This window comes from Streptomyces sp. NPDC057136, from assembly GCF_042670885.1.
Taxonomy (GTDB): Bacteria; Actinomycetota; Actinomycetes; order Streptomycetales; family Streptomycetaceae; genus Streptomyces.
Genome location: NZ_JBHUUV010000012.1, coordinates 1 through 57,671 on the forward strand (window position 1 = coordinate 1; position 57,671 = coordinate 57,671).

At 68.7% G+C, this 57,671-nt stretch carries 48 protein-coding genes and 5 pseudogenes (1 of these 53 running past the window's edge); 31 read left to right on the forward strand and 22 right to left on the reverse strand.

All coding sequences use genetic code 11. The annotated features are described in order from the left end of the window. Positions 1–135: 135 nt before the first annotated feature. From ACFT7S_RS16890 to ACFT7S_RS16900, 3 genes are all read left to right on the forward strand, one after another. Positions 136–1,353 carry a sensor histidine kinase gene (locus tag ACFT7S_RS16890; protein ID WP_382732306.1) on the forward strand — a complete coding sequence of 406 codons (1,218 nt, stop codon included), beginning with the start codon at positions 136–138 and terminating at the stop codon, positions 1,351–1,353. Next, a complete protein-coding gene (locus tag ACFT7S_RS16895; RefSeq protein ID WP_382732308.1) occupies positions 1,350–2,132 on the forward strand; it encodes a response regulator in 783 nt (260 codons plus the stop codon). The genes ACFT7S_RS16890 and ACFT7S_RS16895 overlap by 4 nt, the downstream gene beginning before the upstream one ends. A gap of 533 nt (positions 2,133–2,665) precedes the next feature. Beyond that, positions 2,666–3,091, forward strand: a complete 426-nt coding sequence (locus ACFT7S_RS16900) for a hypothetical protein (RefSeq protein WP_382732310.1) — start codon at positions 2,666–2,668, stop codon at positions 3,089–3,091. On the opposite strand, the gene ACFT7S_RS16905 is transcribed toward ACFT7S_RS16900, so the two are convergent. Both ACFT7S_RS16905 and ACFT7S_RS16910 read right to left on the reverse strand, forming a co-directional pair. Further along, positions 3,057–4,319, reverse strand: coding sequence for a TetR/AcrR family transcriptional regulator C-terminal domain-containing protein (locus ACFT7S_RS16905; protein ID WP_382732312.1), 1,263 nt, complete (start codon positions 4,317–4,319; stop codon positions 3,057–3,059). The two genes, ACFT7S_RS16900 and ACFT7S_RS16905, sit on opposite strands and share 35 nt — an antisense overlap. 145 nt (positions 4,320–4,464) lie before the next feature. Then, positions 4,465–5,232, reverse strand: a complete 768-nt coding sequence (locus ACFT7S_RS16910; RefSeq protein WP_382732314.1) for a TioE family transcriptional regulator — start codon at positions 5,230–5,232, stop codon at positions 4,465–4,467. A 58-nt stretch (positions 5,233–5,290) separates the two neighbouring features. Between ACFT7S_RS16910 and ACFT7S_RS16915 the strand changes: the two genes are divergently transcribed. Beyond that, entirely contained in the window at positions 5,291–6,493 is a 1,203-nt protein-coding gene (locus ACFT7S_RS16915; RefSeq protein WP_382732316.1) for an erythromycin esterase family protein, read from the forward strand. Positions 6,494–6,539: 46 nt separating this feature from the next. Here the strand turns inward: ACFT7S_RS16915 and ACFT7S_RS16920 are convergent, their stop codons facing one another. Continuing rightward, positions 6,540–7,046: a hypothetical protein gene (locus ACFT7S_RS16920; protein WP_382732318.1), complete on the reverse strand. Its 507-nt coding sequence runs from the start codon at positions 7,044–7,046 to the stop codon at positions 6,540–6,542. Between the two features lie 763 nt (positions 7,047–7,809). Here ACFT7S_RS16920 and ACFT7S_RS16925 point away from each other — a divergent pair. Both ACFT7S_RS16925 and ACFT7S_RS16930 read left to right on the forward strand, forming a co-directional pair. Further along, the gene (locus ACFT7S_RS16925; protein WP_382732320.1) at positions 7,810–8,376 is read left to right on the forward strand and encodes a hypothetical protein; all 567 of its coding nucleotides are present in this window, start codon (positions 7,810–7,812) and stop codon (positions 8,374–8,376) included. Between the two features lie 172 nt (positions 8,377–8,548). After that, positions 8,549–8,842 (forward strand): annotated as a pseudogene (locus ACFT7S_RS16930) (class I SAM-dependent methyltransferase); the annotation flags it as partial. A gap of 870 nt (positions 8,843–9,712) precedes the next feature. On the opposite strand, the gene ACFT7S_RS16935 reads toward ACFT7S_RS16930, so the two are convergent. Continuing rightward, on the reverse strand, positions 9,713–10,531 hold the full coding sequence (locus ACFT7S_RS16935) for a hypothetical protein (protein ID WP_382732322.1): 819 nt from the start codon (positions 10,529–10,531) through the stop codon (positions 9,713–9,715). Between the two features lie 588 nt (positions 10,532–11,119). Between ACFT7S_RS16935 and ACFT7S_RS16940 the strand changes: the two genes are divergently transcribed. Together ACFT7S_RS16940 and ACFT7S_RS16945 are read left to right on the forward strand one after the other, a co-directional pair. Beyond that, the gene (locus ACFT7S_RS16940; protein WP_382732324.1) at positions 11,120–11,881 is read left to right on the forward strand and encodes an SDR family NAD(P)-dependent oxidoreductase; all 762 of its coding nucleotides are present in this window, start codon (positions 11,120–11,122) and stop codon (positions 11,879–11,881) included. Between the two features lie 333 nt (positions 11,882–12,214). Further along, positions 12,215–13,054 carry a helix-turn-helix transcriptional regulator gene (locus ACFT7S_RS16945; RefSeq protein ID WP_382732326.1) on the forward strand — a complete coding sequence of 280 codons (840 nt, stop codon included), beginning with the start codon at positions 12,215–12,217 and terminating at the stop codon, positions 13,052–13,054. Positions 13,055–13,118: 64 nt separating this feature from the next. On the opposite strand, the gene ACFT7S_RS16950 is transcribed toward ACFT7S_RS16945, so the two are convergent. Further along, positions 13,119–13,646, reverse strand: a complete 528-nt coding sequence (locus ACFT7S_RS16950; protein ID WP_382732328.1) for a CGNR zinc finger domain-containing protein — start codon at positions 13,644–13,646, stop codon at positions 13,119–13,121. 344 nt (positions 13,647–13,990) lie between these two features. Here ACFT7S_RS16950 and ACFT7S_RS16955 point away from each other — a divergent pair, with 344 nt between their 5' ends. After that, the gene (locus tag ACFT7S_RS16955; RefSeq protein WP_382732330.1) at positions 13,991–14,266 is read left to right on the forward strand and encodes a hypothetical protein; all 276 of its coding nucleotides are present in this window, start codon (positions 13,991–13,993) and stop codon (positions 14,264–14,266) included. Continuing rightward, a pseudogene (locus ACFT7S_RS16960) lies at positions 14,245–14,643 on the forward strand (transposase); the annotation flags it as partial. The gene ACFT7S_RS16955 and the pseudogene ACFT7S_RS16960, both read left to right, overlap by 22 nt. A 29-nt stretch (positions 14,644–14,672) precedes the next feature. Here the strand turns inward: ACFT7S_RS16960 and ACFT7S_RS16965 are convergent. Beyond that, positions 14,673–16,742, reverse strand: coding sequence for a SpoIIE family protein phosphatase (locus ACFT7S_RS16965; protein WP_382732332.1), 2,070 nt, complete (start codon positions 16,740–16,742; stop codon positions 14,673–14,675). Positions 16,743–16,746: 4 nt separating this feature from the next. After that, on the reverse strand, positions 16,747–17,763 hold the full coding sequence (locus ACFT7S_RS16970) for an SIR2 family protein (RefSeq protein ID WP_382732334.1): 1,017 nt from the start codon (positions 17,761–17,763) through the stop codon (positions 16,747–16,749). Between the two features lie 1,082 nt (positions 17,764–18,845). Between ACFT7S_RS16970 and ACFT7S_RS16975 the strand changes: the two genes are divergently transcribed. Next, entirely contained in the window at positions 18,846–19,751 is a 906-nt protein-coding gene (locus ACFT7S_RS16975; protein WP_382732336.1) for an agmatinase family protein, read from the forward strand. Positions 19,752–19,768: 17 nt separating this feature from the next. On the opposite strand, the pseudogene ACFT7S_RS16980 reads toward ACFT7S_RS16975, so the two are convergent. Continuing rightward, positions 19,769–20,245, reverse strand: a pseudogene (locus ACFT7S_RS16980) (DUF4158 domain-containing protein); the annotation flags it as partial. A gap of 202 nt (positions 20,246–20,447) precedes the next feature. After that, positions 20,448–21,566, reverse strand: coding sequence for a ricin-type beta-trefoil lectin domain protein (locus ACFT7S_RS16985; protein ID WP_382732338.1), 1,119 nt, complete (start codon positions 21,564–21,566; stop codon positions 20,448–20,450). A 90-nt stretch (positions 21,567–21,656) separates the two neighbouring features. On the opposite strand from ACFT7S_RS16985, the pseudogene ACFT7S_RS16990 reads away from it, so the two are divergent. The 10 genes and pseudogenes from ACFT7S_RS16990 to ACFT7S_RS17035 form a co-directional block, all read left to right on the forward strand. Beyond that, positions 21,657–21,850: pseudogene (locus tag ACFT7S_RS16990) on the forward strand (hypothetical protein); the annotation flags it as partial. 12 nt (positions 21,851–21,862) lie between these two features. Continuing rightward, positions 21,863–21,964, forward strand: coding sequence for a hypothetical protein (locus tag ACFT7S_RS16995; protein WP_382732563.1), 102 nt, complete (start codon positions 21,863–21,865; stop codon positions 21,962–21,964). A gap of 45 nt (positions 21,965–22,009) precedes the next feature. Further along, positions 22,010–22,417, forward strand: a complete 408-nt coding sequence (locus ACFT7S_RS17000) for a hypothetical protein (protein ID WP_382732340.1) — start codon at positions 22,010–22,012, stop codon at positions 22,415–22,417. 34 nt (positions 22,418–22,451) lie between these two features. Next, positions 22,452–22,649, forward strand: a complete 198-nt coding sequence (locus ACFT7S_RS17005) for an NEW3 domain-containing protein (protein WP_382732565.1) — start codon at positions 22,452–22,454, stop codon at positions 22,647–22,649. After that, complete coding sequence (locus tag ACFT7S_RS17010; RefSeq protein ID WP_382732567.1) at positions 22,592–22,732, forward strand: NEW3 domain-containing protein; 141 nt, start codon at positions 22,592–22,594, stop codon at positions 22,730–22,732. The genes ACFT7S_RS17005 and ACFT7S_RS17010 overlap by 58 nt, the downstream gene beginning before the upstream one ends. After that, positions 22,729–23,037, forward strand: a complete 309-nt coding sequence (locus ACFT7S_RS17015) for an NPCBM/NEW2 domain-containing protein (protein WP_382732342.1) — start codon at positions 22,729–22,731, stop codon at positions 23,035–23,037. Before ACFT7S_RS17010 ends, ACFT7S_RS17015 begins: the two co-directional genes overlap by 4 nt. Continuing rightward, positions 23,012–23,197, forward strand: a complete 186-nt coding sequence (locus ACFT7S_RS17020; RefSeq protein WP_382732344.1) for an NPCBM/NEW2 domain-containing protein — start codon at positions 23,012–23,014, stop codon at positions 23,195–23,197. The genes ACFT7S_RS17015 and ACFT7S_RS17020 overlap by 26 nt, the downstream gene beginning before the upstream one ends. 228 nt (positions 23,198–23,425) lie before the next feature. Further along, on the forward strand, positions 23,426–23,998 hold the full coding sequence (locus ACFT7S_RS17025) for a dihydrofolate reductase family protein (protein ID WP_382732346.1): 573 nt from the start codon (positions 23,426–23,428) through the stop codon (positions 23,996–23,998). 1,213 nt (positions 23,999–25,211) lie between these two features. After that, positions 25,212–25,412 carry a hypothetical protein gene (locus tag ACFT7S_RS17030; RefSeq protein ID WP_382732348.1) on the forward strand — a complete coding sequence of 67 codons (201 nt, stop codon included), beginning with the start codon at positions 25,212–25,214 and terminating at the stop codon, positions 25,410–25,412. Positions 25,413–25,873: 461 nt separating this feature from the next. Next, positions 25,874–26,374 (forward strand): SRPBCC domain-containing protein, encoded by a 501-nt coding sequence (locus ACFT7S_RS17035; protein ID WP_382732350.1) that lies wholly within the window; start codon positions 25,874–25,876, stop codon positions 26,372–26,374. Between the two features lie 439 nt (positions 26,375–26,813). Here ACFT7S_RS17035 and ACFT7S_RS17040 read toward each other — a convergent pair whose 3' ends face one another. The 7 genes and pseudogenes from ACFT7S_RS17040 to ACFT7S_RS17070 form a co-directional block, all read right to left on the reverse strand. Next, positions 26,814–27,806 carry a helix-turn-helix domain-containing protein gene (locus ACFT7S_RS17040; RefSeq protein WP_382732352.1) on the reverse strand — a complete coding sequence of 331 codons (993 nt, stop codon included), beginning with the start codon at positions 27,804–27,806 and terminating at the stop codon, positions 26,814–26,816. 137 nt (positions 27,807–27,943) lie between these two features. Further along, entirely contained in the window at positions 27,944–31,651 is a 3,708-nt protein-coding gene (locus tag ACFT7S_RS17045) for a S8 family serine peptidase (RefSeq protein ID WP_382732354.1), read from the reverse strand. 475 nt (positions 31,652–32,126) lie between these two features. Continuing rightward, entirely contained in the window at positions 32,127–32,723 is a 597-nt protein-coding gene (gene thpR / locus ACFT7S_RS17050) for an RNA 2',3'-cyclic phosphodiesterase (protein ID WP_382732356.1), read from the reverse strand. Positions 32,724–33,003: 280 nt separating this feature from the next. Continuing rightward, positions 33,004–33,531 carry a DinB family protein gene (locus tag ACFT7S_RS17055; protein ID WP_382732358.1) on the reverse strand — a complete coding sequence of 176 codons (528 nt, stop codon included), beginning with the start codon at positions 33,529–33,531 and terminating at the stop codon, positions 33,004–33,006. Between the two features lie 124 nt (positions 33,532–33,655). Next, positions 33,656–34,747 (reverse strand): annotated as a pseudogene (locus tag ACFT7S_RS17060) (IS630 family transposase). A gap of 66 nt (positions 34,748–34,813) precedes the next feature. Beyond that, positions 34,814–36,076, reverse strand: a complete 1,263-nt coding sequence (locus tag ACFT7S_RS17065; RefSeq protein WP_382732360.1) for an MFS transporter — start codon at positions 36,074–36,076, stop codon at positions 34,814–34,816. After that, on the reverse strand, positions 36,057–36,596 hold the full coding sequence (locus tag ACFT7S_RS17070) for a disulfide bond formation protein DsbA (RefSeq protein WP_382732362.1): 540 nt from the start codon (positions 36,594–36,596) through the stop codon (positions 36,057–36,059). Before ACFT7S_RS17070 ends, ACFT7S_RS17065 begins: the two co-directional genes overlap by 20 nt. 39 nt (positions 36,597–36,635) lie before the next feature. On the opposite strand from ACFT7S_RS17070, the gene ACFT7S_RS17075 reads away from it, so the two are divergent. Both ACFT7S_RS17075 and ACFT7S_RS17080 read left to right on the forward strand, forming a co-directional pair. Next, positions 36,636–37,136: a MarR family winged helix-turn-helix transcriptional regulator gene (locus ACFT7S_RS17075; RefSeq protein ID WP_382732364.1), complete on the forward strand. Its 501-nt coding sequence runs from the start codon at positions 36,636–36,638 to the stop codon at positions 37,134–37,136. A 688-nt stretch (positions 37,137–37,824) separates the two neighbouring features. Next, positions 37,825–39,327 carry an FG-GAP repeat protein gene (locus ACFT7S_RS17080; RefSeq protein WP_382732365.1) on the forward strand — a complete coding sequence of 501 codons (1,503 nt, stop codon included), beginning with the start codon at positions 37,825–37,827 and terminating at the stop codon, positions 39,325–39,327. A gap of 535 nt (positions 39,328–39,862) precedes the next feature. On the opposite strand, the gene ACFT7S_RS17085 is transcribed toward ACFT7S_RS17080, so the two are convergent. Further along, entirely contained in the window at positions 39,863–41,008 is a 1,146-nt protein-coding gene (locus ACFT7S_RS17085) for an epoxide hydrolase family protein (protein ID WP_382732367.1), read from the reverse strand. A 63-nt stretch (positions 41,009–41,071) separates the two neighbouring features. Here ACFT7S_RS17085 and ACFT7S_RS17090 point away from each other — a divergent pair, with 63 nt between their 5' ends. The 6 genes from ACFT7S_RS17090 to ACFT7S_RS17115 all read left to right on the forward strand — a co-directional run bounded on the left by ACFT7S_RS17090 (position 41,072) and on the right by ACFT7S_RS17115 (position 51,418). Next, positions 41,072–42,040: a helix-turn-helix transcriptional regulator gene (locus tag ACFT7S_RS17090; RefSeq protein WP_382732369.1), complete on the forward strand. Its 969-nt coding sequence runs from the start codon at positions 41,072–41,074 to the stop codon at positions 42,038–42,040. Positions 42,041–42,447: 407 nt separating this feature from the next. Further along, entirely contained in the window at positions 42,448–43,668 is a 1,221-nt protein-coding gene (locus ACFT7S_RS17095; RefSeq protein ID WP_382732370.1) for a saccharopine dehydrogenase family protein, read from the forward strand. Positions 43,669–43,786: 118 nt separating this feature from the next. After that, complete coding sequence (locus ACFT7S_RS17100; RefSeq protein WP_382732372.1) at positions 43,787–45,286, forward strand: APC family permease; 1,500 nt, start codon at positions 43,787–43,789, stop codon at positions 45,284–45,286. A 1-nt stretch (position 45,287) separates the two neighbouring features. Then, on the forward strand, positions 45,288–45,704 hold the full coding sequence (locus ACFT7S_RS17105; RefSeq protein WP_382732374.1) for a universal stress protein: 417 nt from the start codon (positions 45,288–45,290) through the stop codon (positions 45,702–45,704). Positions 45,705–45,804: 100 nt separating this feature from the next. Beyond that, complete coding sequence (locus ACFT7S_RS17110; protein ID WP_382732376.1) at positions 45,805–47,958, forward strand: SpoIIE family protein phosphatase; 2,154 nt, start codon at positions 45,805–45,807, stop codon at positions 47,956–47,958. Between the two features lie 256 nt (positions 47,959–48,214). Further along, the gene (locus tag ACFT7S_RS17115) at positions 48,215–51,418 is read left to right on the forward strand and encodes a glycosyl hydrolase 115 family protein (protein ID WP_382732378.1); all 3,204 of its coding nucleotides are present in this window, start codon (positions 48,215–48,217) and stop codon (positions 51,416–51,418) included. 389 nt (positions 51,419–51,807) lie between these two features. Here the strand turns inward: ACFT7S_RS17115 and ACFT7S_RS17120 are convergent, their stop codons facing one another. Together ACFT7S_RS17120 and ACFT7S_RS17125 are read right to left on the reverse strand one after the other, a co-directional pair. After that, positions 51,808–52,134, reverse strand: coding sequence for a GYD domain-containing protein (locus ACFT7S_RS17120; protein WP_382732380.1), 327 nt, complete (start codon positions 52,132–52,134; stop codon positions 51,808–51,810). 896 nt (positions 52,135–53,030) lie between these two features. Continuing rightward, on the reverse strand, positions 53,031–53,741 hold the full coding sequence (locus ACFT7S_RS17125) for a TetR/AcrR family transcriptional regulator (RefSeq protein WP_382732381.1): 711 nt from the start codon (positions 53,739–53,741) through the stop codon (positions 53,031–53,033). A 139-nt stretch (positions 53,742–53,880) separates the two neighbouring features. Here ACFT7S_RS17125 and ACFT7S_RS17130 point away from each other — a divergent pair, with 139 nt between their 5' ends. Beyond that, a complete protein-coding gene (locus ACFT7S_RS17130; RefSeq protein ID WP_382732383.1) occupies positions 53,881–54,582 on the forward strand; it encodes an NAD(P)-dependent oxidoreductase in 702 nt (233 codons plus the stop codon). 244 nt (positions 54,583–54,826) lie between these two features. Here the strand turns inward: ACFT7S_RS17130 and ACFT7S_RS17135 are convergent, their stop codons facing one another. Continuing rightward, complete coding sequence (locus ACFT7S_RS17135; protein ID WP_382732384.1) at positions 54,827–55,603, reverse strand: ATP-grasp domain-containing protein; 777 nt, start codon at positions 55,601–55,603, stop codon at positions 54,827–54,829. Between the two features lie 477 nt (positions 55,604–56,080). Here ACFT7S_RS17135 and ACFT7S_RS17140 point away from each other — a divergent pair, with 477 nt between their 5' ends. Beyond that, positions 56,081–56,665: a flavodoxin family protein gene (locus tag ACFT7S_RS17140; RefSeq protein ID WP_382732386.1), complete on the forward strand. Its 585-nt coding sequence runs from the start codon at positions 56,081–56,083 to the stop codon at positions 56,663–56,665. 61 nt (positions 56,666–56,726) lie between these two features. Here ACFT7S_RS17140 and ACFT7S_RS17145 read toward each other — a convergent pair whose 3' ends face one another. Further along, the gene (locus tag ACFT7S_RS17145) at positions 56,727–57,026 is read right to left on the reverse strand and encodes a DUF4240 domain-containing protein (protein ID WP_382732387.1); all 300 of its coding nucleotides are present in this window, start codon (positions 57,024–57,026) and stop codon (positions 56,727–56,729) included. Between the two features lie 634 nt (positions 57,027–57,660). After that, positions 57,661–57,671, reverse strand: partial view of a hypothetical protein gene (locus ACFT7S_RS17150; protein WP_382732389.1) — the 3' end only. It continues 214 nt past the right edge of the window; the window shows 11 of its 225 coding nt (coding positions 215–225); the start codon falls outside the window, past its right edge; its stop codon occupies positions 57,661–57,663.

Here is a 57,671-nt window from a genome sequence, read left to right on the forward strand (position 1 = left end):
GGACCAGAGTCCTGGTCCCGATGCGGGTCCGGACCCAGGTCAGGGGTCGCGAGCTGCAGCCGCCGACGCCGTCCCCGCGGGTGCTGTGCAACCCTGTCCCGGGGGCCGGGAGGTCGGACACAGAGGGAAACAGACATGCTCAGGAGCCGACACACCGGGCCCGACAAGGCCCGGGAACCGCTGCACAGCGACAGCGCCGAGCCGCCGTGGACCCGTAACGACGCACTCGTGACCGGCGGGGCCTGCGCGATGAACCTGCTCAGCTACGTGTTCTTCAACGCCCCCGACGGCCAACACGAGGTAAGCGTGGCCGGATTCTTCCTCGTTGCTCTGGCAGCCATGCCGCTGCTCGCCCGGCGCAGCCACCCGGTGGCGGCGCTCGCCGCCGTACTGGCACTCGATGTGACGGCCGCCCTGACCGTACCGCTGCCCGCTCACTTCGGTGCCGTCCTGGTGGTCGCCCTGTACTCCGTCGCCAGGGCCTGCCCCGGCCGGGTGACGACGGCCGCGGCCGTCGCGACGGTGTCGCTGACGCTGCTGAGCCAGAGCCACGGCCGGATTCCACCCTGGCAGGAAGCCGTTGCCTCGCCCCTCACCACCCTGATCGTCGTCGGCACCGCCATGGCGGTCAACCGCTGGCAGCGGGAGGTGGCGGCCAACCGCAGACTCCTTGCCGACCGTGCGGTGGCCGACGAACGCCGCCGCATCGCACGGGAGTTGCACGACATCGTGGCCCACCACATCACCACCATGCAGCTGATGGCAGGCGGAGCCCGGGCCAACCTCGCCGAACCGGAGGTGGTCCGGGACGCCCTGGTCACCCTGGAGTCCTCCGGGCGGCTTGCACTGCGCGAGATGCGCCAACTCCTGGACGTGCTGCGGGCGGGAGACGAACCCGAGGCCGCGCCGTCGCTGCCCCAGCCCGGCGTCGACGACCTCGACCGCCTGGTCGCCGAGTCCCGCCTTGCCGGACTGCCGACCGAGTTCAGCGTCCGCGGGCCGCAGCGTCCACTGCCGCCGACCGTCGGCCTCACGGTGTTCAGGATCGCCCAGGAGGCCCTCACAAACACCCGAAAGTACGCGGGGGCCGCCCGCGCGTCCGTACAACTGACGTACCACCAGGAGCGGATCACCGTCGAGGTGCGGGACGACGGCGGAGGCGCACCGCCGCAGGAGGAGGCGTCGGCGGTGGGCTCGGGCGGTTACGGCCTCATCGGCATGCGCGAGCGCGTCGCCCTGCACGGCGGCACCCTCACCGTCGGCCCGCAGGCCGACGGGGGATTCGCCGTGGTGGCCGACCTGCCGCTGACCACGGACGAGGCGGCCGTCCAGCACGAGGAGGCACACCGATGACCGGGACCGGGCCGACGCCGCCGAGGATCAGGGTGCTGATCGCGGACGACCAGCCGCTGGTCCGGCGCGGCCTGTCGCTGATCCTCTCCCCCGACCCGTCCTTCGAGGTGGTGGGAGAGGCCGAGAACGGCGAGCAGGCCGTCACTCTCGCCCGCCAACTGCGCCCCGACGTCGTGGTGATGGACATCCGGATGCCCGTCCTCGACGGTGTCGGCGCGACCGGTGAACTCGCCGCCACCGTGCCCGACTGCCGGGTCCTGGCCCTCAGCACCTTCGACATGGACGAGTACGTCGTGGGCGCCCTGCGCGCCGGAGCCTACGGGTTCCTGCCCAAGGACAGCTCCCCGGAGGACTTGAGCGCGGCGATCCGCACCGTCCACGCCGGCGAGGCCGCCGTCGCGCCGCGCCTGCTCACCCGGCTGATCTCCACCTACGTACGGGCACCCTACGGTGCGCGGCCGGCTCCCACCGGCCAGGGCGAACTCACCCCCCGCGAGGTCGAGGTGTGGCATCTGATGGCCACCGGCCTCGACAACACCGAGATCTCCCGCGCCCTGGACATCAGCCTGTCCACGGTCAAGAACTACATCACCAGCATCTTCGACAAGCTCGCCGTCCGCGACCGAGCCCAGGCGGTCATCGCGGCCTACGAATCGGGCCTGGTCACTGCCCGAGAGGCAGCCGGGGCCCCGCCCGGCGACGTGCACAGCGGGACAAGATCCCCTCGCCCTGCACCCAGATCGTCACGGCACGGGACGAGACACCGACCCCGGTTCTAAAACACGACCTGGCGGAGGACAGGCAGGAATGAGTTGTCCGGGTCATCCTCCAGCAACCGCCGGCGCGGTCCAGGCCGGGACGGGGCTCCGACGGCCGCAAGCAGCAGGTCCCCTTCGTAGAAGTATGCGTCCAGCAGCGGCTGTTCGAGCAGCAAGCGCACCGCTGGGCGGGTCGGGCCAGGCGGTGCGGTGCCGGCCCGGCAGGGTGGCGTGGATCAGATTGTCGCCGGTTCACTGGTTCGGGTATTGAGCCACGGGGGCCGGCCTGTTTCAGGCAGGGTCGTGGGTGAGCCGGCCGGAGCAGCACGTTCTGGTGTGCTGTCGACGGGCCGGGCCTTCGAGGTGCCACCGGTTCCGGCCGGTGGGGGAGGAGTCCGTGATGTGGGAGACCGAGGAGTTCGGCAGCGAGCACGAAGGCCGCCCTGGGGCGCTGCTGGCCGATGGCAGCGAGCCCGGCCCGGTGTATTTCGATATCGGGAGCGGGCCGTCCATGCACCAGAGCACCGACTGGTGGATCTACGACGGCACCCTGGGTGCCCCGACCGCGACCGACCTGTGCGGGGCGTGTTCGTGCGGCTGGCGCGGGAACGCCCGATACCCCCTTCGACTGGGAGATCGTCGACCGCCGGAGCCCGTATCTGTTCGACACCACAGGCCCGGAATCCGACTGGAACACCCACATCACCGATGTGAAGTCCCGGACCGTGCCCGTCCCCGTAGATCTCACCGCCCTTCTTGACCAGGTCGAGGAACGCCTCGCCACGCTGGTTGCCGACGAACCCCTGGCCGCTCTCCGGGCCGCGGCCGCCCTCGAACGTCTCACCCAGCGCGTGGCCACCGACGCCGCGTACAGCGTCGACGCCGTCGCCCAACCTCCATGGCACACCATTGCCCAGGCGCTCGGGATCAGCGAGAAAGCGGCCCTCAGCCGCCTGACCCGCTACACCCTTCGATATTGATCTGACCCCCTGTCGCCCCGGGGTGACGTGCCGCCCTGGGGCTTCGGCAGACCAAACCAGTTGCCTTTAGGGCGGGTCGGTCGGGGTCGGTAGTCTCAGCTTGGACACCAGAGAGCAAGTTCATCTCCATCGGGCAGGAGTGAACGTGCCGGTGGAGGTTGCGCATGCGCTCCGTCCGCACCGCCTTACGAGGAGGAGCCCCGCCGGGTGCCTGGCTGTTCGTGATGAGAAGAGCCACACCGTCGAGCAGTCGTCCAAGGCCGTATTCGAACAGCGACTGCACGCTGATGTCGACGCCGGGCCTCTGCCTGATCGCCGCGAAGGCCGGGAGCGACCCTCCGGCCAGGAGGGCGTTCATCGCCTCTTCCTGGGTTTCCAGCCATTCCTCACCGCTGATGCCGGTGTCCCGGTTGGCCTGCTCCTCTGTTTCCAGGTCGGCGGCAGTGCCGCGAACGTAGCCGAACAAGGTGATGGCCGTGTGCAGCATGGTGTTGTCGTCCAGGCCGAGCAAGTCGAGCGCGCGCAGTGCCCTGTCGATGTGCAGCATGCCGTTGGGGGCCAGCACGGGCCTGCTGAGGCTCATGGTCCGGGCAAGCCACGGATGGGCACGGTAGAGCTTCCATTGGGTCCGGGCGCAGTGCTCGAGCTGTGCGCGCCACCCTTCACGCGGCTCGGGCAGCGGTTCCTCGGCGAAGGCGGCGTCGGCCATGAGGGCGACGAGTTCGTCCTTGTTCTGCACGTGCCGGTAGAGCGACATGGTGGCCACGTCCAGCTTGGTGGCGATGCGCCTCATGGTCAGCGCGGTCAGCCCCTCGGCGTCGGCGATCCGGATCGCGGCACGCACGATGCCCGCGCGCACGGCTTCGTCGGGTGCGTCCGCCCCGACGGTGCGGGCAGCCGCCCGCACGGGCCGCACGGGCCGCACGGGTCGCACGGGTGCGGACGACGGACTGACCACCGTTCCCACCCCCGGCACAGCACGTACCAGCCCCTCCTGGCGCAGCGCACTGAGCGCCTTGGTGGCCGTGGCGATGGCCACACCCCAGCGCAGCGCGATCTGACGGGTCGACGGAACCCGTTCTCCGGGGTGCAGTTCGCCTGTGTCGATGCGCCGTCGGATCTCGGCGGCGATGCAGGCGTAAGGCCGTGGGCAGTTCCGGTTACGGCGGGCCGGGAGCAATCGGCTACCCGGCCTCGGCGAGGGAGCGGGTGAGCTCAAAAACTGCATCGGCCTCGGCAGACCCCCGGTGGTGAGGAGATCCCCGGCCGGGCCATCACCGCATTCGGCCCGACGCACCCATCAGCCGACCCGTCTCACCGTGTTGCGCGTGCCTGACCGCTGAAAGCGGACCGGTCCGCCGGCGGACGACGAGTCATCCGTGTTCGCGGAGGTACGCCTCCAGCTCGGCGGCCCCGGCCACCATCGCGCGCCCGCGGGCGGACAGCCGGCCACGCCAGTCGCGCAGGGCGGCCTCCAGCGGCTCCAGCCCGCCGGCAGCCCGCACCTGGGCGATCAGTGGGGCGATCTGCTCCAACAGGTAGCCGCCCCGCCTGAGTTGGTGTGCCAGCCGGACGTCCCGCACATCGGCCTCGTCGTAGACGCGGTACCCGGTCCGCGGGTCACGGCGCGGGCGCACCAGCCCGGCGCTCTCCCATTTACGGAGCGTGGCGGACCGGAGCCCGAGCTTCCCGGCCAGCGGCCCGATGAACATGCCGCCGGTCCCGGACATCGCGCCGGTCCCCGACACCGCGTCCCGCCCGGACACCGCATCGGGCTCGTACGCCGCCGTGGGCTCCAGATCGCGGAGGGCGCTCTCCACGGCTTGGAGCGTCCGCCGGTCCTCAAGGAGCTGGGCGTGGCTCTCATCGATGAGACGCAACGCCTCATCGACCACGCCCTGGTTCACCGCCCGCATGATCGACGTTGCCGTCTGGTGGCCGTGGCCGGGCACCAGGGCGAGGAACGCACGCAGGGCCCGCGCATGCAGCGGGGTATAGGTGCGATAGCCGTGGGGTGTGCGCCCGGCAGCCGGCAGGATGCCGGCCTCTTCGTAGTTCCTGATCGCCTGAGTGGACAGACCGTGCCCGCGTGCCAGGTCAATCGGCCTGAGCCGCTCACTGCTTTGAAGGTTTTGCCCCATGAGCCCGCCAATATCGCGAGAAAGTTTCAACCGAACGTTCAACGATACCGTTGAAGGCATGGCTACTGACATCAAGGACACCGCCCATGCCGTCGAGGCCGCCGCCGTCATGAGGCTGCTCCCGGCCCGGCCGCGGCTGCTCGCCCTGGGCGAGCCCACCCACGGCGAGGACACTCTGCTCGACCTGCGCAACGAGCTCTTCCGGCAGCTCGTCGAGCAGGAGGGCTACCGGACGATCGCGATCGAGAGCGACTGCATGATGGGCCTGGTCGTGGACGACTACGTCACCTCGGGCAGGGGCACCCTCGACGAGGTCATGAAGCACGGATTCAGCCACGGGTGGGGCGCGTCCGCGGCCAACCGCGAGCTCGTGCGCTGGATGCGCACCTACAACGACGACCGGCTCCCGTCCGAGGCGCTCCGCTTCGCCGGTGTCGACGGCCCGCTGGAGATCACCGGCGCCGCGAGCCCCCGGCAGGCCCTCACCGCACTCCACGGCTACCTCGCGGCCGGGGTGGACGCGGGCCTGTTCCCCTGCACCGCGGAAACGCTCGACCGCCTGCTCGGCACCGACGACCGGTGGTCCAATCCCGCCGCGATGATGGACCCGTCCCAGTCCGTGGGGCAGTCGGCCGAGGCAAGGGAACTGCGGCTGCTTGCAGACGACTTGGTGGCGCTGCTCGACGCGCAGACCCCGCACCTGATCACGGCGACCTCGCGGGACGCCTGGGACCGGGCGCGCCTGTACGGGCGCACTGCCACCGGCCTGCTGCGCTACCACTTCTGGATGGCCGACACCTCACCGGGCCGCATGACGCGGCTGGTGGGCCTGCGGGACCAGATGATGGCCGACAACCTCCTCGCCGTCGTCGCACGGGGCCCGGTACTGGTCCACGCCCACAACGCCCATCTCCAGCGGGACAAGAGCACGATGCGGATGGGCGGACTGCCGTTGGAGTGGTGGAGCGCCGGCGCAATCGTGAGTGCCCACCTGGGCGAGGAGTACGCCTTCCTGGCCACGGCCCTCGGCACAATGCGGCACCAGGGAGTGGACACCCCGCCGCCGGACACCGTCGAAGGACTCCTGTACGCAATCCCGGAGGGCCGCTACCTCGTCGACGCCCCCCGACTGGCCACCGCCCTCAGCGACACGCGGCCCGCCCCCCGTGTGTCCCCCTGGTACGGCTACTCCCCACTCGACCCGGCCCACCTGGCCGGAATCGACGGGATCGTGTTCGTCAAGGACGTATCGGAGAACTAGGGCCTTGCGAACGGCCCGAGTTCGCCCGGAGTCGGCCAGGAATTGGTCACCCGGATAGTGGGTCGGTGGCGGTTCGATTCGGTGGTGGAGGCCCGAGCGGAGTGTACGAGAGCTCCCACGGCCTGCTCTGGATGTGCTCCCGCCAGAGCAGCGCGGCGTTCTTCCTCTCCCAGCGTGCTGCGATGCCGGCCCGCATCAGCCAGTCCAGGGCGATCCCCAGGGGGGCCAGGGCCAGCCAGGGGTTCACCGCCAGTCCCATGACCAATGCCGGCACCAGCAGCACGGGGAGAAAGCCCCAGTTGACAAGGAATCGGCCCACGTCGTATTCGGCGGGCAGGACCGTTTCAGGGTCCTGCAGCGGCACCGCTTCATCGAAGTCACGCACCACGCTGATCCACTTGAGCCGGGACGCCTCGAGCAGCCCACAGAGCACGCTGCATCCGACAACGATGAGGATGACCGTCTGCACAGTCTCGCTGACGACGGGCAGCACCCCGCGCACGCCGAAGGCCATCGGCGCACTCATGGCACTGGCGCACACTGCCGTCGTCACACCCGTCAGCTGATGGTGGACGTACCTGATCATCGAATTCCCCCGTGAATGCCCTGTGCTCCGGGGGGAGGGTTCCCCGTACCCCCGAAACCACCGTCTCGCACCACAACCTCGCTCCGAGCCCAGAACGCGAACGGGGCCCGAGTAGGACGTACGGCGTTGTGCGCCGCGCGCCGTACGTCCGCGCTGGACGGCGCCAACCATAGTTTCGGCGCACCTGGTGCACCCTCCAGGCGACCTGAACGGTCGGTGAACGCTGAGGGATTTCAGGCCGCGGACTATCCGGAACGCCTCGCCGATGAGCACGGTGTCTTCATCGGGGTACGCGTAGTTCTGCCCGTTTTCCAGGATGAAGCCGTCGCTCCTCTTCGGCCCCAGGGTCCGACGCGTGTGCACCGGGGTCGCCTTCGCCGTCGAGCAACATCACCATCGCTCGCTCGGTGTTCGTTACGACAGCGAGGAATCGCCCTGTTGAGCTGGTCAGCAATGAATCACGTGTCCCGGCGGCGATCCTGCTGCCGAACTCCTCCATGGCCTCCCCGGCTGTCACCGACGGAGCGCCCTCGCTGAAGGACCAGGTCTCGACCACGGCCACGATCTTCTCACGCAGGTGGAACGTGCTGTCCGCCACTCCGTCCCGGCATCGGAGCCTCGGTTCGTCTCGTCCGAGACCGTGGACACGGGGCTCCAGAGACCGGAAGCTTGACCGAGGCACGCCATACAGGTACTGGGCCGGTCCGGAACCGGCAGAGTCGGAGGATGCATGAAGCGCAGCACGGGTCGGGCGGTGACGGGAGTGGCACTGGTGGGTGCCGTGTTGCTGCTGACAGGATGCGGCGACGGCGCGGACGTCGATACCCCCAGGAGCGCGCCCAGCGCCTCCCGCGGCAGTCCTGGCTCGGGCAACAACACCTCCACGGCGCCGCCACTCCCACCGTCGGCCCCCGCGTCCACGCCCGCCGCGTCCGCATCCCCGGCACCCACCGTCGCGGATGAGTTGCTCATTGCCGTGACGGTCAGCGGAGGGATCGACGGGCGGCAGCAGCGCATGCTCATCAACGGTGACGGGTCGTACTCGACGCTGTCGCACGGGGAGCCCGAAGGGGAGGGACGGATGAAGCCCGCGGAGATGGCCTCGCTGCGCGCCGCCCTGGCCGAGGCGGACTTCGCGAAGCTGCCCCGTATCAACCTCGGTGAGCAGCCCATTTTCGACGGACTCACCACCGCTGTCGTGTACCAGGGCCACGAGGTGGTGACGGACGGCTCGAAGCCGGTGCCCGGCCTGGACCGGGTCATCGCCGCCCTGCCACCGATGAATGCCGGGTCCTGACACCGGGCGGCGGGAGCACGGCGGGCCGTTCGCCTCTTTGAGCTCCTCTGAGCTGACCGTGAGTCCGGCACCGGCCGGTGAAGGGGAGCGCGGCACCGTGGCGGACAGTGAGCAGGACCTGGCGGACGCGCAACGGCGGCACTGGCAGAGCACGTACACCACTCACCCCGGCATGTACGGTGAGCAGCCCTCCGCGCCGACCGTCCACGCCGCCGACGTGTTCCGCGCCGCCGGGGCCAAGGACGTGCTGGAGCTCGGTGCCGGGCACGGCCGCGACGCCCTGTACTTCGCCCGTAAAGGGTTCACTGCCCACGCCACCGACTTTTCCGCAACCTGCCTTGAGCAGCTGCAACAGGTCGCCCGCGCCCAGGACCTGGATGAGCGGGTCACCACTGCGGTGCACGATGTGCGCGACCCGGTGCCCCTGCCGGACGCCTCCGTGGACGCGGTCTTCGCACACATGCTGCTGTGCATGGCGTTGCATTTCGCCGGGCACACCACCCGGCTCCTCCGGCCATTCTCGCCCTTGTCCTCGGACCTCCGCAACGACGGCCCGTTCGCGGTTGGCGGCTCGCACGGTGCATCGCCTACCCGATGTCACTGCCGACCAGCGCGTACAGGTTGTGCGGTGAGCTTGTCTGTGTCCTTCCCGACGTTGTCGACCAGCCCAAGGTTCGTTCCGCGCAGACGGGAGACCGTCTTCAGGGCAGTTCACCCTGGCCAAGTCCAGCCACCCCCACCACACCGTCCAGACACGGGCGTTGCTCCGATATCTGCGCTGGCGCAACCAGTACGCCCGACACTCCAACCCTCCTGGCCACCGGCAGCGCACCCTGGCGCACGCTCGGACGTGCTACGACCACCTGGTGGGCGCAGTCGCCGTCGCGATCACCGAGGCGATGACCGAACGGGCCTTGCTGACCTGGGACTACGGACGTCGCTCACCGAGACGGGCAAGACCTGGCTGCGCGAGCTCGGCATCGACGACCACCCTGCGCACAGCTCCCGCCGCGCCCATGTCCGCACCTGCCTCGACTGGACGGAACGGCGCCCGCACCTGGCAGGCGCCGTGGGTGCCGCCCTCTTCCAGCACGCCCTCGACGACGGCTGGCTCACCCGCAAGCCAACGACCCGCGTCATCACCGTCACCGACACAGGACGCGCCGTGCTACGCGAGCGACTTGGGCTCGAGAACGCAGCACTGAACCCCCCAACTCCAACACAGCCTGCGCGCATTCAGGCGAACCTATCCGGTCACAGCACTAGGTATGGTCAAGCGCTGCAGTTGGGGGCTGTCGCAGGAAGCATTCACAGGCTCTGGCAGGCGGACCGAAGGTCAGGCGGCATCCATCTCCTGGTGGCGCTCCTGTATGCGCGCGATGACGCGCTTCCGTCCCAATTGCTTGGCCTGGCGGAGCTTGGCTTCGGCAACGAACAGTGGAATCCAGAACAACCAGCCCCACAGGCTGAAGTCCAACACTCCGCCCCACACCAGTGCCTTGTTCAGGCCGAACGACAGGACGAACGTCAGCACATACGCTGCGACCCGATGGGCAAGGAGCAGGCGCAGCGGTGCGTTCAGGGGCCCCTGGAGGAGCTCGACGGCCGCCGCCAGTTCGGCTGCCTGGAGGTCTTCTCCGGCCGGCGCGCCGGGCTCGCCGTGGGCGGCCAGCCGCAGCGCGTCGGTGACCAGCACGCTTTGTTCCGCGACGGCTGCCTGCTGAGCCCGTCCCTGAACAGCACCTGTCTTCAGGTCGTCCCAGTAACCGCGTCCGGCCCAGCCCGTCGCATCATCGACGCGCTCGCGTTCAGCCGAACCGGGCGGAGCCAACTCTTCGATCCTTGCCTGCAAGCCCACCGCACGGCGCGAGCGGCCCGGATAGGCGAAGGAATCAGCGCGCAGACACAACTCCACGTACGACACCAAGAGCCCGAGATCGTCCTGTGCGAGCGCGAGGCCCTTGCGATAGGCGGCCTCGGCCTCGGAGTCGTGGTCGTCCTCATCCTCTGCGGCATGTGCCAGCCCGAGCCGGCGGAAGAGAACCGGATCCGGCCCAAACTCCGCAAGTCCCGCCTCCGCCGTTGTTCTCACAGCGGCGTAACCACCCACCTCGAAAAGCTCCGAACACCGCTCCACGTACTGCTGCTGCTCCACGTCCCACCCCAGTCGTCCGAACAAGCACCCTCTGTAGTACTGAGTGCTGTTGTCAATGGCTGCTTGATCACGATGCGCTGGTCAACCAAGTGCGCATGTATCTCGTGGGCTCCCAGCCCACCAACTCAAGCGCTCGCTACCTTGATGGCCGGGTGATTCCGGTCCTTTGTGCGATGGGGAGACCCCCGAGCCTTGGGGGTGGCTGAGTGGCCGGCCAATGCCCCGCGACGACACGGCCACGTATCGGGATGAGCAAACATGTGCGTCTCGCGGAGCAGTCACCGAGAAGCCCGTTTCGTAGTGATGGCAAGCCACCACCGGCGGCCCGGACGTGGGGGTCACCCGGGCCTGATCAGGCTCCGGCCATGACCAACGATCTCGGCTTCACCTGCTCGTGTTGCGGGGCACACCACCCAGAGCTCCCGATGAACTACTCGACCCGTGGTGCTAAAGGGGGAGTGGTTGTCCCTGGATCAGTTGTGCCTTCCTCCTCAGTTCAAAACCTCGCATTCTCGGAACGGCGGTTCTTCCGCTTGCGTGAGTGGCACAACGGCCCTGCGCACATGTAGCGCGACAAGGAGCACCAGAATGAGCCAGCAGACGATCGCCCTGATCACCGGCGGGAACCGCGGGCTGGGCCGGGCCACTGCCCTCAAGCTTGCGGAGGCGGGCACCGACGTCGTCCTTACCTACCGGTCGAACGAGGCCGAAGCAGCCGCGGTCGTGGACGCGGTCACCGCGCTGGGCCGCAAGGCCGTCGCCCTGCAGCTGGACACCACGACGTTCGGCGCCTTTCCCACGTTCGCCGCCGACCTCCGCGAGGCCCTGGCCACCACCTGGGGCCGTGAGACCTTCGATCACCTGGTCAACAACGCCGGGGTGGCGGCGTTCACTCCGGTCGGCCAGACCACCGTCGAGGCTTTCGACCTGCTGGTGAACGTGCACTTCAAGGGCGTCGTCTTCCTGACCCAGGAGCTGTTGCCGCTGCTCGCCGACGGTGGGCGCATCGTGAACCTGTCCACTGGCCTGGCCCGGTTCGTAGGCGAGGGCTTCAGCGTGTACGGCGCGGTCAAGAGCGCGGTCGACACCTACAGCAGGTACCTGGCCAAGGAGCTGGGCGGGCGCGGCATCAGTGTCAACACGGTCGCCCCGGGTCCGATCGCCACCGACTTCGGCGGCGGAGCAGTCCGGGACAACCAGGAGATCAATGCGCACTGGGCCGGCAACACTGCCCTCGGCCGCGTCGGCGAGCCCGACGACATCGGCGGCGCGATAGCCGCCCTGCTGTCCCCCGGCACCGGGTGGATCACCGGCCAGCGCATCGAAGCCTCCGGCGGAACCCTGCTCTGACCAACCCGCGAGGCCAGCATGAGGACGGCATGACGATCACCTCGCATCCTTCCCCCGTGCGGCAGTTCTGGGCGCGCCTTCGGCCATGGGACCAGCCAGCGCACGAACAACTCCGATCTCATGGCCGAGAGACGCGACGGCTTGAGCCGCCAAACCGGCGTTCTGGCGTCGATGGGGAGGCCGTCGTACCGCCTGCTCCGCCGCCGCGGCCCTGCCACGTGGCGACAGGGCGAAGGTCGGCACCGGCGCCTTCCCCAGGCCCTCGCAACTCGATATGCGGCCGCCCGCAGACCCGCACCGGCCGTCGGCACAAAGCCGAGAGAGAATCGAATCATGGACCGCGCCCAGCTCGCCGACTTCCTGCGCACCCGCCGTGAGGCCATGCAGCCCGAGGACGTCGGCCTGCCACGCGGGGCGCGGCGTCGCTCCCGGGGCCTGCGCCGCGAGGAAGTCGCCCTGCTGGCCGGTATGTCCACCGACTACTACGCACGCATCGAGCAGCAGCGCGGCCCTGTTCCCTCCGAGCCGATCCTCGCCGCGATCGCCCGCGCCCTGCGCCTGACGCTGGACGAGCGCGACCACCTGTTTCGAATCGCCGGCCAGCACACCCCGGGTCACGCCCCCCTCACCGACCATGTGTCCCCCGGCATGATGCGCATCCTGGACCGTCTGGCCGACACTCCCGCCCAAGTGCTGACCGCGCTCGACGAGACCCTGGTCCAGACCCGGCCGGCCGTGGCCCTCGTCGGCGACGACACCCGCCACACCGGACTGGCCCGCAGCCTGATCCATCGCTGGTTCACCGACCCGCACGCCAGGCGGATCTACCCCGAGGCCGATCACCCGCTGCACAGCCGCGCCTTTACCTCCGACCTGCGCGCCGCCTACACCCGCCAGGGACCGGGCTCCCGTGCGGGCGAGATCACCGATACGCTGCTGGCTGAGAGCGAAGAGTTCACCACGCTGTGGAACAGACACGAGATCGGCGTCCGGCGCCCCGACACCAAGCGCTTCGCCCACCCCGACCTCGGCACCCTCGAACTGCATTGCCAAACCCTCCTCGATCCCGGGCAGGACCAGATCCTCCTCGTCTACACCGCCGCCCCGGGCACTGACAACTACGACAAAATCCAGCTGCTCTCCGTCCTCGGTGACCGGCAACGCCATCTGTGATCCGCAGTCCCGGCCGGCGAGTGCACAGCCGGCCGTGCTCGAGAGTGGCATTCGGCAAGCAGAATCAGGGCTTGGGGCGTGAGTGTCGGGAACGATGCCGCATCACTGCTTCGGTGTTTCCGCAGCGTGCTGTGCAATAGCGCCGCCGCCCGTTCCTGGATGTGTCCACAAATGCTCGGGAGCACTCGGAGCGCATGCATCGCCCCAGCCTTGCTCCCCCTTCCCAGCACAGGACGAAGGCGAGGCCACCGGCGGTGACTGCCTTGACCCGGGAGAGCACGTCAGCCGAGTCCGGTACGAAGTGAAGATGGGGCTGGAGACCGTCGTGGGTGGACACCCATGGACGGATGGTGGCCTCTACCAACAGGTCGTTCACGGCTGAGCACTGCTCAGCCGGACCCCCTGGATGAAACGCTCGCGCCAGTTGATCCCGCCAGCGCCGAAAGTCTTCGACGTCGGCGTCCTCGGTCTCCGCTCGACGGATCCCGTGTGCCTCGAGCAGGGTTTGAATGCTTGCCGCGCTCATCTCGGGGAGATTGATCAAATCGGCGGACAGTACCGCCCCAAGGCGGCCGTAATGGTTTTGCTGCATGTGACCTTCTCGGGCGTTACGAAACCCCACGCGCCGCGGGCTGGATTTCCCTGCTCTATTCACTTACCTGGATCAGCTGAAAGTCGGAGCGGGTGATGATCCATCCGCTGGTGGTGCACCACAGGTACCGCACCATTCCCTCGGACGTGAAGTGCTCTGATACCGGCCGGCAGGGTTCGGAGGAGAGGCCACAGGAGGGGCACCACCACGATCCACGCCGCACATCTGCAATTCGTTCCATGTCCGCCAGAGTGCGGTCATGGGTCAAATACATTCAACCATTACATCTGCGACGCGCGCAGGGCCCCACCCGCCGGCGTCACCCGAACCGGAAGGATCGCCTCGTGCTCATCGCGGCGCACGGGCTCGTCCGCGCCGTCGGGGAGATCACCAAGGTCACCGAGCACGACACCGACCGGGAGGGCGGATCCGGGGCGGGCGGTGGTGAGGAAGGCGTGGGAGAGGGTGACGGCGGCCTCGCAGTTCAGGCGGATCGCCGTCTGGAGCTGACCGAGCCCAGGGAAGCCGAAACGGCTGAGCCGCAGCTGTCCTTGGCCGTGGATCGACAGCTGGTCGACGAGTTGGTGAGCCGGGCTCAGAGCGAGGGAGCCTTCAGCTGACCGGGGAGGGAGGGCTGCTGAAGCAGCTGACCAAGCGGCTGCTGGAGTCCGCGCTGGAAGGCGAGATCACCGATCACCTGGGGTACGACCGGCATGATCCGGCCGGGAAGAACGGTGGCAACTCCCGCAACGGGACCCGCTCCAAGACGGTACTGACCGATGTCGGACCGGTGGAGATCATCGTGCCGAGAGACCGTGAGGGCTCCTTCGAGCCGAAGATTGTCCGCAAGCGGCAGAAGCGCCTGTCCGGCGTGGACGAGATGGTCATCTCCCGCGCCGCGAAGGGCCTGACGACCGGCGAGGTCCAGGCCCACCTCGCCGAAGTCTATGGCGCCGACGTCTCCCGGCAGACGATCTCGACCATCACCGACAAGGTCCAGCCCGCCAGTATCCTCAACACCCCGCGTTACACCGTTCGTTTGGCAGACCCGATGCGGGCGGCGAGCAGGGCGATGTCGTCGTCGGCGGAAGCCGGTACCAGGTGGGTGATCAGTGAGTCGCACAGGTGGTCCAGCGGTCGTTGGGGTTCGGTGAGCAGGCGGGTGAGCTCGTTCAGGCGTTCGTCGATGTCGCGGCTGCGGGCTTCAATCAGGCCGTCGGTGTAGAGGACGAGGAGGCTGCCGGGGGGCAGGGTGATGTCGGTGGTGGTGAAGTCGATGCCGCCGACCCCCAGAGGGACGCCGGGCGGGGTCTTGACCAGATAGACGGTGCCGTCGGGCTCTGCCACGGCCGGTGGCGGATGTCCGGCGCGGGTGATGGAGCAGTGTCCGGTGGCGGGGTTGCAGACGATGTAGAGGAAGGTGGCGAGCATCGGCTCGACGAGGTCGGCGAGGGTGGCTTCCAGATGGTGCAGCAGTGCTGTTGGGGGCATGTCGAGGCGTGCGAGGGCGCGGACGGTTGCGGAGAGCCGCCCCATGACCGCGGCGGCGGCGATGCCGTGGCCCATGACGTCTCCGATGAGGAGGGCGGCTTTGCCGCCGGTGAGGGGGAGGACGTCGTACCAGTCGCCGCCGACTTCGTTGACGTCGCTGGCCGGCAGGTAGCGGTGGGCTATCTCGATGCCGGGGGGCGGGGTGACGTGCTGAGGGAGCATGCTGCGCTGGAGGACGACCGCGGTCTCGTGTTCGCGTTGGTAGAGGCGGGCGTTGTCGATGCTGATGGCTGCCCGGGCGGCGAGCTCGCCGGCGAGGGTGGCGTCGGCCGGCCCGAAGGGGCCGACAGGCCGCGTTCGGTAGAAGGTGGCGACGCCGAGCACCACGTCCCGGGCGACGAGCGGAACCATCATGAACGAGTGCACGCCAGTCTTGAGCAGCTGGGCAGGTTTGGCGGAGTAGCGAGCGGCGGGGGCGATGGCCCGCTCATCGAGGTGGGCGATCAGGAAGGGCTGCCGGTCGGCGAGGGCCTGGGTGTAGGGGGCGGCTGCGGGGAAGGTGAGGGTTCTGCCGAGGGGGGCGAGGATGTGGGTTACGGCGGATCCGGTCAGGGGCGCTTTGCCCAGGCGCCGCAGGGCGATGCCCCCGGCGAGTCCCATGCCCGGTTCGTCGCCGCGGGAGAGGGTGTCCAGGATGTCGACGGTGACGGCGTCGGCGACGTGCGGGACGGCGAGGTCGGCCAGCTCCTGGGCGGTGCGCTCCAGGTCGAGGCTGGCGCCGATGCGGACGCTGGCCTCGCTGAGCAGGGCCAGCCTGCGGCGGCCCGCCTCGGCCTCGGTGTGGTCGCGCTGCTGCTCGGTGATGTCGACCAGGGAGGCAATCACGCCGATGGGCCGGCCACCGGGGTCTTCCACGCGCACGTACGAGCAGGACCAAACCCGGTCGTGCTCCGGGTCGGCCGGCGTTCGGCCCGTCCGGCGCAGGCCGAGGACGGGTTCACCGGTGTCCAGGAGCCGGCCCATCGCCTCCTCCATCTCGCCCGCGTTCACCTCGGGCAGCACCTCGGCCAGGCGCCGGCCCACGTGGGCGGACTCCGTGAGGCCGTTCATCGCTTCGAGCGCCGGATTGACCTGAAGGAACCGCAGCTGCGTGTCGAGAACGGCGATACCGACAGGTGAGCGGGCGAACAACCCGTCCCATATCGCCGACGACCCTCGGATGCGGCGGGTCGCATGGGCGTCGGCCGCGAAGACCAGCACGGCCGAGGCGCCGTGGCGCCGGTCGAGGACAGGGCAGGCCCAGATCTCCAGCTCCAGCGGGTGTCCGTCGCGGTGCCAGGCGGTGACAGTGCCCATCACCCCGCGCCCGGTGGCGGCTGTCTCCCACAGAGCCCGACCCAGGCTGCGGTCGGCCCCGGGATGGAGCAGATCGGCGATGTGCCGCCCCAGTACCTGGGGCGGGGTGTAGCCGAGCAGTTCCTGCGCGGTGTGGTTCCAGCGCACGATCGTCCCGTCGCCACTGGTGGCCACCAGCGCCACCGGCAGGGCTCCCAGCCACCCTCCAGCGTCCTGGGCGGCTCCGCTGATCAGCTCCTCGAAAGGCATCCCTTCATGCATCCTGCAACCACCCCTCTCGGGCAGCCGGTGTGTTGCGTTGCGGCTGCCCAGGTCCGTGGCGAAGGAGGCCGTAGAGACATTCGCACGTGTGGAACGCGGTCGCGTGCGAAGTACTGGAACCGCAGTCCGTCATACGCCGCAAGAGGACTTCCAGGTCACAGGGCCTACTAGGCACCGAAGCAAGGCGCGTGAACCGTCGGGTGCAGTAGTCGCTAGGGCGCAGGTCGTCGATGCGTCCGACGTCCCTCAGGTACTTCCACACCCGCACATACCGGGTGGTACGCGATAGCTGCGGCAGGACGGAGGCCAAGACCGCGTCATCGCGCAGCGGCATCACACCGGTGCCGAGTATGTCCTGGACGAGGTTGGCCCGGACCAGGCTGCGGAATCCGAGGTCGGCGATGTCCCGGTCGTCGAACCGGCCCACCCCGAAGACCACCCGCAGACCGGCCGCCTCGGTGCTGTCGATGCCGGTGACGACGAGGGAAGAGGGCTGGTCGGGCAGAGTCAGCACCAGCCGATAGACGTGATCGCTCAGCCTGCGCAGCAAAGGGGCGGGGAACGGCCGGTCGAACGCGGCCAGGGCACTGAAGACAGGACGAAAGTCGCGGGCCCGTACGAGCGTGATGGGGATCAGGATCTGGTCGAAGACGAGGGTCGAGGGAGCCACCTCCGGCTCGGTGCGGGCGTCGTCCCACTCCACCACGATGAGCCGGTTGGTCGCGAGGTGATCGATATTGCTGCTGGCCAGGCACGTGGTGATGGTTTCGAGGGCGCCGATGCCGTTCCGGTCGGACAGGCTGTAGCCGAGGACGATCACCGAATGCTCGACGAAGATCGTCAGCAGTTCGGCCGCGAGGTAGTCGTTGCGCCCATCCAAGCGCTGGCAGCCCTCGCCCGTCAGGACGAGCTTCTCGGGTTCCTCGACGTTGCCGTGGATGGAGTCGGTCCCAGGGATGCCCAGAGCGTAGTTCGTGGTGATGACGCCGTCGATGATGGCCTGCCGCATCAGCTCCAACTCCTCCGCCAGGACACTGTCCCGCAGCTGCGGCGAGGGGACAGGTGCGACCGCGAAGCAACTCAGACGCGATCTCGGCCGTAAGAGCGGATTGGGGGCCGGCCGGCGCACAGGCGCCGGAGCACCGATCCGCACAGCCGGCGGACCACCACATCCCGTGGAAGTCCGGCGCCATCGGACTGGCGGCCCTCGGCTCTTGCAGCCGCTCACCAAGAACGGCCTGCAGCTGCGCATCCTCCACACACCCCATCGTCGCCCCGACGGCCCGGGATCGCCCCCTGGCCCCGGGCCCGACACGATCATTGGTACGGCACCACCGCTTCGACAGGTCCGCGGGCACAGTGACCGCATGACCTACGGCCAGGCCGTCGTGCACCGCTGGAGCGACCATGATCGGCCCCTTCCGTTCGCGATGCCATACCGGCCACACCTATGCCCAGCTCGCGGCCGGTTTCGGCGTCGGAACCGACCACGGTCCACCGGTACGTGGCCCAGATGGGCGCCGCGAACCGCTTCCAGATGGCCGCATCCGGGTGCTCCTGGTGAAAGGCCCTGGTCATGCCGCAGATGTCGAAGGTCGAGCTGCACGCCGCGATCCGGCGCGACCACCGCGGCGGCATGAAGATGAACCCGCCAAGGCCGGCTGACACCTCACAGCCACTCGACGGTCCGCCACCTTCACGGGCGGCGGGCTGTTGCCGTCGAGAGCCCTGTGCGATGCCTTCGGCAGGGAAGCCTCCTCAACACCGCGTGCCCTTGCCCTGACGGCATCCAGTCCGAATGACTGACTGCTGCGGCCTGTCGCACCGGAGTGTCGCTGCACTCACCGTAGGTCGGATGAGTGACGACCAGCGACGCATCATGGCACCAAGGTCCCCCGGATGCCTGGAAGTGGGAACTTGACCGTACGTCCGGCCCGAGGCGCGAGCCGGGGTCGATCAACCTGCAGCGGTACGCGTTCGTCCCGGCCTACGCCGGGGATCGCCACGCTCTTCGGGCTGCCTCTGTGCCTCAACCCCGACGACCTGCGCGCCGGCAACGTTGATGTGGCGGTCCTTGGAGCTCCGGTAGACATGTCCGCCGGGCACCGGGGAGCCGCCTTCGGGCCGCGCGGCATCCGCGCGGACGAACGAATCCTGCCCCATACTCCGCAGATGCTGGTCAATCCCAGTACCCGCATCAAGCCGTTCGAGGAGCTGACGGTGGTCGACTACGGCGATGCCGCCGTCGACCCGTTCAGCATCGACAACTCCATGGAACCGATCCGCGCGCTGGTCCGCGAGATCGCCGGAGCGGGCGCGATCCCGATCGTGCTCGGTGGAGACCACTCGATCCTGTGGCCCGACGCCGCGGCCGTGGCCGACGTGTACGGAGCGGGCAAGGTCGGGGTCATCCACTTCGATGCGCACCCGGACTGCTCCCACGACCTGCTCGGGCATCTCGCCTCGCACGCCACACCGATCCGCCGACTAATCGAAGACGAACATGTCCCCGGACACAACTTCATCCAGATCGGCCTGCGCAGCGCGATCGCCCCCGACGCCGAACTGTTCGACTGGATGCGCCACCACGGACTGCGCACGCACTTCATGGCCGAGATCGACCGACGCGGATTCGACGCGGTGCTCCAGCAGGCCATCGAGGAGGCACTCGACGGACCCGAGCACCTGTTCGTGTCGCTGGATATCGACGTGCTTGACCCGGCCTTCGCGCCAGGCACCGGCACGCCGGAACCGCCCGGCCTGACCAATCGCGAACTGCTGCCGGCCATCCGCCGGATCTGTCACGAGACGCCAGTCGTTGGCATGGACATCGTCGAGGTCGCACCCCACCTCGATCCCGGCTACACCACCACGATGAACGCCCGCCGCGCCATCTTCGAGGCGCTGACCGGTATCGCCATGCGGCGAAAAGGAATGCCCGGCCCGGCCTACCTCGACCCGGAGGTGTGTGGACCGCCGCCCGGGGAACACGCATAGCGTTGCCGCAGCACCCATCAACGCATGGGATGCCCTGACGACGCTTCCGTCATTTCTCGTGAACATTGGCGAGCCCGTTGATCGCCAACTGCTGCCACCGCATGGTTGAACAGCGCCACCGGCCCCTCCGCGTGCGTCCAGGCCCGGCCGTGCAGGAAGGCCCGGAACTTCCGCCCCCACTGCGGATCGTCGTACTCGTGGTAGCCGTACCGCTCCCGGATCTCCCACGAGTGCTCGTACGCCGTCGGCTTCCACTCGGTGCACCGCTTCACCACCGAGGCGTCCTCGATGCCCAGCTGTCCGGCGAGGTAGTCGACCACCTCCCACGGGACCGCCAGCGGGTCATCGGTGAGGAACCGTCCGACGTAGCGCACCGTGCACAGTTGCAGGGCTATCCCGAGGCGGTGACTGTCCGCACGCCGCAGCGCGATCAGGTCTCGGTCATCGTCATCGAGGAAGAAGAATCGCTCCAGCTCAGGGCGCGTCGGGACTTCTTGAAGTGTGACCGTACGCGATCAAGGGCGGTTTGATCAGGTGTCTCACCGAATCGCGATCAAGGAAACCGACCATGATCATTCTCATTGTTAACCGCTGTACCGCGGATACTCAACCCCGGGACACACCACGCGGGCGCACCGCACGGGATATGACGCTCCCCCCGGCCCGCCAGGACCGGGGGGAGCGATGTACCTCGGATCAACTGGGCGTACTCCACGCCTGGTTGGCGCCACCCGTGCAGGTGTAGACGACCAGCCGCGTGCCATTCGCACCGCTCCCACCACTGGCGTCCAGACACTTGCCCTGGTTGACCAGGGTGCTTCCGCTGCGCACCCACTGTTGCGCGGCGGAGCCGTCGCAGGACCTCAGCTGTGCCGCGCCTCCGCTCACTGTCATGCACGTGAACAGGGCGCGGATGGTGCCGTCGTGGGCGAGTACCCAGTTCTGGTTGTTGCCGCCGTTGCACGTCCACAGCTGGAGCGGCGTACCGTCCGCGCTGCTGCCTCCCGGGATGTCGGCGCACTTGCCGCCGATGCCGGTGAGGGAGCCGGAGGCGGAGTTCCCGATGCCGTCCTCGTGGACGCTGCCGCCCGCCACCGTGGTGACCTTGGCGTAGGTGGTGCAGGTGCTGCTGGTCGACGTCGAGCCGGCCGAGGCGGTGACCGGGGTGCCCGTGGCCGACGTGCCGCGGGGGAGGTCGAATCGGGCCCGCGAGTACGGCTCGTCCTCGCAGGCCGCCGCGCTGTTGTTCCAGTCGAAGTACTCCACCCAGTCGACCATCCCGCCCGTATTGACGCGGGCACTCGAGCCGACCTGCAGGCTGCCGAGCACGAACGAGGTGCCGGCCGTGACGTCGGAGATTGTGGCCTGGTACCAGCCGTCCTCGCTGCCGGGTGAGATCCGGAAGGTGTAGCGGTGGCCTGCGGCGAAGGCCTGCTCGAACCGGCAGGTATAGCCGGTGCCGGTCTCCTGGAAGGTCTGGCAGTACGTTCCCGGCGACCCGGGCCTCGCGGCGGTGGAGTCCCACAGGGAGAACAGGAACATGCCAGTGCCGCTCCGCCAGCGCTGCTGGCCGATGTATCCGCCGACACCACTGGTGAATCCGAACTGGTGGGACCAGAAGACGTTCCCGCGCCCCGGGTCCGCCTCGACCGTGGTCCCGAACGTGACCTCCGTCAGGGCAGTGGTCCCGGAGGGGAAGCTGTAGTTGGTGTACGTCCCCGGTGTCTGGCCGGCAGCCTGGGCCGGGGCGGCGAGCCCCAGGCAGGCGGCGACCGAGAGGATCACGATCACGCTCAGCGATTTCAACGACCGCACAGATGCCTCCTGGAAGAGATGAGTGGCATGTCCATGACGGATGGTGCCCCACCGGGCGGGCGCCGGGCATGGACTTCTCCGCCCGGTCGCATGGACTCTTCGCCCCGAGCCCGCCCCGCCCCCCGGCCACACCCCCGTCCCGGACCCTCGCCCCGCCCAGGAGCCGGAGCGGGGGACTCTTCGGCCCACGGGGGCTCCGCCGGATACCCCGGCAGCCTCGGCCATGAGCCGACGGACGCCCAGACCTTCGCGGACTGGGGCATCGACTACCTCAAGTACGACAACTGCAACACCCGATCAACAGGAAGAACCTCGCCCTCGCCCCGTACGCGGGCCCGGGACGCTGGAACGGCCCCGACATGCTCCAGGTCGGCAACGGCGGCATGACACACGCCTAGTACCGCACCCACTTCGCCCTGTGGGCCATGATGGCTGCGCCCCTCATGCCCGGCAGGGTCTGGCCGGCGCCTCCCCGCACACGATGGACCTGCGGCTCAACCAGGGCCTCATCGCGGTCAACCAGGACCCGCTCGGCATCCAGTTCCACTGTCGTCGAGGAGGACGGCGGCCGGTACGTCCTGGCCAAGCCCCTCGCGGACGGCTCCGTCGCCGTGGCCCTCTACAACGAGAACGAGTACGCCGCGACCATCTCCACCACCGCGGCGGCCGCCGGAGTACGGGACGCCGGTTCGTACACGCTGCACGACCTCCTTGAAGACCGCAGTGTCAGCAGCAACGGCACGATCCAGTCTGCGGTCCCCGGGCACGGGGTGAGCGTCTACACCGTCCGCCCGTCCCGCGAGGGCGACACCACCAGCACACCACCACCCCGGCGCGCTTCCTGGGCCTGACCACGCCCCTGTTGTACGAAGGTGCCGCCGCCTCCTGGTCACCCCCGGTGAACCGGCCGTCGTACGCACCGAACTTGCCGACCATGGTGCGACGGCACTGCGCGACGCCTCGGTACGGGTATCGGCGCCAGAGGGCTGGACGGTACAGGCTGCCGGCCGCACCCAAGCAGTGAGATACCCGACGGGCGTCCGCTGGCCACGACTTGGCGGATCACCCCGCCGACCGGGCTGAAGCCGGGCTCCTACGACCTGACCGCAACCGCCCGCTACACCCTCGACGGGGCCCCGCCACCGACGCGTCCACCACCAGGGTGACCGTCGCCGAGGCCGTTCCGGCCGGAGCGTCGTATCTCAGCGACACCCGGTGGGTGAAGTCGACCAACGGCTGGGGGTCGATGGAACGCGACATGACCAACGGCGGTCAGGACACCGGCGACGGCACTGCGCTCCGGATCGGCGGCACCGTCAACGCCAAGGGCCTGGGCACCCATGCCTTCTACACGGCCGGGCGCTGCACGAAATTCACCGCGCCGTCGGCGTCGACGACAGCCAGGGCAATGTCGCCGCTCAGCGGGCGACGGTCTCCTTCGAGGTGTGGAAGGACCGGGAGAAATCCGTAGACACAGGGAAAAGGTCTACTGGCAGGACAGCGCCAGGCAGCTCGACGTGGATGTGGCCGGGTCACAGTTCGTGAGCCTGGTGGCGACGAGGGCCGGCGACGGCAACGGCAGCGACCACGCCGACTACTGGGCCGACCTGAGGATCAGCTGCGCCTCGTGACCTGAACCCGCGCCTGCGGGCGGCGGCCCATCGCAGCCGCCACCGCCGGCAATGCCGACCACCCGATCAAGAAGCAGCACTGCTTCCGGGAGGGGCGGGCGGCGACCGATGAGTTTCTGCGTGGCCGGCAGTCAGAGATCATGGTTGGTGGGCGACAGCCGCGCGAGCGGCCGAAGCGCACCGACCGAATCTGCCGAGAACCAGACACGAGACACCGAGGAACCCTAGATGCGTATTCTGATCAGCACCGCTTTCGTCTCCCTCGACGGTGTCGTGGAGGCCCCGGGCGGCGAGCCCGGCTACCGCAACTCCGGGTGGACCTTCAAGGACATGGAGTTCCTCCCCGAGGCATTCGACATCAAGGGCCGGGAGCAGAAGGAAGCCACCGCCATGCTGATGGGCCGGGTCAGCTACGAGGCGTTCAGCCCGGTGTGGCCCGATATGGAGGACTTCGCCGACTACAAGACGATGCCGAAGTACGTCGTATCCACGACTCTCACCCAGGACGACCTGGTTCCGAACTGGGGCGAGACCACGATCCTGCGCTCGACCGACGATGTCGCCGCGCTGAAGGAGACCGAGGGCGGCCCGATCATCGTCCACGGCAGCGCCGCCCTCAACCAGAGCCTGTCGGACGCCGGCCTGATCGACCGGTACCACCTGCTCGTCTTCCCGCTCCTGCTCGGCGCGGGCAAGCGTCTGTTCAGCGGCACGGACAAGGACACCCAGAAGCTGAAGCTCGTCGAGCACGAGGCCTACGCCAACGGCATTCAGAAGAACGTCTTCGACGTCATCCGCTGACAAGGACCTCGCCCGACGGACATGGGATCACCCACGCGGACCAGAAGACGCCCGCGACGCGGAGCTGCCCGGCCTCGCAGAAACCCGCGGTCCTTTCTCCGCGGGCGGCCCGCCACCACGGCGGACTCGACACACCCGGCGGCCCCGCTGACCCACGGGGGACAGGGATCACCGCCCTACCACCGGCCTGTCCGCCACCGTGGACGAGGGTCGGGGGCGGCAGTTGACGTCGTCCGCGAGACGGACTTTCCCGTCGGCCCGCCGTGGGACCGGCCGACGGCGTGGCCGCCCGGCTCTCTGGCCGGGGCCCGTTTACGGGCCCCGGCGGCGTGCCGCTGTGGAACGCACGATCGTGGAGTCCACAGGGAGCGCCTGGACCAGATCCCCGCCGGCATCGGCCGGCCCCAAAAGAGCGGTGAATACCCACTCCCACGTACCATCCACGCCACGCCCCACATCCGCAGCCTGCTGCTTCTCGGACAGGGTGCACCCACCCACTCGCGCTACGTCTGAAGACGCATGCCGCAGCGGGCCCGTGACCCTCAAGCCTTCCTCAGGGAATCCCATAAATACCCCAGGAATTACAGACGTTGCATAGGTTGCACACTGACCCGACCAGTCAACTATGTACCATCGCAGGGGGAGTCCATGTGAGAGAAGAAATGACGCGGTGCGTACTCATACCGGCCACGCCCTTCGTCCTCGTGGTAGAGGGTCCTTCCGAGCCGGCCGACAAGACCGGGACCGAGGTCAGTGGCACCGCAGGGAGGTACGGCCACCTGCAGTACAGCTCTTGGGGACACGAAGCGAACTGGGCGAAGTGCCAAACCACTTCCGACCGTTGTGGCAAGGTGAAGGGCGCCCGGCGACACCGGTCGACGCATTCATGAAGCGGCAATCGCGCTCCTCGCGGCGACGCAGCCTTGCTCTCTGTTGTGTTTCCGTATGGTCCGTTGCTCTCGCTGTCGGGTGCACAGGCGCCCCCAGTGGGCCAACACGGCCGAGCGCGTCGGAGAGCAGTCCGGCGAAGCAGCGGACACACCCCTCCGAACCATCTGCCCATGTTGAAGAGAGACTCGGTAAGCAGGTCCAGGAAGCTCTCGGCACGGAGGAGCTCGGTGACAATGAGCCGCTCTTTATCGAGGCGGGCCTTGAGCGTGTTGGCGACGGATTCCACACCGAGCCGGTCCTGACACGAGGGTACTCGTACACATTGGCTGTCGCCTGTGCCGGGAAGGGCGAGATTTCCCTGTCCATCGATCTGGACAACCCCGTCCGCCAGACCGTGAACTGCGACGGCGTCCCGCATCGCCTGAACATCACCGCTTCAGCAGCCAAGGTCAGGATCGACACCGAGGCGATGCCAGAGGCCACGGGCATGGTTGCCTGGCGTTTGGACAAGGCCGACACGTAAGCCGCAGCTCGGCCGCGACGCAACACAGCACCGTGCCCCGCAACACCTGACGTGAGCATGCGGGGCACAGTCCTGTGTCGGCCGGCCGCTGGAGCTGATCGGACCGCGGACAGGCAGCGCCCATTCACGAGGGCAGCCGCCTGGATACGCACTGTCCCCGCTCGACAAGAACCCGGCTGTGGCCGAGTGGCTGGACTGCCAACTGCTGGCCGGACAGCAGTCCCACAACGAGCGACCGTGCCCGGCGTCGGGGTTCGGTCCGCGTGAAACGGCCCGCGATCCGGCCCATCAGGGCATCGAACATGTCCCGCCAGCGAGCGGGGCCGACGCTATGGCCTGCAGCCAGCTCTTGATCTTCGTTTGTCCACACAGCACGCGATGATCACCTGTGGCCGCACCTGTCCTCACATCGCCCCTGGCCAGCGAGATCGCGGTCCACGGACGCGATGCTTAGGATAAGCGTGGTGGTCAATCTCGGCGCCTTCGGTTGGAGGAGGTTCGTGATGACGCACGATGGCGGGCTGAGGCTGCATCTGCGGCGTATCCTCCGCGCACCGCGTTCGGTCGTATTCCGAGCGTTGACCGAACCGCAGGAACTGGCCAAGTGGTGGGGCCCTGACGGGTTCACCATCCCAAGTGTGGAAAGCGACCTTCGACCAGGCGGTAGCTATCGGATCGCGATGCAGCCTCCGGAGGGCGATCTGTTCTGCCTGGTGGGGGAATTTGTTGAAGTCGACCCCCCGGAACGCCTGTCCTACACCTTCCGGTGGGAGGATCCCGATCCCGAGGATCGGGAGACGGTGGTGACGCTGTTGCTTTGCGATATCGGCGGTACACGGGCCGAGTTGGTCTTCAGCCAGGGTGACTTCGCCTCTGAGGAGCGCCAAGCTCTTCACGAGGAGGGCTGGACTCAGAGTCTCAACAAGCTGGAGGAGCTGATGTCGTCGGCTGCGTCGGCCTGAGATCTTTGCCGCGGGGAGGGGCTCTGACGGCGGCCGTACCTGTCTTCGCACCGCCCCTGAACAGCAAGATCGCGATCTACGGCTGGAGCACTGGCTGCTGCTCACCGAGCGGGGCGCTTGTAATTGTGGACGTCAGACTGTTCCATCGGGTGTCGAAGCCTGAGTTGGCCTTCACCTTCGACTGGACCCGCGTGGTCGTGGAGTCACGGGGGTGGCGGTACGGGGTCTGGAGCGAGCCGCACCCGGTGGAGCCGGCGAACATCCGCTTCCTGGCCGGATATCGCAGAGGCCGGCTGTTCGGCCCGGAACTCTTGGATGAGCCGGCCGGGGTGGGGCTCGACGGGGTCTCTGGAGCAGGCCACGGACTCGCTGCCGCGTCATCCGGAACAGCGTCCGTGCCGAGTCTGAAGCAGTCGCATTTCTGAACGGCACAGGACCTTCAGTGTGGCTCTGCCCAGCCGTGTCGGATGGCGTAACCGCCAAGCTGCATCCGGGTCCGAACTCCGGCTATGTCCATGAGGTGGCGCAGGCGTCGGTGCAGCGTGCGCGGTGAAAGACCAAGCTGTGTCGCGGCCGTCTGGTCGGTCAGGCCGGCCAGCAGTAGCGCGAGGATCTTTCGGTCGAGGTCGGTCGGGCCTTCCGCACCGAGCTCGACGGTGGTTTCGGCTTCTCCGCCGGTGCCCGACAGCTCGAGTGGGTGGGCGGTGCGCCATACCGTCTCGAACAGCGCGTCCAACGCATCCAACAGGCCGCTGCGGTGCAGCAGCACGGCGCCGGGCTCTCCGGCTGGTGTGACCGCGAGCGGGACAAGGCCGAGGTCGGCGTCGGCCAGCACGAGTTTCATCGGCAGTTGGTCGGCGACACGCAGTTGCACGCCGTTGCGCAGTGAATCGACCGCATCGGTGATGATGCCCGGCTCTGCCAGCACGGCCCGGTCCAGCACCGCCCGGAAGTGTACGCCGCGGCCGATGGCCACGGGTTCGGCCGTGTTCTCGCCGGGCGGCACGGCGAGGAACGGTGCGGTGATGAAGGTGCGGACCTGCGTGCGGGCTGCCTGCTGTACCTGCAGGAAGCGATGACGGATGGCGTCGACGCCCGTGACGACCTCGATCAGATCGTTGATGCTGCTCCCGGTCATCGCCGCCCGGTGTTCCTCGGCGAGGGTCACCAGTGCCTGCTCAGCCATGCGCAGCCCGTCTCGGCGCTGGCTGATGAGAGGGCCGAGCGCCATGGCCGGCGGCGCGGCGGTGAACTGCTCATCCGCCGACCTGATCACCAGTCCCCACTCGACCAGGCGGGACAAGGCCTTGTCTACGTCGGCTTGCGATACGACAAGCAGATCCGACAGCAGCATCGCGGTGGAGTTCGGCCGTCCGAGTAGCGCCCGGTAGACGCGCTCGTCATCGGGTTCGAGGCCCAGAACATCCAGCATCGTCGATCGACTCTCTTCCGATTGCCGCAGCGGAGAGAGTATGCGCCATGGCGGCAGACCCTGAATAGTCCCTGCTGGGAGCAGGTGTGACGGGAAGGGCCCCGGGGAGTCGACTCCCCGGGGCCCGATGGTGTGGCTCATCGCAGGCCGTACGCCCGGATGATCTCGTTCTTGACGCTGAAGCCGCTGTCCGTCCCGGCGCTGGCGCGGACGGAGAGGAAGCCGCCGGGCTTCTTCGCTGTCCTGAACGAACCCGTCCAGTAGCCGGCGGCGCCCTTGGTCGGGGTCACTTTTTGCCAGGTGGCGCCGTCGTCGTACGAGACATCCAGCTTCACCGTGGTGACGGTGCCCGGCACAGTGCCGCGGTCCATCGACACCGGCTTGAGCGCGATCTGCTGGGTGGCATTGGCCTTGACGTCGCCGTGCAGGTCCGACTCGAGCTTGTAGTCCAGGTTCAGCACCGAGAACCGCTCGAAGGAGTCCGAGTCGACGGTGTCGGACATGAACGTCCACTCGGTGTGGGTGCGCGTCGACAGCCGGAAGGCCTCAGCAGGCCGCTCCGCGTCGAGGACGGCGCGGTAGGGCAGGTTGCCCGACGGCACCTCGATCCACTGCATGTCCGTGCTGTACGGGTTGTCGTGGATCAGCGTGTCGCCCTGGAAGACCTGCAGGTGGGTCGGCGTCTCACCCCACGGCAGGTAGCCGCCCAGCCGCATGTTGTCGCTGGCGGAGGCCCACGCCTGCACGTTCCAGGTCATGTAGTTCTGCCACCGGGAGTTGTACACGCCGAAGGACTCGCCCTGACCGGGCCGGGTCGCCGGAGCGAACCAGTCCAGACGGGTGGTGCTGTCCTTGGCATACGTGTTGTCGCCCGACACCATCACCCACGGCATGTCTCCGTCGACGCCCTGCGCATGGAACTCCCTCCAGACCTGACCCGGGGTCACCCATTCGGTGCGGGTGCCCGGGTGCCACTCGAGCTCGGGGAAGTTGAACGAAGGGCTGAGAGTGAAGTCGGACCGGTAGCCCTCCGCCAGCCCGCCGTCCGTGGCCGAGTGGTAGCGGGCATTGATCCGGGCGAGGTCATCCTGGGTCGGCTTGTAGACGAGGGCCCGGTCCGGCACCTGGCCGGGGTAGTCCCGGGTCAGGTCGTAGACGAACGGCGTGAACTCGGTCTGCTTCGCGGTCAGCTTCAAGATGCCGGCCTTGGCCATCGAGACAAGGGTCCTGCCCGCGTCGCGGTGCACGGTGGCGACCGGGATGCTCGACTCGCCGACGTACTCCATCAGGGCACCGACACCGTCGTTGACCACGATCAGTGCCTTCGCACCGGCCGCGGCCGCGGCCTCGGTGCGCTCCTGCGGCGAGACTTCGTCGCTGCGCTCGATCACGACGAACTTGCCCTTGGCGCTGACCTTCTTGTAGTCGGCCGCCGAGCCGTTGCCCGCGTAGACAGCGGCCAGCCTGTCCGTGGCGGTGCCCAGGGCACTACCCGCCTGCACAAGGGCGTCGAAGCGGAGCCGGCCGCCCAACGTGCTCAGGCTGAGCATCGGCTCGCCCTTGCGCCAGCGGGTGATGAGCATGAACTCGCCCTGCGTCATCGGCTCCGTCGGCGCGACGTAGACGTCGTCGTACGTCGGCGGCAGCACGTACGCGCCTCGGTAGTCCATGAACGGGTCGAGGCCCTTGTAGTGGACGTTGAAGTCGACCTTGCGCTGGCGGTCCTCGGTGCGCTGCGGCGCCTCGGTCTGCAGCAGGCGTGCCTTGCGCGCGTCCAGCACCACGTCCGCGGAGCCGTCCTTGAGCACGGTCTCCGGGTCGACCAGCACGGCCAGACCCGATCGGTCCGCCTTCTCGCCGGCCACGTCGAGGTACGCCGCGACGGTGTACAGGCCGGGTGCCATGCGCATGGTGGTCGAGCCGTCGACGTAGACATTCCACGGCCAGAGGTCGCCGGCCAGGTTGATCGTGACCCAGCCTGCGCCGGGTTTGCCGTCCCGGCCGACCAGCTTGATGTTCAGGTCGTAGCGCTCCTCCTCCTTGAGCAGCGCCATGGAGGTGCGGGTCACCGGCTTCCCGGTGGTCGCATCGGTGCCTATCACGTAGCCGACGTGCCGGCCGGCCGAGGCGGATTGCGGGTCACCGGTCACCGGGACGGCGGCGGTGCCGCCCGCCGGGACGGTCACCGTGGCGGCTCCCAGCGTGAACGGGCCGCCGTCGTTGGTCAGCGCCAGATTCAGCGTGACGTCGGCGGAACCGGTGTTGGTGAAGGTCAGGTCCTTCGTGACGGCAATGTCGCCGGGCTGGTGCGGCCATGTGTAGCTGCCGAAAAAGAGCGATCCGGTGCCGCGGACCGTGGCGCGTACGGCGCCGGCCACGTCGAGACGGCCGGTGCCGACCTCGTACGGCGAGTACCCGTCGGCCAGGCCCTTCGCGGTGCTCATCAGGTGTTCCTTGAGCTGCGCGCCGGTCCAGGCCGGGTGCTGTTGGGCCAGGATCGCCGCCGCGCCGACCACGTGCGGGGTGGCCATCGAGGTGCCACTGAGGGTGCGGTACAGGCCCTCACCACCGTCGGTCATCTCCTGCGAGCGGGCCGCGGTGATGTCCACGCCGGGCGCCGCGATGTCCGGCTTCATGCCGCCGGAGTAGGCCAGCGGGCCGGTGCTGGAGAAGTACGCGAGCTGGTCCTGCTTGTCCGTGGCGGCCACGGTCAGCGCCGAGGCGGCCGCACCCGGGGCGGAGATGCTCTCCGGGCCCGCGTTGCCGGCGGCGATGACGAACAGAGTGCCGTACTGCGCGGACAGGGCGTCAACCGTCTGCGACATCGGGTCGCTGCCGTCCGTCGGGTAGGAGTCGCCGAGGCTCATGTTGACGACGTCCGCACCGGACTCGGCGGCCCACTGCATGCCGGCCATGACCCAGGAGTCCTGGCCGTAGCCCTCCGCGCCGCCGAGCACCTTGCCGACGAACAGGTCGGCGCCGGGGGCGACGCCCTTGTTGTCGCCTCCGGAGGCGGCCCCCGAACCGACGATCGTGCCGGCCACATGCGTGCCGTGCCCGTTGACGTCGGTGACGGCCTCATCCGGCACGAAGCTGGCCGTGCCGTCGATCAGGCCGGCGAAGTCGGGGTGGTTGACGTCGATGCCGGTGTCGAGCACCGCGACCTTGACGCCCCTGCCGGTGTACCCGGCCGCCCAGGCCTCGGGCGCGCCGATCAGCGGCACGCTCTCCTTCAGATTGGCCTTCACGCGACCGTCGAGCCACAGCTTCGCCACACCTGCGCCCAACTTCGCGCTGCCCTGCGGCGCGACGGTGGTCCAGAAGGTGTGGGCATGTCGCTTCTCGGTGCTGAGCACAGCACCATGGATGCCCTTGAGCTTGCGGGTCAGCTTGCTGCCGCGGGGGGCCGTCGGCTCGACGGCCGAGCGAGACGTCGGGTGGGTGTACGTCGCGATCAGCGGCACCGCGGCCGACTTCGCGTCGTCGTAGCCCATCTCGATCAGGTCGGTGACGTTGAACAGCCGGCGGTCCAGCTTGTCCGTGCCCAGGAGCGGCTCCGCCTCGTCCGGGATGACGAACAGGTCACCTTTGATCTCCTGGATCTTTACGCCGCCGATGGCGCTGTCCGGCCGGTCGACGTCGGCGGTCTGCTTGCCGTCGGCCATCGTGGTGACCGTGACGACGTCGCCGGTGACCAGGGTGACCTTGTGAGTCGCCGAGGGCTTGGCGGGAACGGTGGGCTTGCTCGGAGCGGCTTGTGCGGGCGCTTGCAGAACTGCGAGCCCCGACGCCAGCAGCGGCACCGCGGTGGCGACCGAGATCAGCTGCCAGCGTCTGCGCCGCAAGGCGGAAGATAGTGAAGGGGAGAACATGCCATGGGTTTATCGGCCAGTAACACCGACGTGAAGGCCTGATGGAGGCAAGTCCTTGCCATGGCGCGGACTTGCCAGCCGTGGGCCGCACGAATCCGGGCGAAGTCGCACTTTTATCACGTGGGCATTGAGCCAGTGGTTGCAGCGCGAAGCCCTTGGCGACCGCTCGCGGCCCGTAACCGGAGTGCCTGCGTGAGCAGTTCGAGAGCGCCGCGCGATCTGGCGGCTCGGCACCGGCAGTGAGTGGCGGGAGATGCCGTTGGAGTTCGGGGCCTGGCAGACGGTCAACGACGACCAACGACCGCCGAACACTCAGTCCTCTGGGACGCGGTGATGGAACGGTGGTCCCCCCTGCCCCTGCCACAGCCGAAGACGACGACGCCGCACTCGACCATTTCATTGCTTGCTGGGTCGAGTACTGCCTGTCGGCCGACCCTGGTTGGTTCGTTCAAGATCCAGTGCAGTTCCCGTTGCCGAGGGCCCAAGCCTCGATGTCGCGGTAGTGGATCGGTCCACGGCTACGGCCGGCGTTGCTGCCGACCAGGTGCAGACGTTCGGCAGGCCATCGGCGGCCGGTGAATCCGGCGAACCCTTCGGCGATCTCTACTACCGAGGATCGATCTCCTCGGCGTGCACGGGCCAATGTCAGATGCGGGCGCAGGGGCCGATCCTCGAAGGCGACACCGCAATTCTTGACCGCGGTACGCACATCGGCGGCGAGCATGCGCAGCTCATCGAGTTCTCCGTCGATTCCGCTCCACAGCACCCGGTCGTCGAAGCTTCCGCTGCCGCGCAGTGCCAAACAGAGTGGTTGGTGGTCCGCTGCGAGGCTGGCGAGAGGCGGGCGCAGGAGCGGAACGGTCTCGGCCGGTAGCTCCCCGAGGAACGCCAGGGTGATGTGCCAGTCCTCGATGCGGTTCCACCGCATGTGCGGGTGTGTGGCATAGGCGGGGCGCAGCTCCCGGGCTAGTTCTTCTTTCGCGTGGTCGGGCGGGGCGAGGGCGATGAACACGCGAACGGTCGCGGGCTGAATCTGTTCGTTCACACCAGCCTTCGTACCGCATTCGGGTGGTTGAGGCGACGGCCCGGGTAATGCCGGGCGATGCCGAAAGCCGCCCACCGGCGAGGTGGGCGATGACTGTCAACGGCCGTGTGTGGTCTCCGTAGGGGGCCTGGAGTTCGCCCTGCTGGCCCCGCTGGCCGGGCGGGGTGGCTGGGCAGCCGGTGCCAGGGAACGCTCTCAGCCTGCCAGTTCGGTCCGCAGGACGTGCTTGGTCACCTTGCCGGACGGGGTACGCGCGTGGTCTGTTCCGGCCGGTGCTGCGCTACTCGCCGGTGACACCGTCGGCGAGTTCGCGGACCACGTCGAGCTGGCCGACGTGTCGGGTGTACTCCTGCAGCATGTGGAACAGGATCCAGATCAGGGCGGGGTGGTGGTCAGGGGGGTTGAAGCCGCCACCGCTGCGTGCGGGTTGCTGCAGTTCGGCGCCCGCCACGATCTTGCGGGATCGTGCGCACTCGTCCAGGAAGAGGGCTCGGATCTCTTCTGTCGATTCCTCGGCTCCGACCTGCCATTTTCGTGTGTCAGGGTCTTCATCGCCCCAGATGGGATCCACTTGTTCGGCGGCGAACCCCCAGCGGAACCATCGCCGTTCCACGAACGCGAGGTGCTTGAGCAGGGCGAGCGGGGCCCAGCCGGACGGGAGCCTGCTGCTGCGCAGGTCCTCCTCGGACATGCCGTCGAGCTTGCGCAGCAGCGCGGCACGGTAGTAGTCGAGGTAGGCGAGCACCAGCGCGCGGGGGTCGGTCAAGTTGTCCGGCGGCTCTACCGCGGGCTCGGGAGAAGCAGTCATGCGCCGGACGGTAGCGTCGGGCGGCCTCTGCGGACCACTCGATATCGCCGAGACAGCAGGCCTCCTACGGCGCCGCGATCTTCACCAGGTTGTCTCAGGCCGCCTCGGCGAGGGGGCGTCCTCCTCAGCGGATGCCCTTCTGGCTGCGGATGCGGGCGCGCTCGCGGCGTTGGGCGGCCAGCAGGTCGGGTGGTGGGCGTTGGCGTTGCGCCAACGCAGGTAACGCTGGAGCTCGCGGGTCTGGACGGTGTGGTTGGGGTGGTGGGAGTTGGCCAGGGTGAACTGCCGCAGCGACCCGAAGTGCGCCTCGATCGGATTCGCCCAGGAGGCGTTCGTCGGGGTGAAGCACAGCTCGGTCTTGTTCTTCCGCGCCCACTTGCGGATCTTGCTGCCCTTGTGTGCCGAGAGGTTGTCCAGGATCACGTAGATCGGGGCGCCGTCGGGGCGTGCTGCCCGGATGGATTTCAGCGCGTTCAGGGACTGGGCGGCGCCCTTGTGGCGGCGGTTGACGCCCCACAGGGTGTCGTCGCCGACCGAGTAGCAGCCGTGGAAATAGGTGACCCCGTGGGTGCGGTGGTAGGTCGCTGGAACCCGGTCGGGCCGGCCCGCCTTCGCCCGGCAGGACCCGCCGGTGGGGCGGATGCCGAGCGGTCCGAACTCATCGAAGGCGAAGACCCGGTCGGGGAAGTGGTCCAGGACGTGCTCGATCCGGTCGAGCTTGGAATCGCGGTCGGGGTCAGTGGACTCCTTCCACGTCTTGGTGCGCTGGAAGGTGATCCCGCGGCGAGCGAGAAGGCAGCGCAGGGCCTCGCGGCCGATGCGGATCAACCGGCCGTGGACACGTCGCAGGTAGGCGGCGAGTTTACGGATCGACCAACGGGTGAAGGGCTGGCCGAGCTTGACCGGGCGGGTGGTGGCCGTCTGGATGACGAAGTCCTCGTCATCAGTGCTGAGCTGGCGGGGACGGCCTCCCGCCCACTGAGGGTCCAGGCAGGCCAGCCCGATCTCGTTGAACCGGTGGATCATATCGCGGACTGTGTCCTCGTCGGCCTGCACCAGCTGGGCGATCACCGGCACTCGGTTGCCGCCGGGCTGAGGCCGGCAGCATCATCGCGCGCCGGTACCGCACCGTACTGGTACTGCCCCGGCGCACGATCCGCTGTAACCGCTGGCCTTCCAGATCTGTCAGTCTCCGGACCCTGACCGGCTCCGCCACCACGCCTCCCCGAACCTTGGGTGTCCGCCCACATCCTGGGGGGCCACGGGCAGGACTGGCCCACGATCAGCGAGCTGGCGATCCGACTGGAGTGGTGGCGGTGGCTTTCCGAGTGCTGCTGACGACGTGCGCCGGCAGCACTTGCTCGGCGCGCAGCAGGATCGCGGCGCCGGTCAGGACAATCAGTGCCAGAACTGTCCACACGTGCCACTGCCCGGCATCGAGTAGGAATCCCAGCAGCATGGGCGCGATGGTGCGGCAGACCGACCAGGACAGCTGATAGATCGACAGGTACCGTCCCCGCAGGTGATCGGGGGCGGCCTGGATCGACAGGCTCTGCGACGGTGCGGAGTGGATGAGTTCACCGGCGGTGTAGAGCACCGCGACCGCCAGGACGGCGACGATGGCGCCGGCGCCGCTGGTTAGTTGGGGAAGGGCCGCGAAGGCGGCGAAGGAGAGCGCGAAGATGACTGCGCCGGACGCGGCCGTGCGGGTGCGCCTCCCGCGCAGGGTCAAGCGGGCGACCGGGACACCGAGCGCGGCGACCAGGGCGGTGTTGAGTGCGAACACGGCTCCGGCCAGGGCGTCGGGGATGCCGACGTCGCGGGTGAGGAAGATCGGTAGGGCGATGGCCTGGGTGGTGTAGCCGAAGGCGATCAGGAAGTTGGCAGTCGTGATGAGCAGGTAGGGGCGGTCGGCGAGCACCTGCCGGTATCCGCCCCGGGGACCCTCCGGCGCCCTGGCCCCGCCCTGGACGGCCGGGATCCGGGACACCAGCACAGCGGCGATGGCGAACACCGTGGCCAGAACCACGGCAGCGCCGGTGAATCCGGCGCTGCCGTTCCACGCCAGCATGCCCGCCGCCGCCATGCTGCCGAATCCCATGCCGGCGTTGCGTAGGCTGCGGTCCCATGCCAGCAGCCGGTCACGCTCGGGGCCTTGGGCGATCTCGCCGATGAGAGCGTGCTGGCTGGGCGATGAGGCCCACATCCCCACCGCGACCACCAGGGCGATCGCCAGGAATGCGGGATAGGAGTCGGCGAACGGGTAGGCGGCGAAACCGGCCGCGCGCAACGCGAGCACGCCGATGAGCACCTGCCGGCCGCTGAACCGGTCGATGAGGATGCCTGCGACCGGCATGAACAACAGGGCGCAGAGCCCGGCGACAGTCAGGCCCGCGCCGATCGACGTCAGCGACAGGCCGGTGAGCGAGTGGACGAACAGCATCGTCAGCGGCACGTATATGCCGTCGCCGATCGAGCTGACCAGGCTCGCGGTGATGAGTCTGCGCCGGGTGCGAACCCCGGGTTCAGCGGAAGTCGAGCGCACCGCGACCCCGCTTCAGCTCGGCGAATGCCCCTGTCCCGGCCAGGGTCCCAGTGGCCTGGAACAGCCGGATCGCTTCCTCGCTTTTCGGTACGGAGGTGAGGACGGGGCCGAAGAAGCCGACGCCGTCCACGGTGACGACGGGCGTCCCGGCCTCCTGGCCGACCGCTTCCTGACCGGCCTGGTGGCCGGCGCGCAGGGCCGCGTCGGTATGTGCGGCCTTGGCCAGGGACGCGGGCAGTCCCAGTTCGTCGAGGGACTCGGTGATGACCGTGTCGTAGTCCTTGTTGCGCCCCACATGGATGCGGCCGCCGAGCGCGGTGTGGAGCTCGCACGGGACGGTGTTGCCGTGGAGGGCTTCGGCGGCCGCGCACACCCGGGCCGGGCCCGCCCGGTCGTTGAACTCGCGGTACCAGGGTTCGAGGTCGCGATGCTCGCGGGAAGTGACCCAGGCGAAGGGGCAGGTGGCATCGAAGTAGAGGACGACCGGCACGGCGGCACGAGGAACAGATTCATCTTCCATGGAAGGTAATTTATCATCCGTGGAAGGTATGGTGAAGGCATGCAGACCGACGCCATCGCCGCCATCGTCGAACAGTGGAAACGCGAGCGCCCCGATCTGGACGCGGCACCGATGCTCGTCATGGGGCGGCTCTTCCGACTCACGGACGCGCTGGATCAACGGCTACGCCCGCCCTTCCAGGCCGCGGGTCTGGGTGGCGGTGACTTCGACGTGCTGGCGGCGCTCCGGCGTTCAGGGGAGCCCTATGCGCTGTCCGCAGGCGAGCTCAGCCGCACCGTCCTGGTCACCACCGGCGCGATCAGCAAGCGGGTCGACCGGCTCGAAGCCCGTGGCCTGGTCAGCAGATCCGTCGCCGAGAGCGATTCGCGCGGACGCCTCGTCACCCTCACCGCCGAGGGCAGCGAACTGACCGACGAGCTCATCGCCGTCCACCTGGACAACCAGCGGCGGCTCCTCTCCGGGCTCAGCGCAGACGAGCAGACGCGGCTTGGCGACCTACTCGAACGACTCGCTTCAACGCTGGCCGCAAGTGATGGCTAGACTGACAGAACGTCAGCGTGTCCAGCCATGCCTGGATGCTCTTCGAGCCGACCGCGGCGACACGCTGACGGACGATCTGCTCCGCAGACTGCCGCCACGACCGGCGTGAGCGCCGAAAGGCCGTCGCACCAGTCCTTTGACCTGCGACTTCAAGTTGGCGGAAGCTCCGTGGTGTGCATCGGATGCGCATACTGGTGCGCGGCCGTCCCGGTGAGTGCCTCGCCCGGCGCCACCCGCCGCGGTGATCTTTTCGAAGCACTGGCGAAGCACGTCTCCGGGGGTCGCGGAACGTCATACCGGCGCTTTCGCTCAGCCGCGCGGCTCGACCTGCGGGGTGACGAGGACGGGTGCAGTCCGCATCGGCGGCAGCGACGACACCCCTTTCGCCTCCGTGGCGCGGGCTGAGACCGCCCTCCTTCGGACGACCGTCCGGCGAGGCGTACAACCCTGGACGAACCTCGGATGTCTTCAAGGTGAGTGCAATACGGGCATTGGCCTCACCGCGCTATCCGACGGGGGGAGGTCGCACATGATTCCACGCCGTTGCCTGGCACTCCCGGGTACCTGCACCGGTCTGTGCTTCGCCGTCTCGCGGGGAACTGACCGCGTACCGCCGCCGCCCCACGCACAATCCACCGCGGCTGAGCGGGACGCCGTAGGCAACCTAGGAGACCAAGGAGGTTCTACTGTGCGTCATATCAGAAGCGCGGCTCTCACGGCCGCGGCACTCCTCACCATTGGTGGCGGTGCCGTGTTTACGGCCCCCGCGGCACAGGCCGCAGTGCCCTTTCCGTCCATCGGCTGGCAGCAGCGCAATTGCGACTACGACGGAAACGGCTTCGACGACGTGCTGATCGGCGCCCCGGGCGCCACGGTGAGCGGAGCCACGGGCGCCGGCTACGTATCCGTGCAGTACAGCTCGTCAAGCGGTCTCAGCACCACCAAGAAGAGCATCCTCCACCAGAGCACCTCGGGCGTCCCGGGCGGTGTCGAGGCCGGCGACGGTTTCGGGCAGGCCGTGGCCTCCGGCGACCTGGACAACGACGGCTACGACGACGCGATCGTCGGCATCCCCGGCGAGGACCTGGCCGGGTTGTTCAACGCGGGCGGCGCCATCGTCTTCTGGGGGTCGCCGAGCGGACTTCATGGGGCCGACAGCGCCTGGCTGGAGAACCCCGGCCAGCCGCGGGCCGGCGCGAACTTCGGGCGGGCGATCGAAGCGGCCCGGTACTTCGCCCCGGACCCGGCGGACCCGGACGCCAACCCGCGGGACAGCATTGCCGTCCTGGAGAACGACACGCTGCTGTTCTTCACCTCCCCGCCGGGAGCGGCGGCCCAGCGGCTGAAGCCGGCGGACGAGGGAGTCCATGCTCTGGACGCGACCCCGCTGGAGACCGGCTTCACCCTCCGGAGCCTCAGCCACGGCAACTACAACGAGGACGCCTGGGCGGACCTGGCGATCTCCGGGGTGACCACCGGCGACCAGCCGGGCATCGGCGCCACCCAGGTGCTCCACGGCGCACCCAGCGTCGAGGCGCTGCGAGACGGCGGCGTGTTCGAGGGCGGTCCCGCGGTCGTCTCCAGCGACTTCAACCAGGACGGCCAGGACGACCTGGTCATCGGCGATACGGGGGTCGGCTCGCCCGTCGGAGGATCCGCCTCCGTCTATCTGGGCAAGGGCGACCTCTCCGGCCTCGACCCGACCCCGGCGCAGACGTGGACGCAGGACTCCCCGGGCGTCCCCGGCGGAGCCGAGGCCGGCGACCGGTGGGGCGCCGAGATGTCCTCCGGTGACACCAACGGCGACGGCTTCCCGGACCTGGCCATCGGCGCGCCCGGGGAGGACATCGGCTCCGTCTCCAACGCGGGTGCGGTCTGGGCGCTGCGCGGCGCTCCGGGCGGGCTGACGGCGACCGGGGCGCGCAGCTTCGACCAGAACCACCCGGACATCCCCGGCGGGGCGGAGGCATCGGACCGCTGGGGCGGTCAGGTGCGGCTGATCGACGCCGACAAGGACGGCTTCTTCGGCCTGCTGGCGGCGGCGCCAGGCGAGAACACCAACGACGGCTTCGCATGGGTCATCCCCGCGTCCTCGTCGGGGCTGGTCGCCAAGGGTACGTGGACCTACGACGGGACACGCCTCGGGGCTCCGGTGGCCAATGCACAGTTCGGGGCAGCGATCGACGAGTAGCGGAAGCCTCAAGGAGGGCTGGGAGTTCACCGGGAATCAATAGAACTCACCAGTCCTGTATGGCCCTTGGGTCACGCCAGTGGCCGTCTGGTCGCCGAGGGTGGCGTTGCGCCCGTGACGCATCGGGCACAGCGCCACGAAACAATCGCGTCTGCTCCGGCCCCGGGGCGCGTTCGCCGACTTCAACCAGTACGGGTACGCGGATGTGGCATTCCCCCGGGCAACTCCTATGTGAACGGGCGCGACGGGGCCGGGCGGATCGTCGTGCAGTACGGCTCGACCAACGTCCGGCCGTCGACAAGCGGCTGACGCTCAGCCAGGACAGCTCCTTCTTCTGTGCGGCCCAACACCGGTCCCCGTAACGGGGTGGGCTCGTGCCAGGTGTTCCGTCCCAGTCGGCCATGTGCGTGGGAGCAGCCCGAGGCTCTTGCCGGTCAGGGTGAACGCGAAACGGTTCAGCCCGGGCAGTTCTGGCCTGGCGATTCAAAGCCAAACCGGGACTGCCCGGGCATTCTCGCGGTGACAACCGGAGGTGTCAGCCTCCGAGCGTGCCGAAGAAGGCGCGGACATCGGTGACGAACGCCTCGGGCTGCTCCAGTGCGAGGAAGTTGCCGCCGTGCTCCAGCTCGCTCCAGTGGGTGATGTTGTGATCCCGCTCGGCGAAGCGGCGGATGGCGATGTCGGTCTTCAGGGCGACGGCCACGCCGGTCGGGACGGTGCCGCGCGCCTTCGGGGCCCAGGCGCTCGGGTCGTGGCCCGACTCGTAGTAGAGGTTCGCCGAGGAGCCCGCCGTGCCGCTGAACCAGTAGACGCTGACGTTGGTCAGCAGGCGGTCGCGGCCCACGGCGTCCTCGGGGAGCTCGGCGGCGGGGTCCGTCCACTCCTTGAACTTCTCCGCGATCCAAGCGAGTTGGCCGACCGGCGAGTCGTGCAGTCCATAGGCGAGTGTCTGCGGGCGGGTGGACTGGATGGCGTTGAAGCCCATCTTGTCCTGCTGGAAGGTCTCCAGGCGGGCCAGCCGCTCCTGCTCGGACTCGGTCAGCCCGTCGAATTCGGCGGGGTCTCCGGAAGGGAAGGTGACCAGACCGTTGACGTGGATGCCGATGACCTGGTCGGGCGCCTGGCGCCCCATCTCGGCGGCAATCCAGGCGCCGCCGCCCGTTCCCTGAACGCCGTAGGACCTGTAGTCGAGCCGGTCCATCAGCTCGACGAATGCGCCTGCGATGCGGCCGGTATTCCAGCCGGCCTCGCCGAGCGGGCCGGAGAAGCCGGTACCGGGCGTTGAGGTCACGATGACGTGGAAGTCCTTCGTCAGAGGCTGGATGACCTCGACGAACTGCACGAACGAGCAGGGCCAGTCATGCAGCAGCAAAAGCGGGACGGCCGCCGGGTTCTGCGAACGGACGTGCAGGAAGTGGATGTTCTGGCCGTCGATTTCGGTCGTGAACTGGGGGAACTCATTGAGCTCCGCCTCCGCCTTGCGCCAGTCGAAACCGTCGGCCCAGTACGCGGCCAGGGACTTGAGGTAGTCGGTGGGCACGCCCCGGCTCCAGCCGGCTCCAGGGATCTCGCTGCCCCAGCGAGTACGTGCCAGCCGCTCCCGGAGGTCGTCGAGCTCGTCCTGCGGGACGTCGATGCGGAACGGGCGGATCCGGGGGTCGGTGTTGCTGCTGCTCTCCATGGGTAAAACAGTATCTTCAATATAGGCACGATTGGTTCCTAATGACACAACAGGCTGGGCTCCATGCTTGATACCTCCGCACGTTTGCTGCGCCTGCTCTCTCTGCTGCAGACCCCGCGAGCTTGGCCGGGCTCAGAACTGGCCGAGCGCCTGGGGGTGAGTGGCCGTACCGTCCGCAACGACATCGACCGATTGCGCGAGCTCGGCTATCCCGTGGACGCCACACGCGGATCTACCGGCGGCTACCGGCTGGGCGCCGGGGCGGCGATGCCGCCGCTGCTTCTGGACGACGAGGAAGCCGTAGCAGTGACGGTCGCCTTGCGCACGGCTGTGCAGGGCGCCGTCCCCGGCACGGAGGAGACCTCTCTGCAGGCGCTGGCCAAGCTGGAGCAGGTGCTGCCCTCGCGGCTGCGCCGACGCGTACGGGCACTCCAGGCGTACACGGTCGCCGTGCCGGCCGATCGTCCGGCCCCGACCGTCTCCGCGGATGTGCTCACTACCCTGGTGTCGGCCTGTCGTGACCGGGAACGACTTCGCTTCGACTACCTGAATCACGCCGGCTCGCCCACCCGCCGCCTGGTCGAGCCGTATCGGGCGGTGAACTGGGGACAGCGCTGGTACCTGGTGGCGTGGGACGTGGAGCGCGAGGACTGGCGTACCTTCAGGATCGACCGAATTCAGCCCCGCACCCCGACCGGCCCGCGCTTCGCCCCGCGCGAACTGCCTGGCGGCGATGCCGCGGCGTATGTCTCCCTACGTGTGTCGAGTGCGGCCTGGCGCCACCGCGCGCGGGTGCTCGTCCATGCCCCGGCAGCGGCGGTGATCGAGCAGATCAACCCCGCGGTCGGCACGGTCGAGGCAATCGACGCCGACAGCTGCGTCCTCATCACCGGTGCCGATACGGTGCAGACACTGGCTGTCTACCTGGGCATGCTCGACTTCGACTTCGACGTCACCGAGCCCGCGGAATTGGTCACTTACCTGCGCCGGCTCGGAGACCGCTATGCCCGCTCGACACCTCCTGCCCACTGAGGCGACAGACCCGGCAATCCCTCAGTGGACCGCGAGGGGCGCTACTCAGCCACCCTGGCCCGTCGCTACCGGGTGACCGTCGGGACGGGGCAGGGGACCGGAAACGGATCAGAAACGGATCACCGCGTACCTCACGGTGCATCCGTGGTGAGCGGCCTGTTCGCGCGGTAGTTGCTCACTGGTGACACCGGGTGGGGCACCTGGTGACACCAGCGGGCAACGGCGCCACGGGGCACGCGGTCGCAAGTCCGACTGGACCACTCTCCGGAACACGGACGCCCCCGGACCGAGGACATCGCCCGCACGGTTGCCCGCCGACGGGCCCTCCGGCTGTTACCGTCCTCGCCCCACCGGACGGCACTGGCGCGCCCACTGCCGCAGCAGCAGGGCAAAGGAGTGGTGCACCCATGCGTGTCCTCTTGATCGGAGCGGGAGGCGTGGGCACGGCGATCACCAGGATCGCTGCCCGTCGGCAGTTCTTCGAGCATATGACGGTTGCCGACTACGATCTCGGGCGGGCGGAGAGCGCTGTCGAGGCTCTCGGGGAGCACGGGCACCGGTTCGCCGCCGCCAGGCTGGACGCCTCGGACCCGGCGGCCGTACGCGCCGCCCTCGGAGAACACCGCTGCGACGTACTGCTCAACGCCACCGACCCCCGTTTCGTACTGCCCCTGTTCGAGGCGGCACTGGCCCACGGTGCGCACTATCTCGACATGGCGATGTCCCTGTCCCGGCCGCACCCGTCCCGTCCGTACGAGGAGTGCGGAGTCAAGCTCGGGGACGCGCAGTTCGAACGGGCCGCCGAGTGGGAGGCGGCGGGCCGCCTCGCGCTGGTGGGTATGGGGGTGGAGCCCGGCCTCTCGGACGTGTTCGCCCGGTACGCCTCCGACGAACTCTTCGACGAGATCGAGGAGATCGGCATCCGCGACGGCGCCGATCTGGTCGTGGAGGGCTACGGGTTTGCCCCGTCCTTCAGCATCTGGACGACCATCGAGGAGTGCCTGAATCCACCGGTCGTGTACGAGGAGGGACGGGGCTGGTTCACCACTGCCCCCTTCAGCGAACCGGAGGTCTTCGACTTTCCCGAAGGCATCGGGCCGGTGGAGTGCGTCAATGTAGAGCACGAGGAAGTGCTTCTGGTACCTCGATGGCTCAAGGCCCGGCGGGTCACGTTCAAGTACGGTCTCGGCGACGAGTTCATCGGGGTGCTCCGGACGCTCCACAAGCTGGGCCTCGACCGGACGGACCCCGTCCACGTTAACAGCGGGTCGGGCCGGGTCGCAGTCTCCCCCCGCGACGTCGTCGCCGCTTGTCTGCCCGACCCGGCCGGACTCGGCGAGCGGATGCACGGGAAGACGTGCGCGGGCACCTGGGTGAAGGGCGTCAAGGACGGCAGGCCCAGAGAGGTCTACCTGTACCACGTGGTCGACAACCAGTGGTCCATGCGGGAGTACGGCTCCCAGGCCGTGGTCTGGCAGACCGCGATCAACCCCGTCGCCGCCCTCGAACTCATGGCGTGCGGCACCTGGAGCGGCAGCGGAGTGCTGGGCCCCGAGGCCATGCCGCCCCGGCCGTTCCTCGATCTGCTGACGGAGTACGGCGCACCGTGGGGCATGCGCGAGCAGTGACCGCGCCCGGACGGCATCCGGGTGCTTCCGGCTGACATGCGCGCCCGAAAGTACCTAAATACGATGGAGTGGATACATTCCGCTCGATTCTTGAGGCCCGTGACCGGAGCGAGGGAGCATGGCAGAGGCAGAGGATTTGGCCCGACCGGCACCACCGGCGAGCTTGAAGCCGAACGCGATCGGCTTCGTCGATGCGCTGGTCATTGGATTGAACGCCACGTCCCCGGCCTACTCCGTGGCGGCCGTCATCGGCCCGATCGTGGCGCTCGTCGGTATCTACGCCCCGGGGGTGCTCTTCGCCTCGTTCGTGCCGATGCTGTTGATCGCCTCCGCGTTCTACTACCTGAACAAGGTCGATCAGGACTGCGGCACGACATTCTCGTGGGTCACTCGCGCGATGGGGCCGTGGGCCGGGTGGCTCGGCGGCTGGGCCATCGCGATGACCGGGGTTCTGGTGATCGGGTCCCTGGCGGACGTCGCCGTCAGTTTCGGCCTGCTGGCCTTCGGGCTCGACAGCTGGGCGGAGAACGAATTCCTGCGCCAGCTTCTCGCCGTGCTCCTGATCCTGGTGATGACGGGCCTGTGCGTCATCGGGACGGAGCTGTCGGCCAAGGTGCAGAACGTTCTCATCCTGGCGCAGGTCGCCTTCCTGCTGGTCTTCGTGATCGTGGCTCTCTACCGCGTTTACGCCGGTACGACGTCGTTCGATTCCATCAAACCCTCGGCCGAGTGGCTCAACCCCTTCGGGGCTGGCGGCGCGGCCCTCACGGGCGGGCTGCTGCTGGGCGTTTTCGTCTACTGGGGCTGGGAGTCGGCGGTCAATCTCACCGAAGAGGTCAGGGACTCCGCCAGCGCTCCCGGCAGGGCCGGTGTGTGGTCGACCGTCATTCTGCTGGTGACCTACCTGTCCGTCGGCTTCGCGGTCGTCGCTTTCGCCGGAACGACGTACCTGGCCGACAACGCCGCGGAGGAGGAGTTCATCTTCGCCCTTCTCGCCGGTGAGGTGATGGGCGGCTGGGACTGGATCGTGCTGCTCGCGGTCGCGACCTCCGCACTGGCCTCGACCCAGACCACCATCATCCCGGCGTCGCGCACGGCGCTGTCGATGGCCCGGCGGCACGCGCTGCCGACGCACTTCGCGCGCATCCACCCGCGGTTCCGGACCCCCGACGTGAGCACGTGGTGGGTGGCCGGCATCGCCATCGCCTGGTATCTCGTCGTGAACCAGATCAGCGAGAACGCCCTCTTCGACTCGCTGACGGCACTGTCCTTGCTCATCGCCTTCTACTACGCGCTCACGGGTGTCGCCTGCGCGGTCTACTACCGCCGCCATCTGACGGAGAGCGTCCACAACTTCCTCCTCATCGGCCTCGGCCCGCTGGTCGGCGCCGGGCTGCTGACCTGGCTGCTCGTGCGGTCAGTGATGGACATGTCGGACCCGGCGAACTCCTACAGCGGAACCTCGTGGTTCGGGCTCGGCCCTCCGCTCGTCATCGGCATCTGCATCAGCATCGTCGGTGTGGTGATCATGGTCGTGTGGCGGCTCCGGTCGGCCGCCTTCTGGACCGAGCGCCGGAGTGTGGTCGATCCCGACCTCGTGCACGGCAAGGAGTCCTGAGATGTCGGTGGTCCTCGGGTACGACGAGTCACCCGGAGCCGCACGCGCCCTGCGCATCGCGGTCGAGGTGGCCGCCGCATTCGGTGAGCGGCTCGTCCTGGTCTACGGAGCGGCGCCCCCCGGCCCCTCCGGCGAGGAGTACAGGTCCCACTACGAGGCCATCCGCCAGGCCGGGCGTACGGGACTGGAACACGCCGTCGCGGCGGCCGACGAGGCAGGCGTACCGGCCACCGTCGAGGTCATCGACAAGAATCCGGCACAGGCACTGATCGACGCCGCCGCACGCCACGGAGCGAGGGTCATCGTCGTGGGCAGCTGGGGCGAGAGCCCGATCCGAGGGGCACTGCTCGGCTCCACCCCCCACAAGCTGCTGCATCTGTCGACCGTGCCGGTGCTCTGCGTGCCCACCGAGGAATGAGCTGTCCGGACGCCCCGTGCGGATACGTGGTCACCGCGACCGGCAGGCGGTCGGCCCGTAGCGCGGAGCCCCCAGACACGAGTGGGCGTATTGTCCGTATATGGAGAACGGGCGGTCCAGTATCGGCTTCGACGCCGCAACAGGCTCGAACCTGGAGCTCCTGAATCCCATCGTTGCTCATGTCGTACGGGAAACCGGCGCGTCCGTGGCCATGGTCTACCTGCTGCCGCCGGGCGGGACCACCTTGTGGCTGGCGCTGCTGGCAGGAGTGCCCGGTCCGTTCGCCACACCGTGGACAAGGGTCGCGGAGTCCGCTCCCATTCCGGTCGCCGACGCGGTGCGGGAGCGGCACCTGGTTTGGATCGGCAGCCAGCAGGAGATGGCCCGCCGCTATCCTCGCCCCGCCCTTATCGTGCCGTACAGGTTCTCGCTGGCCGCCGCCCCGGTCTTCACCGGCACCAGGGACTGGGGCGGGCTCGTGCTGCTGTGGCCCGGCTCCCACTCGAACCAGCTGCTGCCCCACGAACGCGATGCACTGAGCGCGTGCTGCCACGGCCTCGGCATGCTCCTGCGCCAGGCGGAGGCCGGAGGGTGCCCGGTCCTGCCGGGAGACCAGCCGCGGATGCTGCCCACGCCTGAACCCCGCACTCCGGATCCGGCCGACGCCGCTGCCGCTGTCGGGTTCATCGAGCGGCTGCCGGGGGGCTCCTGCGCCCTGGACCTCGACGGAGTGCTCACCTATGCCAACGGCGCCGCCGCGGATCTCGTCGGGGTCCCGGCGTCCGAACTCTTGGGCACGCTCCCGTGGGAATCGCTGCCCTGGCTCGCCGATCCGTACTTCGAGGACCAGTACCGGGCCGCGGTGATCAGCCGCCAGCCGACCTCGTTCACCGCGCTGCGCCCACCGGACCGCCTGTTGTCCTTCTGCCTCTACCCGGATGCCTCCGGCGTGAGCGTGCAGATCGACACCGCCGCCGCGGACGCGTCGGACCAAGAGCCGGCGGACACCCTGGCGCGGCGGTCGCCACCGCCGGCCGCACCGAGCCGGGCCACCGCCCTGTACCACCTGATGCACCTCGCCGCGACGCTCACGGAGGCTGCCAGCACGCAGGACGTGGTCGACCTCGTCAGCGATCAGCTCATGCCCGCTCTCAAAGCCCAGGCCCTCGCAGTGATGACCGCGGCAGAGGGCCGACTGCGGATCGAGGGCCACCCCGGCCACATCGGCGCGCACATGGCTCGCTTCGACGGTGCGCCCCTGACCTCGGACACCCCTGCCGCGCACGTCCTCACCACCGGCGATCCCTGTTTCTTCGCCACCGCCGGGGAACTGAGGCACGCCTACCCCCACTCCGGTGTCGGGGACGGCATGGCGGCCTGGGCCTTCCTCCCCCTGGTCGCCTCGGGTCATCCCGTCGGTTCGTTGGTGCTCGCCTACGACCGGCCCCGCCCGTTCGTACCGGAGGAGCGCGCGCTCCTCGCCTCGATCGCGGGACTGATCGCCCAGGCCCTGGACCGGGCCCGCCTCTACGATGCGAAGAACCACCTGGCCCACAGCCTGCAGGCCGGACTCCTTCCGCACTCCCTGCCGCAGATCGCCGGCCTGGACGTGGCCGCCCGCTACATCCCCGCCACCCGCGGAATGGGCATCGGCGGTGACTTCTACGACCTGATCCGGCTCGACGCCACCACCGCGGCCGTAGCCATCGGCGACGTGCAGGGCCACAACGTGCAGGCAGCCGCCCTCATGGGACAGGTCCGTACCGCGGTGCACGCCTCCGCCGGCGCCCCTCCCGACGAAGTCCTCGCCCGCACCAACCGGCTGCTCACCGACCTCGATCCGGGCCTGTTCACCAGCTGCCTGTACGCCCACATCGACCTGCCCGGGCACCGCGCGCTGCTGGCCACCGCGGGACACCCGCCACCGCTTCTGCGTCACCCCGACGGGCACGCCGAGGTCCTGAGCCTGGCTCCCGGCCTGTTGCTCGGCATCGATCCCGCCGCCCGCTACCCCACGACCGAGATCCCCCTGCCGCCGGGCTCCGCTCTCGCCCTGTACACCGACGGCCTCGTCGAGGCTCCCGGCGTCGACTTCGACGAGGCGACCGCCGACCTCGCCCGCCACTTCGAACAGGCCACGGGGCAGACCATGGACGCCCTCGCGGACACACTCGTCCGCTATGCCGAGCGGTCCACACCCGGCAGCGACGACATCGCCCTGCTCCTTGTCGACGCACTGCGGGCAGGCGCGTAGCCGCTGCGCCGGTACGGCTCCGGGAGCCACCGCGGCGTACTGGCGAGCCAGGCAGAGTGCGTCTTCCGATAGTGGTGCCGGCACGGTGCGGGTGGTCGGTTCGCGGAAGGGAGGACCGCTCCTCGCACTCCTCGACGCGTCACGACCCGACCGAAATTGTTTCGATCGTGACGCGCCATTGTTTCGGCGTGGTGTATCGCTCAGGATCTGTTGCGCAGCCGTCTTTCGGAGCGACAGATGTGCGCTGAGGAGCGTCATGAGCAGAGATAAACCCATTCTTCCCGACCGGAGAACCCTGTTGGGCGCGAGTGCGGGTGTCGGGGTGAGCGCGTTGGCCCTGACAACTTTCGTAAATATGCCGGGAATAGCGGGACGGGCCGAGGCCGACGAGGCCGGTACCGACGGTGGCCCACTCCATGTCACCGACTTCGGTGCCTATATTTCGTTCGGTCCGCGCAAGGGTGCCTTCGCCCTGGCGCGTCCGGGATCGGCCGTGCCGGTGGTGGTGGACGGCGCCGACCACCCCGGCGTGCTGCGGGTCGCCTCCGACCTGTGCGAGGACATCGAGCGCGTCACCGGCATGCGGCCCGCGCTGAAGCGGTCCCGGGACGGTGAAACCTCCGGCTTCGGGCGGGAGTTGGTGCTGATCGGGACCCTGGGACACAGTCCGCTCATCGACCGGCTGGTCGCCGAGGGCAAGCTGGACACGCGCGGCGTCGCGGGCCGCTGGGAGACCTCGCTGCAGACGGTCGTCGAGCGGCCGATGCCCGGCGTGGACCGCGCCTTCGTGATCGCGGGAAGCGACCAGCGCGGCACCGTCTTCGGTGCGTACGACGTCAGTTACGGGATCGGCGTCTCGCCCTGGTACTGGTGGGCGGATGTGCGACCGGTGCGGCGCACCTCGCTCTACGCACTGCCGGGCCGGCACACCCAGGGCACACCGGCCGTGAAGTACCGCGGGATCTTCATCAACGACGAGAACCCGGCGCTCGGCACCTGGGCTCCCGGATACTTCGGCCCCGGGAAGGCCGAGGGCTTCCCCGGTGGATTCAATGCCGACTTCTACGCCAAGGTCTTCGAGGTCCTGCTCCGGCTCAAGGCCAACTACCTCTGGCCCGCGGTGTGGGGACGGGCGTTCGCCGAGGACGATCCCGCCAACCACGCCCGCGCCAAGGAGTACGGCATCGTGATGGGCACCTCGCACGAGGCGCCCATGATGCGCGGCATCGAGGAGTGGAACCGGCACGCGGTGGCCGCCGTGCGCGACAGCGCGGGCGGGATCGTCACGCCGGGCCACGATCCCTACGGCGGCACCGGGGAGTGGTCGTACCGCCGCAACGCCGAGGCCGTGAAGGCGTACTGGCGCGACGGCGTGCGGCGCATGAAGGACCAGGGCTTCGAAGGCGTCGTCACCCTGGGCATGCGCGGCAACGGCGATGTGAGCCTGCCGGACGGCGACGGCGTCGAACTGATGACGGAGATCATCGCCGCACAGCGGGAGATCCTCGCCGAGGTTTTCCCCGACCGGGACATCACCGACATCCCTCAGGTGTGGACGCTCTACAAGGAGGTCCAGCGCTACTGGGCGCGCGGCCTGCGTGCGCCCGAGGACGTCACAGTGGTGCTTTGCGACGACAACTGGGGCAACATCCGCAAGCATCCGGACCCGGCGGAACCCGCCCGCTCCGGTGGCTACGGCCTCTACTACCACTTCGACTACGTGGGCGTAGGGCGCAACTACAAGTGGGTGGACACCACCTCGCTGCCCAATATGTGGGACCAGTTGCGGCAGGCAGTCGCGTACGGCAACCACGGTCTATGGGTGACCAACGTGGGCGATCTGAAGGGAAACGAGCTGCCCACGCAGTTCTTCCTCGACTACGCCTGGAACCCGGACCGCTGGCACCTCGACGACCTATCGGCATGGGAGCGCCGCTACGCGCGGCAGAACTTCGGGGAGGCGCAGGACAAGGCGATCGCCGACGTCCTGGCCGACTACGCGCGCCTCCAGAGCCTGCGCAAGCCGGAGCTCCTCAACCGCCGTATCACCCTGGCCCCCGGCAAGGACCCCGTCACCGACCCCTCCGCGATCGACTACGACGACGGGGCGACGCCGTTCTCTCTCGACCACTTCCGCGAACTGGAGCGGATCACCGCCCGGTGGCAGGAGCTGGCCGGCCGCGCCGAACGTATCGGGCGCCGGCTGCCCGCCGCCGACCAGGACGCCTGGTTCGAACTCGTCGGCTACGAGGTCGCCGCCACCGCGAACGTGTACGCCCTCCGGGAGGCAGAGTTCACCAACCTCCGTTACGCCGCCCAGGGCCGGGCCGCCACCAACGCCCGCGCCGCACGGGCCGAGGCGGCCCTCAACCGGGACTTCGCCCTGTCCGAGCGGTTCAACTCCCGTATAGCGGACGGAAAATGGGACGGCTTCCAGACGCAGCCGCACATCGGCTACGGGGATGTCGCCCGCTACGGGCCCCATGCACCCTGGCAGCAGCCCGAGCGGAACAACGTGGCGCTGCCCGACGAGATCTTCCCGGCGGTGCGCCGCATCGAGGTCCCCGGGGCAGCCGCACTCGGCGTGGCGGTCTCCGGGTCGGACCGCTGGTGGCCGCAGGAGACCGCACCGGCCGAGCTGCCCGCGCTGAGCCGCTACGGAACGGCCCCGGCCCCGTACGTCGAGGTGTTCAACCGGGGTACGGAGCCCTTCGCGTACCGCGTCGAGTGCTCCGTTCCCTGGCTCCGGGTGGACGCCCCGGCCGGGCGCGTCACCGAGCAGCTCCGCCTGACGGTGGGCGCCGACTGGGACAGGGCGCCGCGCGGCACCACACGGGCGACGCTCACGGTGCACGGTCCTGACGGCTCACGCGTCGAAGTCACCGCCGTCGCCGAGAACCCGGACGTCCGTGGCCTGCGCGGCTTCGTCGAGGCGGGCGGTCATGTCGCCATCGATGCGGAGCACGCCGACCGCGCCGTGGGCGTCGACGGCATCGAGTGGCAGCGCGTCGAGGGTGTCGGGCGTGACTGCGCGGGCCTCACGCCGGTGCCCGTCACGGCGCCGAGCCGGACTCCGGGGCGCGACGCACCGCGCCTGGAGTACGAGGTGAGCCTGCTCACCGGAGGCACGGTGACCCTCTGGGCGTATCTGTCGCCACGCAACCCGGCCCTCGCGGGCGGCGGACTGCGTTACGCGGTCTCCTTCGACGACGACGTCCCGCAGACCGTCGACATCGTCGCTGCCACCGGAGCCGACGACGGCGGCATGAACGTCCAGTGGGCGCGCAACACCTCCGACAACATCAGCCGTACCTCCACCCGGCACATGCTGACGGCGGGCGTGCACCGGCTGACGTTCTGGATGGTCGACCCGACGGTCGTCGTCCAGCGGCTCGTCATCGACACCGGTGGTCTCCCGGACACCCTTCTCGGACCTCCGGAGAGCCGCCGCCTGTCGTGACCGGCCCATCCGCACCCGTACCCCTTCTCAGGAGACCACCATGACCAGACGTAACCTCCACGCCCGCCCTGGCAAGCACGACCGGACGCTGCGCGCTCTCGCCGCCGCCGCGCCCTACCGCGCCCTCATCGCGGGCTCTCCCAGTACCTGCACTTCGACTGCCGTCCGATCCCGGCGGGTGATGCGCAGGCCGGGCATACCCTGCACCTCGTGGTCTGAGGCGTACGACGGGCGCAGTGGAGGCTGCCACTCTTCTTCCCTGAGTCGTGCGGGGCTGGTGCGAGCCCGGCGAGAGCTCGGCCCCCGGCCTCACCAGGCAGGTGCATTGTCATGGACGGCTGAAACACAGGTACTGGGTTGAGGACGTCATCGGTCCCGAGCCCGAATCGCTACACGCCAGGAGCCCGATACCGGACTTGCTCGGCTCTCCGCAGGGCATCCAGCGTTTCGTCGACGCTCAGGAGAACGGTCGTCTCAAACGAGCTGAGCGCGCCACCTCCACCAATCGCCAGCGCAACCGCGGCCATGGACACGTTGTCCGAAGCTTCCCAGAGGTTATAGCCGTCGTGCGTGCCGAAGGCGTACCAGAAGCCGTGGAGCTTCCCACCGACGGATTCGATGTACGACTGAGCGGCCTTTGTGCGGTCCTCGGGCTGGCTGATCAGCCTCGCCCAGGTTTCCGGCGTGTAGCTGAACCTCGATAGATAGAGCGGCATCGTGTTCTCTCTTTCGTCTCATCAAGAGATACCCGCGCTGGGCGGGAGAAAGGCCAGGGTGGCCCGCGGGTCCCCCAAACAGCCGGGGACTATGACCGCCACGGCCCACAGCCAACGGGAGAGCGGGCCGCCCGAGCGATACAAAGGGGAGGCAGCTGCACTGGGGCGGAAGATCGGGAACACGTACCTGCTCTCCGTGGTCCACGTAGCGGCTTCGTTCACTCGCGCCTGTCGTACCGGGTGGCGACCGCGCTGGAGTGCTTGAGACTGTTGATCGTCCGCTCAACGGTGTCGCCGGTGCCGCCACCTCCTCCAGACGTAGTCATCACGGAAAAGCGGTCAGAACCAACAAGAACGCTCATGAGCCACCTAAGGGGTTCAGTCACAACAGCTGTGACTGGGCACTCCAGTTGGCACCATCACGTGGTTCCACACCTTCACCCAGCGGTCGTCGCGGGTGGGCGTTGACTGGGCGGGATCGATACCCAGTCCCTCGGTAAGCAGCCCGTATCCCCAGTCGAGACTGAGCGGGCCTTCGTAGTCGCCCAGCGTCCGTGAGGGTTTACCGGAGGAGCGGCTTTGCGGCTCCGGATCGTCCGCCAACCGTGCCAGCAACCCCGGCGGCTCGTCCGCGACGCTCGCGGTGACTCCGCACCGGACTGACAGCTCCGGGTGCTACGCCAGGCGAGCCGTGACGTCGGCGGTCACGGAGGAGCTGGTCCCTGCGCGCTCAGGGCTCCGCGCTTGAGCACCACGCACTTTCCCAGGGGGACGTCCGTCGGCGTGGTGCGCAGGTTGGTGGGATCGCTGTCCCAGCGGTGGTTGCGTGCCTGTGGGGGTAGGGCGGCTGCCCCACAGCCGACTCAGCTCGCAGGTGCGCCCCTTGTGGAGAGCCGTTACCCCTGCGGGGTGATGCTCAAGGACCGAATGAGCTGGGCCAGTTCTTCACGGAAGAGCTTTTCCGGGCTGAGGGCCTGGGTCTGCAGGTGGCCGTAGATCTCGAGTGACACCAGGCCGTGCAGGTGGCTCCAGATGCGCAGGGCGAGGGCCACGGCGGCCGGGGGCAGGTCGGGGAAGGTCGGGCGGACCTTGTCGAGGAGGCCGGCGTCGAAGTCGGACCACTCGAAGTCGCTGTCCGCGTAGCGGTGTTCGGCATGCGGCCACGCGGCGGCCGCCAGCGCGGTGATGCCGGTGCAGACACGGTGGGCGGCGTCCGGGGCGGCGCCGCCCTCGGGGGGTCGGTAGCCGGGCACGGGGTCACCGTAGATGAGGCGGAAGCCCTCGGGGTTGGTCAGCGCCCAGTTCCTGAAGGCGCAGGCCCATGCCTGGATCCGGGCGGCCGGGTTCTGGGCGGGGGCGGCGTCCCAGGCGGCGTCCACTGTGTCGGCCAGCGAGGTGTAGACGTTGTTGATCAGCGTGGTGACCAAGTCGTCACGGGTGGCGAAGTATCCGTAGATGGCGTTGGCCGTCATGCCCATCTCGCGAGCGATGGCCCGCAGCGTGATCGCGTCGGGTCCTCCCGAGGCCATCAACTCCAGCGCGACCTTCTTGATCTCGGCGGTCGTCTCGGCCCGCAACCGCTCGCGGCGCCCTTTGATGTTTCCCACGCTTCCCACGGTCACTCACTCTACAGCGTCATAATACTGAGCGCCGTATCAATACTTCACACCGTATAGTCTTTGTGTGCCGTGAAGAGAAGATGGCGGCATGGGCAACTGAGGCACGAGCAATCACCAGGGGAGAGCCATGCATATCGGAGTCATCGGGGCCACAGGTGGCATCGGCAGTCGCATCGTCACCGAAGCACTCGGCCGGGGGCACCACGTCACGGCCTTCAGCCGCGACGCCACGCGGATCGACGAGGACCGGAGGAACGTCGTCTGGCAGAGCGTCGACGTCCTCGACGCCGACGCCATCGCCGCCGTCATACCCGGACTCGACGTCCTGATCAGCGGGTTCCAGCCCGGAAATGCCGCCAAGGACATCGCCGACACGGTGGCCCGCTCGATCGCCGATCCCACGGTCTACGCCACCGCCGCGCGAGCACTCCTGAAGGCGCTGGAGAGCCACCCCCGGACCCGGCTCATCGTCATCGGCGGCGCCGGCAGTCTGGAGATCGAGCCCGGACTCGTACGGGCCGACTCCGACGAACTGTTGCACGAGACCCTCGACGCGATCGGCCTGCCGAGAGAGTACGCCGCCGCGGTGCGCGGCCACCGGGACGCCCTGAACGTCCTGCGCACCTCCAACCGGTTGTGGACCTACTTCAGTCCCGCGGAGGACATCGCGCCCGGCGAGCGTACGGGCCGGTTCCGGATCGGCGGCGATCAGCCGGTCCTTGACGGGGACGGGCGCAGTCGCATCTCGGTGGAGGACGCCGCCGTTGCCCTCGTCGACGAGGCGGAACTGCCCCGCTTCGTCCAGCGCCGCTTCACAATCGGCTACTGAACCGACGCCGGCGGACCAACGCCGCAGCTGTCGGGGGCCCTGGCGGCGCGGCGCCGCGCCGGTACTGACCGGGTGCGGACGCAGAAGCGTTCGGGATCCCCATCAGGTGCTGTCGCTCTGGCAGTGGGAGCCGGAGCCTGAGCGCGCCTGCACCGGCCGGACGCGACTCCCGGGCGACGTGCACGGGGCTCAGTACCCCACTGGGCATCGCTGTCCGCTGGAGCGCGCCGTCCGGCGGGCGATCTCATGCATTGGGGAACGGGCTGGGAATGCGGAGGAACCGGTGATCGCCGGGTATGACGGCTTCGGCCGGTCCAGCGGCTTGGAGGACAACATCCAAGGCCCGCTGTGGGTCAGCGGTGTACATGCCGCTTGCCCAGGCGGCGTTGGCTTCGATCACCGACCAGCGCCCGTCAGCCATGCCCACATCCACGACGATGGCGGAGGGCAACGTGTCGCGGCACTCGGCGAGCAACTCCGCTCCGAAGGCTGCCGCGCCCTCGTTCAGCGGCCCAAGACTTAGCCGCCCGTGCTGCGCGTACTGACTGCCGGTGTGCACCGTGCCGTTGAGCACGTACAGCCGGTACTCGGCGGCGAACTCCACCACGTCGCTGATAAGCACCGGTGTGTGCGGATCCACCGAGTCCGGGCCCGGCAGCCGTGACCCGTCGGTGTAGATCAGTGCCGGTATCTGCTTGTCGTTAGGAGACTTGATGAACGCAGGCCGACGCAGGCTGTAGGCCTCGCGGATCGGCCCGAAGGTGATCTCACGCCCGGTGTACTCCCGGGGCAAACGGGCCAGCCAATCCTCGGGGGCCTGCAGGAGGGCGATGTTCAGAGCGGGTGCCACGATGTCTGCGAAGCTGGGCCCGGCGTGTAGATGCTCGGCGCGCAAATCGGCCGGTACGGCCAACGTAGGCAGTTGCACTGTCGGCAGGCCGCGACGGCGGGCGGCATCACGCAGAGCCTGCGCGGAGGTGGTAAGACGGGGTGGCAGAAGGAGAGTCACAACACCGAGCATCGCTCACGACCAGCGGCCGGCACACCCGATATAGCAGCCTCAGTCCCGCCCCGCAGGGGCAGCCAACCGCTCCGTGACGCTTTGACACGAGAAATTCACCGGCACAACAACGGCGGGCGCGAACGGCGAGCTGTGTACGTTCGCGTATACCTGCCTGGGCGCCTTCCAGTGAACGCCGCACCCGGATCGGAAGCAGCACCGGAGAGCGTCGGAGCGAGGCGCCGAGCCCGCCGAGGAGTAGTCCGCCCACGATTCCTCCGGGCGGACAGCGCAGCTGGGGCCCGCCTGCGCCGTGACCGAGCTCCACGAGCAGTGGCCGGAGGTGCGGTCGGATGTTGCCGTTGGTGGTTCGAGCCGACAGGCGTGGATGCCTTCTGCCGCCGGAATATCGACCGGTGGAAGACGGTTGGAGGCGGGGAACTGAACCGCAACCCGGGGCGCGGTGGATGTTGACCCGGACTGACTCTGGAGCAGGCCATGGACCGTTCGTTCCTCTTTCTCCTCGGCAGCGCCCGAGCGGAGGGCAACACCGAACTGCTGGCCCGTGCCGCGGCGGAGCAGCTGCCGGGCGACACCGAGCAGCGGTGGCTGAACCTGACGCAGCTCCGTCTGCCCGACTATCACGACGCGGGCCACGCAAGGGGCCCGTGGCCGGAGGAGGAAAGCGACGAAGCACTGCTGTGGGAGGCGATGCTCGCTGCCACCGACGTCGTGATCGCCTCGCCGCTGTACTGGTACTCCATGTCGTCCTACGCCAAGCGCTACCTCGACTACTGGTCGAAGTGGCTGTCCACCCCGGACCCCGGGTTCAAGGCGAAGATGGCCGGCCGCACTCTTTGGGGCGTGACGGCTATGGCGCACCGCGAGGGGGCTGTTGCCGAGCCATTGGTCCTCACCCTGCACCACACTGCGGCCTACATGGGCATGCGATTCGGCGGCGTACTGCTAGGCAACGGATCCCGGCCCGGCCAGATACTCACCGACGAACGGGCGGCCGCCCAGGCCAAGACGTTCTTCGCCCAGGAGGCCCCCCTCGCCCGATTCCCTTACGACGAGGAGTAACAAGGCAACAGGACCTGTATGTTCGCCGGCGGCGAGGCAGCGGACTGAGCGAGGCGCCAACTCAAACGCTGATCCGCCAACTGAAGCGCTCAGCCATCGCGCCCACGTCGTGCTTGCGTACGAGGGGCACCCGGTACGGGATGCTCAGCACTTCCTCACAGGCGAGATCGAGTCCATCGGCTGCTGAGGCTCGCACGATGGGCACTTCTGCGAGGGCATCAGGGTCAGCGGCTGTGCGCTCGAAGACCTCACGCCCTTGCGCGATCAACCAGCCACGGAAGTAGTCGAAGCCGTCGTCGGAGCATCCGCCGTTGATCACGTAGGCAGCAGCCCACAGAGGATTCGTGCAGGAGTCGGCCATCAGGTCCGGAGGGCAACGCCGGAGTGCCTTTTCCGGGGACGGCCGGCTCAGACCGATGTGGGACATCGGTAACCGCACCGCCGACGGAGAACGAGAGCTGAGCATCGCACGGCTGTGGGTGGAGTTCGCGGAGGAGCTCGGCCCTGGAGAGACCGCCGACGTTCGGCTCGCCCCCCTGAGCCCCGAGCAGTGGAGGCATCTGAAATGCGGTGACGTGATCACCATGCACGAGGCCCGGCCTGTTGCTGGCACGGCCACGGTCATCGTGCTTCAAATGACGCTCCCCGCCAGCGGGCGCGTCCCAGTGGACCGCGGCCCGCCGCCAGGCGTTCGCGAACGCCTTGGACGGGGAGAGGTCGCTGGTCGCGGTGACCGCGAAGACCAACCGGTCGAAGGCCGACCAGGACCCGTCGACGTGGGCTGCCGCCGTTGGCTGACGCGCGCTGCACCTTTGCTGCGGACTGGGTGGCCACAAAGCTGCGCTGGAACCTCGTTGTCGATCCGCCGGACAGGACCTAGCCCAGGGGTGTGGTGAGCAGCCGGTCGAGTACCAGCCCGCCCTCGACGGGTAGAAGTCCCAGCCGACGCCCGAGGGCGTCCGATGGAACCTTGGCCGAGCGGGTGCTGCGGGGGCTCAGGCGGGTT

What these genes read in the sequence shown, in the direction of transcription:
- ACFT7S_RS17140 (WP_382732386.1), top strand. Translation starts at nt 56,081, where the DNA reads ATGGACCGTTCGTTCCTCTTTCTCCTCGGCAGCGCCCGAGCGGAGGGC.
- ACFT7S_RS17145 (WP_382732387.1), bottom strand. Translation starts at nt 57,026, where the DNA reads ATGGCCGACTCCTGCACGAATCCTCTGTGGGCTGCTGCCTACGTGATC.
- ACFT7S_RS16945 (WP_382732326.1), top strand. Translation starts at nt 12,215, where the DNA reads ATGGACCGCGCCCAGCTCGCCGACTTCCTGCGCACCCGCCGTGAGGCC.
- ACFT7S_RS17075 (WP_382732364.1), top strand. Translation starts at nt 36,636, where the DNA reads ATGCAGACCGACGCCATCGCCGCCATCGTCGAACAGTGGAAACGCGAG.
- ACFT7S_RS17070 (WP_382732362.1), bottom strand. Translation starts at nt 36,596, where the DNA reads ATGGAAGATGAATCTGTTCCTCGTGCCGCCGTGCCGGTCGTCCTCTAC.
- ACFT7S_RS17000 (WP_382732340.1), top strand. Translation starts at nt 22,010, where the DNA reads ATGCCCGGCAGGGTCTGGCCGGCGCCTCCCCGCACACGATGGACCTGC.
- ACFT7S_RS16970 (WP_382732334.1), bottom strand. Translation starts at nt 17,763, where the DNA reads ATGCGGCAGGCCATCATCGACGGCGTCATCACCACGAACTACGCTCTG.
- ACFT7S_RS17100 (WP_382732372.1), top strand. Translation starts at nt 43,787, where the DNA reads ATGGCAGAGGCAGAGGATTTGGCCCGACCGGCACCACCGGCGAGCTTG.
- ACFT7S_RS17115 (WP_382732378.1), top strand. Translation starts at nt 48,215, where the DNA reads ATGAGCAGAGATAAACCCATTCTTCCCGACCGGAGAACCCTGTTGGGC.
- ACFT7S_RS16905 (WP_382732312.1), bottom strand. Translation starts at nt 4,319, where the DNA reads ATGCAGTTTTTGAGCTCACCCGCTCCCTCGCCGAGGCCGGGTAGCCGA.
- ACFT7S_RS17090 (WP_382732369.1), top strand. Translation starts at nt 41,072, where the DNA reads ATGCTTGATACCTCCGCACGTTTGCTGCGCCTGCTCTCTCTGCTGCAG.
- ACFT7S_RS16950 (WP_382732328.1), bottom strand. Translation starts at nt 13,646, where the DNA reads ATGCAGCAAAACCATTACGGCCGCCTTGGGGCGGTACTGTCCGCCGAT.
- ACFT7S_RS17110 (WP_382732376.1), top strand. Translation starts at nt 45,805, where the DNA reads ATGGAGAACGGGCGGTCCAGTATCGGCTTCGACGCCGCAACAGGCTCG.
- ACFT7S_RS17025 (WP_382732346.1), top strand. Translation starts at nt 23,426, where the DNA reads ATGCGTATTCTGATCAGCACCGCTTTCGTCTCCCTCGACGGTGTCGTG.
- ACFT7S_RS17055 (WP_382732358.1), bottom strand. Translation starts at nt 33,531, where the DNA reads ATGACTGCTTCTCCCGAGCCCGCGGTAGAGCCGCCGGACAACTTGACC.
- ACFT7S_RS16925 (WP_382732320.1), top strand. Translation starts at nt 7,810, where the DNA reads ATGAAGCGCAGCACGGGTCGGGCGGTGACGGGAGTGGCACTGGTGGGT.
- ACFT7S_RS17105 (WP_382732374.1), top strand. Translation starts at nt 45,288, where the DNA reads ATGTCGGTGGTCCTCGGGTACGACGAGTCACCCGGAGCCGCACGCGCC.
- ACFT7S_RS17130 (WP_382732383.1), top strand. Translation starts at nt 53,881, where the DNA reads ATGCATATCGGAGTCATCGGGGCCACAGGTGGCATCGGCAGTCGCATC.
- ACFT7S_RS16940 (WP_382732324.1), top strand. Translation starts at nt 11,120, where the DNA reads ATGAGCCAGCAGACGATCGCCCTGATCACCGGCGGGAACCGCGGGCTG.
- ACFT7S_RS17085 (WP_382732367.1), bottom strand. Translation starts at nt 41,008, where the DNA reads ATGGAGAGCAGCAGCAACACCGACCCCCGGATCCGCCCGTTCCGCATC.
- ACFT7S_RS16915 (WP_382732316.1), top strand. Translation starts at nt 5,291, where the DNA reads ATGGCTACTGACATCAAGGACACCGCCCATGCCGTCGAGGCCGCCGCC.
- ACFT7S_RS17135 (WP_382732384.1), bottom strand. Translation starts at nt 55,603, where the DNA reads ATGCTCGGTGTTGTGACTCTCCTTCTGCCACCCCGTCTTACCACCTCC.
- ACFT7S_RS16890 (WP_382732306.1), top strand. Translation starts at nt 136, where the DNA reads ATGCTCAGGAGCCGACACACCGGGCCCGACAAGGCCCGGGAACCGCTG.
- ACFT7S_RS17040 (WP_382732352.1), bottom strand. Translation starts at nt 27,806, where the DNA reads ATGCTGGATGTTCTGGGCCTCGAACCCGATGACGAGCGCGTCTACCGG.
- ACFT7S_RS17120 (WP_382732380.1), bottom strand. Translation starts at nt 52,134, where the DNA reads ATGCCGCTCTATCTATCGAGGTTCAGCTACACGCCGGAAACCTGGGCG.
- ACFT7S_RS16965 (WP_382732332.1), bottom strand. Translation starts at nt 16,742, where the DNA reads ATGCCTTTCGAGGAGCTGATCAGCGGAGCCGCCCAGGACGCTGGAGGG.
- ACFT7S_RS16895 (WP_382732308.1), top strand. Translation starts at nt 1,350, where the DNA reads ATGACCGGGACCGGGCCGACGCCGCCGAGGATCAGGGTGCTGATCGCG.
- ACFT7S_RS17095 (WP_382732370.1), top strand. Translation starts at nt 42,448, where the DNA reads ATGCGTGTCCTCTTGATCGGAGCGGGAGGCGTGGGCACGGCGATCACC.
- ACFT7S_RS16910 (WP_382732314.1), bottom strand. Translation starts at nt 5,232, where the DNA reads ATGGGGCAAAACCTTCAAAGCAGTGAGCGGCTCAGGCCGATTGACCTG.
- ACFT7S_RS16975 (WP_382732336.1), top strand. Translation starts at nt 18,846, where the DNA reads ATGTCCGCCGGGCACCGGGGAGCCGCCTTCGGGCCGCGCGGCATCCGC.